Genomic DNA, 56,202 nt, shown 5'->3' on the forward strand with positions numbered 1-56,202 from the left:
GCGAGTTCGCCGGGCGACACCACCAGTACGAGATGTTCTATGCGGGAGCGCCGTTCGTGGTGAAGGGCTACGCCTTCCGCAACTACGGCTTCGACGACCCGGTGGGCGACGTCGACGCCTTCCTGTCCAGCTACGGCCTGGAGGGAGGCAGCGCCCGATGAGCAAACCCGAGCACGAGTTCTTCCCCGTCACCGACGTCGGCTACACCGTCTGCCCCGGTGACGACCCGAAGATCACCGAACGGATTCTCGCCAAGGACTCCGAAACCGGGGTGGCGACCCGGATTCTGCGCTACGAACCCGGCGCCGACTCGACGCCGATGGGAGTGCAGGAACACGATTTCTGGGAGGAGGTCTACATCCTGGAGGGCTCCTTCACCGACCTGACGCTCGGCCGGACCTTCACGGCCGGAATGTACGCCTGCCGTCCCCCGGGCATGCCGCACGGGCCGTGGCGCACCGACGAGGGTGTCGTGACCTTCGAGGTTCGTTACCGCGCCTGAGCTTTCGAGGAGGCAACCATGATCACCACCCCGTCGTCGCCGGCGGCAACAGTCGATCCGATGACCATGCGCCGCACGATGGGGCGCTTCGCGACCGGCGTCGCCGTGATCACGACCAGCACCGCGGGCACTCCACATGGGATGACCGTGAACTCGCTGACCTCGGTGTCGCTGGAACCGCCGCTGTTGCTGGTGTGCCTGACGATCGGTGCCCGCACCACGGACGCGATCGTCGAGGGGGGCCGGTTCGCGGTCAACATCCTTTCCGCCCGCCAGGAACAGCTCGCCCTGCGCTTCGCCCGGCGCGGCGAGGATCACTTCGCCGGCCTCGACGTCACCACCGGAGGGCACCGCGTGCCCGTGATCCCCGATGCGTTCGCGCATCTCGAATGCGACGTCGAGCGGCATTTCGTCGCCGGCGACCACGTGGTCGTGTTCGGCCACGTGATCAACGTCTGCGAGCGCGAGGGCGAACCGCTCGCCTTCCTCGGTGGCCGGTTCGCCGACCTCGTGGACCGCGCGAGCGAGCCGGTCCACTGGTTCTTCTGACCGGCACCGCCGGTGAGTGTGCCGCGGTGGCTGCGCCAACAGCCACCGCGGCCTTCGGTATCAGCTGTCCAGCCACAACACGGACCATCGACCCCAGGAGTCGACATGGCCAATACCCCACACCAACCTAGCAAGAAACGAGCCCATACCCGGCTTTCCGTCGTGGCCGGGTCGAGCCTGGCCGGTACCGCCGTCGAGTGGTACGACTTCTTCCTCTACGGCACGGCCTCGACGCTGGTGTTCAACAAGCTGTTCTTCCCCGCGTCCGATCCGCTGGTCGGGACCATGCTCGCGTTCGCGACCTACGCGGTCGGGTTCGTGGCGCGGCCCTTGGGAGCGGCGGTGCTCGGACATCTCGGTGACCGCCGGGGACGGCGCTCCACGCTCATCGCGAGCCTGCTGTTGATGGGCGGCTCCACCTTCCTCATCGCGCTGCTGCCGACCTATGGCACCGTCGGGATTCTCGCCCCGCTGCTGCTCGTCGCGTGCCGTCTCGTCCAAGGCTTCGCGCTCGGCGGCGAGTGGGGCGGCGCGGTCCTGCTGGTGTCCGAGCACGGTGACACCAGGCGCCGGGCATTCTGGGCGTCGTGGCCCAATGTGGGACCGCCACTGGGCAACCTCATGGCCGCCGGGGCGCTGGCATTGCTTGGCGGCGTCATGCCGGAGGACGCGTTCTTGTCGTGGGGCTGGCGCATCGCGTTCGGACTGTCCGCGGTGCTCGTGGCCATCGGGCTCTGGCTGCGGCTCTACGTCACCGAAACACCGTTGTTCCAGGCGGCCCAGCGCGCCGAGCCGGCGGGGCCGAAGTCGTTGCCCGCCGGCACGGTGATCCGGCACCACTGGCGCCAGGTCCTGCTGGCCGCCGCGACCCGGTTCGGTGAGAACGCCGGCTTCTACCTCTTCTCACTGTTCGTCATCACCTACGTCAACAGCATGCTCGGGCTCAAGGGTTCGGTCGGGCTGACCGCGGTCATGGTCGGCCAGGCCATCGCGGTGGTCACGATCCCGTTCTTCGCGATGCTGGCCGACCGGATCGGCCGCCGCCCGATATACCTGGCGGCGTCGGCCGCGACGATCGTGTGGAGCTTCGTGTTCTTCGCGCTGGTGGACACGCGTTCCACCGCGGCGATCATCGTGGCGGTTTCCGGCGGGCTGCTCATCTTCGCCGCGTACAGCTCGGTCATCGGCGCGTTCTTCGCGGAGTTGTTCCCGACCGAGGTCCGCTACTCCGGGGTATCCCTGGCTTACAACCTCGCCTCGGTCGTGGCCGGCTCCCTCGCGCCGATCATCGCTATCGCGCTGTACGCGCGCTTCGGCACCGGCTACGCCATCGGCGTTTACCTGGCCGTGATGGGACTGATCTCCCTCGTGGCCACGCTTCTCGCCCGTGAGACGCGCTCGGTGGACCTGTCCGACGTCGGCCGTGGCCGCGCACGGGACGACGAACAGCGCCCCGCGACCATGCCCACCAACCACTGAAGATCCAGCACTGAAGATCCAGCACCGAAGGAGGATTCATGGGAGCCGTCACGGATTTCTTGCACACCTACGACCGCGGAGAGGATGAGTTGCTGGACGGCGAACGCGAGCAGATCTCGTTCGCCGACTCCGACTACGAGACCGACAAGCACTGGGCCTTCGAGATCAAGCCTCAGGAATGCGCGCTGATCGTGGTCGACCTGCAGGAGGACTTCGTCAATCCCGGCAACCCCATGTGCGTACCCGAGGCGTACCGGCAACTGCCACGGGTCGAAGCGCTCATTTCGGCCTGCCGCGACACGGACGTGCCGGTGCTGTACACCGAGCACACGATCGCGCCGGATGTAGCGCACGACTTCTATGCCTACTGGCCGCCGATCCGCGCCGGCGCGATCGCGGAATCGACGCCCGGGTCGAAGCTGTACCGGCGCCTGCGCCCGCGTGACGACGAGCGGGTCATCTCGGCCAAGCACACCTACGACTCGTTCGCCGGCACCGACCTCGACTACACACTGCGCTGCCGTGGCGTCCGCACGCTGATCGTTTGCGGCACCCTGACGAACTTCTGCTGCGAATCAACCGCACGGACCGGCTTCTTCCTCGGCTACCACATCGTGTTCGGCTCCGACGTGAACGCGACCGACAACGCCGACGCGCACCGCGCCACCCTGCGGACGATGCGCCGTGGGTTCGGGCGAGTGCTCGATCACCGGACCATCATCGACACACTCCACAATGGCGACTCGCTGCACCACGAGGCCAAGAAGGCCCTGGCTGCAAGGAAATGAGCCGATACGGCGCGGGCACCCCAGACCGGAAAGCATGCTTCGGTGGTGCCATCCCCTGACCTGGTGCGAGTCTCATCTCAGGGTCGGAGTCCGGGGACTTCCCGGATGTGTCGGCGGTGGCCGTCTGGTGAAGTTATGGCACCGGCTCACGATCGTCCATACCGGACAATCGTTTCGGGCCGCTCGGTGGGCCGATCTGCCGGCATCACCGAGCGGTCCCGCAATGACAGGAGGAACTATGGCCAGGCATCGATTCGACGAGGTGGACGACCGGTTCAAGTGGGGCGGACCGGAACTTCTCCGCAGGTGGGGCCACGTGCCCAGCACACACGGCCGTGAAGACGAAGACATGACCGTGCTGGAAGCCTCCGCCGGGCCTGCGTTGGCGCCTGTCCCTGGTTAGACCCCGTGAGCGTCGCCAAGATCTCCGAGCTTGCTGTCGCTGGAGTGGGCAGTCATTGTCCTGAGGTCCCATCCTGTCGAACGCGGCTGGGTGTTCGATCGCCCACTCGGCGAACGGGCGCGGCGAGCGGCGCCGCCCTGCCCAGTGGGCATGGCTGACCGCCGAACTCGCCGACTAACTCGACCATGCCACCCGGACCGATTTCCTCGACTACTTTGCCAACCTGCGGACTCTCGTGGTTACGGTGACAGGATGGCGGTGGGGAGATTGGACGGTGTGACGTCATGGGCTGGGTGACCGATGCGTCCATTCGGAGGCTGCTCGAGGCGCCCCTGCCCCCGGACAAGGGTGGATACGCGGCAGTGGTGTGCGTCGTGTCCAGGGCCGAGGGCGATGGGGTGGTGCACCGGCAACACCTCGGTGACTGGTCGAGCATCCACGATTTGACCGGGCGCCACGTCGCGGTGATTACCCCGGATCCCGCGGGTGTCGCCGTCGTCGACATAGGTGTCGCTGTCCGGGGAATCGCACTCTTCGGCGACGAGCACGGGACTCGCCTCGTCAACGCCGGTCCGTGGCCCCGCCCACCCGCTTACGCACCGACACTGCCCATGCCCCTTGACGAGCACGCGACAGCCGTAACAACCGTCGCCACCGAACTGCAGGAATACTTCGGCATCGCTGAGGAGACCCTGCCGTGCGCGGTGATCGTGTGTACCGCGGAGCAGCAGGTGGTCGTGGTCGGGCTCAACCGCCGGATCACCTTGTACGGGCTGCTGAAGCACGTCAAGTCCGAGCTTGAACCTCAGCTCGCACGGCTCAACCGTGCTCGGGCCGAGATGGAACCCTACGTGGCCGAGCGACAGCAGGCCCTGGCCGAGTTGGCTGAAGCCGAACGGCGTGCGGCTGCCTGGCGCAGCGCGGTCGCGGCGCGCAAAGAGTGGGTGAAGCGCCGTGAGCAGCTCGCCGCGGAGCTGACCGACCTCGCCGCGGATGTCGACGCAGACACCGCAGCGCTATGCCGGTGGCTCGCCGCCCGCCTTCCCGAGGACCGGACGCTGGACCGCCGCGACGCGACGCGCGCAGAGACACTGTTCACGGCGCTGAGCAGCCGGATCGGTAACCTACCCAGTAGGAAACGCCAGTCGCTGCTAAGGCGCCTGCGACGCGCGGTGGCAGCGTTGGGGACGAACGTCGCGCCGGTGCCGGAGGAGCCGGACGCCGATCTCGCCGACCTCACCGAACGAGCTTCTCGCAGCCAAGCCGCGTACCACGCCATCTCGGCAAAACACTCCGCGGCAGGCGGTCTGGACATGCTCGGCGCGGTGCGATCCGCCGCGAACCGGCTCGGCCTGGACGAGTCATGCTCCGGCTTGCTGTCGTGGCGGGAGGTGCGGTGGCCGGTGACGGCGTTCATCCCGCCGCCCCACCGGGCACCGCTCGTGCGGAGGGACCGCGGATGAGCACCGTCCCGTACCACGCGCTCCTCACCGACCAACTGGCCGACGAACGCGCGAAGAAGAACTCCCTCGAACAACGCGGAATCGCAGTCATCACGACATCCGGCACACTTGTCACGATCACCCTCGGGTTCGTCGCGCTGGCGACCCGCGCACAGACCTATGTGCTCGGCGCGACGGTCGTGGTGCTGCTCGTGGTGGCGCTGGCCGGGCTGGTCCTCGCCGCCGCGATCGGCCTGATCGTGAACCTGCCCGCCCGGCTGCCGGTCGTCGATGCCGGGGAACTCACCGCTGCGAACGGCGACGACGATCTGGAGACCGTCCGTGCGGAGCACGAAGTTCTCGCCCACCTGCTCACCGGCCTGCGACAGGTGAACCGGAGCAGAGCCCGGATCCTGTTCGCCGCACTGCTGGTCGAGGTCACGGCTTTGGCGGTGATGGCGGTCGCCGTCGTGGCCGCCATGGCACCGATAATGAGCTGATGCGTGTGCGGATCGGTGGTCCGGGGCGCGTGACCTGACATGGAGATGCGTTGGCAGTGAAGCGTTGGCTTCGCGGAACGCGACTTGGCCCCTTTAGCCCTCCGGGGGACTGTGCTCAGTAGCTGGGCGGGGTGATCGAGATGATGAACTCGGTGGGGCGGCGGTGCGGGTTGACGTAGCGGTGCGGTAGGCGGGAGTCGAAGTAGCAGCTGTCGCCGATGTTGAGGGCGTGTTCGGTGCCGGCGACCTCGACGACGAGTTTGCCGGCGATGACGACGACGCATTCCTCGCTGGGGTGTGACCAGGGTTCGGTCGCGGACGCCGTGCCGGGGGCGAGGGTCCCTTGCAGGACTTCGAGTCGTCCGCGCCCGGCGGAGATGCGGGAGTAGAGGACGCCGCCGGGTGTCTGGATCTGCATCCGGGTTCCCCGGCGCACCACGGCGACGTCTTCGGTTTCGATGTCTTCGAACAGGCTGAACAACGGGACATCGAGCGCTTTGGCGATCTTGCGGATGGTGACCAGGCTGGGGTCGGCGAGTTCGCGTTCGACCTGGCTGATCAGGCCCGTGGACACGTCGGCGCGCCGGGCCAGTTCGGTGACCGTCAGGCCGCGTACCACGCGTAGTTCGCGAATTCTGGTGCCTACCACCTGGTCATCCTCGCACGGGCCGATTCACTTCGGCTCGGTGACGGGGCGTGTCGACGGTGGGCATGCCGACGGCGATCGCGGTGTCGTCGGGTGCCTTGGTGGCGAGGCTGACCAGAACGGTGACGATGATGTTGAGCACGAGGGCGGGCAGGCCGACGACGGTGCCGGCCGGGCACAGGGCCAGCAGTGCGGTGCTCAGCGGTGGGATGACGATGCCGGCGGTGCCGGCGATCACTCCGCACAGGGTGCCGATGGCGGTGATGCGCCGCCACAGCAGGGACAGGAACAGTGCGGGCGCGAGTTGGCCGATGGCGTTGTAGACGTTGACCATGACGTTGACGAGCGCGTTGTTCTGGCTTGCGGTGATGGCGACGGCGATGGCGGCGAGCACGATCATGGCGATGCGGCTGACCCGGAGTTGTTCGCGGTCGCCGGGGGTTTTGCGCAGCAGCGGGTAGACGTTTCGGGTGAACAGGCTGCTGCAGGTGAGCAGGAGGACTCCGGTGGGTACGAGCGCGACGAGGATGCCCGCCCCCGCGAGGAGTCCGACGAGCCAGCCGGGGGAGTGGTCGCGGACGAACACGAGCAGCGAACTGTTGGCGTCGGCGCCTTTCATGCCGGGTTCCACCAGCAGTGCGGCGAGCGCGATGACGATGACGAGGATGTAGAAGAGCGAGTAGAGGGGTTGCACGATCTGGTTGCGGCGGATGGTGGCGACGTCGCGTGCGGTGTATGAGACCTGGAAGGAGTGGGGGAGCACGAAGGCGCCGATCGGGGTGAGCAACAGGAAGCTCATCCACCACCAGCTGTTGGTCGCCGTGCCGCCGGTCATGCCGGGCAGGGTTGCGGCGGTGGGGTGTTGGCGGGCGACGGCGTCGAAGATGCCGCCCCAACCGTCCACATGCGCCGCCGACGACGCGCTGAACGCGATGGCCAGCAGCACGATCAGCAGTAGCAGGTCCTTGACGACGGAGCCGAACGCGGCGCTGCGCATGCCGCCGGTGAGGACGAACGCGGCGACGGCGATGCCGGCGATGGCGACGTAGACGGTGTTGGAGAGGCCGTTGCCGAACAGGGTGCGCAGGATGAGCGCGAGCCCGGTGAGCTGGACCTCGGAGTAGAGCAGCAGCCCGACGATGCCGAACAGGGCGAGTATCGCACCGAGCCAGGGTGCGTTGAAGCGGCGGGTGAAGTAGTCGCCTTCGGTGAGCAGGCCGTGGGTGTTGCCGGCGCGCCAGATCCTGGGCACGACCCAATAGCCGATGGCGGAGGTGAGTACGACCGTGCCGAGCACGTAGTAACCGGCCGCGCCGTTGACGTACACGGTTTGAGAGGCGCCGAGCAGGGCGAAGGTGGTGAACGTTTCGCCTGCGAGGACGAACCAGAACAGGAAGCTGCCGAAGCGGCGTCCGCCGACGGCCCATTCGGTGACGTCCACGCGCCTGCCCCGGGCGGCGAGCACGGCGCCGGCCGCGATGGATCCGACGCTGACCAGCAGCGCGATGAAGTAGGTCATGGCTGGTCCAGTTCGCCGCGTCGACGGTCGATGAGGTAGACGGTGCCGATGGCCGCGGTGCCGACGATGACGCCGGCGACCATCCACACCAGCAGGAAGGGGACGTGACCGAACGCGTAGGGGACCGCGCCCGCCCAGGGCACTGCGGCGATGCACCACAGGAACGGCACGACGAGCAGGAGCCGGTGCCAGCGGCGGCGATCCGTTGGTGGGGTGGGGGATGGGGGCGTCTGGGGCACGGTGGCCTCCCTGGGTGCCGGTACCGCCCTTCGGTGGGTGCCTCAGCGTGCAACGGCCGGGCCGCCATGTCAATGGCGTTGAACGGCGTTGACTGTCGTTAAAAGCCACCATATGCTCGAACGTGTTGACGTCGCCCGATGTGGACGCTCGCCGCCCCGAAGGGAGCCGAATGCCAGGGAATGCGGTAGTGGCCGACATGGTGTTGCGGGCCGACCGGGTGCTGCCCGACGCCGACGCCGGGATCATCGCCGACGGCGCGGTCGCGGTCCGCGACGCCGAAATCGTCGCCGTCGGCCGCTTCGCCGAGTTGCCGCCCGAGCTGACGTCGATCGCCCGCGTTGTCGAGTTCGGCGACGCCACGTTGCTTCCCGGCCTCGTCGACTGTCACGTGCATCTGGCCATGGACGGCAGCGCCGCCGCGACCAGCAGCGAACTGACCGCGACGGACGCGGAACTGGCCTGCCGCATGGTCAACAGCGCGCGCAGGCTACTGGATGCCGGCGTGACCACCGCCCGCGACCTCGGTTGCCGGGGCGAGGTCGCCGCGACGGTGCGCGACGCGGTGCGCGATGGTCTGGTACCGGGGCCTCGACTGCTGGTGGCGAACGCGCCGATCACCGTCACCGGCGGGCACGCGTGGCGGATGGGCGGCGAGGCCGACGGCGCGCTGGAGGTCGCGCGGGAGGTCCGGATCAGGGCGAAACAGCGCTCGGACGTCGTGAAGATCATGTCCACCGGTGGTTTCATGACCGCGGGCAGCAGGCCGTGGGAGGCCCGCTACACCGAGGAGGAACTGCGCGCCTGCGTCGAGGAGGCGCACCGGCTCGGCATGCCGGTCACCACACACGCGCTCGGCGTCGAAGGAATCCGCCGAGCGGTCGAGGCGGGCGTCGACATGATCGAGCACTGCGGCTGGGTCACCGAGCAGGGCACCAGGTTCGACCCGGAGATCGCCGCGAAGATCGCCTCCGCCGGGATCGTCGTGTGCCCCACCATGAACACCGCCTGCCTGCCCGACCCGTACTTCTGTCCGTGGGGCGAACGCGACTCGTTGATCGACAATTTGCGCGGCATGCGCGCCGCGGGCGTCGAACTCGTCGCCGGCACCGATGCCGGCATCGGCCTCGTCCCGTTCGAGAACTACGCCGACGGTCTCGACGTGCTGGCCGACGCGGGCATGTCGCCGCGCGAAATCATCGCCGCCGCAACGCATCGCGCCGCCGCCGCGATCGGCCTCGGTGCCGTGACCGGCCGCCTGGCCACCGGGCTCGCCGCCGATGTGGTCGCCGTCGAGGGCGACCCCACCGAGGACGTCGCCGCGCTGCACCGGCCCGTCCAGGCGCTGTCCGCCGGGCGTGCGCACGACTGCGCCAAGCCGTCCGAGGCCGACCGCGCCGGACAACGGGTGGCGGCGCGGGCAATCCACGACCGACTCACCATCGAATCGGGGCGCAACCGCTGACATGGATACCACGATGAGCGAGGCCGGGCTTCCAGAGAGCATCCGACACCGGTTCCCGATCTTCACCAACCGCGTGTACCTCAACAGTTGCTCGCAGGGCGCGCTCTCGGATGCCGTGCGCGCCGCCTACGGCAGCTACCTGGACGGCCTGGAGGCCGAGGGCTCCCTGTGGAGCCACTGGGTCGACCGGGTCGAGGCGGCCAGGTCCGCGTTCGCGCGGCTGCTGCACACGGATTCCGCTGCCGTCGCGGTCACCGCGTCGGCGTCGGCCGGTGTCGCGGCCATGGCGTCCGCGCTCGACTACGGGGAGCGCGACACCGTGGTGACCACGGATCTGGAGTTCCCGACCATCGGCCAGATCTGGCACGCGCAGGAACGGCGCGGTGCCCGGGTCGTGCACGTACCGTCCGAACCGGACAACACGTTGTCGTTGGACCGGTTGGCCGACGCGATCGACGAGCGCACCGCGCTCGTGTCGATCACGCATGTCTGCTACCGCAACGGAAGCAGGCTCGATGTGCCGGCCATCGCCGAACTCGCTCACTCGCGCGGCGCCCTGGTCCTGCTCGATTGCTACCAGGCAGCCGGCGCGGTGCCGGTCGACGCGGGCGCACTCGGCGTCGACTTCATCACCGGCGGCGCGTTGAAGTACCTGCTCGCCTCGCCCGGCATCGGCTACTTCTACGCGAACCCCGCGACCACCGGCCATCTCGTGCCGACAGTGACCGGCTGGTTCGCCGACCAGGACGTCAACGAAATGCAGATCGGCGAGTACCGCCCCGCGCCCGATGCGCGCCGTTTCGAGGCCGGCACGCCGCCGATCCCGTCGGTGTACGCGGCCATCGCGGGAGTCGAGTTGATGCTGGAGATCGGCGTCGAGCGGACCGCGGCACACGTGGAACGGCTCAACGACCACCTGATCGACGAGGTCGTGAAAATGGGCGGCGTTGTCGCCACCCCGAAGGACCGCGCACGCCGCGGCCCGCTCGTCGCGATCACGTCCACGGATGCGGAGCGGTTGGTGGACCGGTTGGGTGCGGAGGGAATCGTGACCTCCTCGCGCGGCGGCAACGTGCGCGTCTCCCCACACTGCTACAACACCGCCGCCGATATCGAAGCGCTGCTCATCGCCCTCCGCAAACACAAGGACCTACTCAAGACCGCATAGCAAAACGCGCGGGCAATCCAACACCACGGGCAGCCCCGTATTGGCCGGTGAAGTGGTGCACACCTCGATGCCGTAGGCCGGCCCGTTCGCCGCCGCTGAAGTCGTCAGAAGTGCGCCCGCGATCGGGCGAGCAACTCGGTGAGCACTGGCCTGTTCCTACGTTTAGTAGGGATGAAAGAGTTTAGCGGAGCTATTGACATCGGCGCCCCGGACACGGATGCTGCCCAAGCACCGTTCGACGCAGTCCCGGCAGACGGAGGAACGAGTGTCCACTATGGAGGAGCACGATTCCGGCGGGCTGCGCAGGGCGCTGACCGGCAGGCAGATGTCCATGATCGGCCTCGGCGGTGCGATCGGCACCGGCCTTTTCCTCGGCTCCGGGTTGGCGATCTCGCAGGCCGGACCGGGCACGATCATCGCGTACGCGGTGTGCGCGCTGGTCGCGCTGGTGATCGGCTGGGCGCTGGCCGAAATGGTGGTGGTGCACCCGATGGCCGGCGCGTTCGGCGCCATCGCGCACACCTACCTCGGCCCCTGGGTCGGCTTCGTGCAACGCTGGACGTACTGGACGATCCAGGTGATCGCGGTCGGCGGCGAGGTGATCGCCGCCGGCATCTACGTTCAGTACTGGTGGCCGTCGCTGCCGCTGTGGCTGCCGGTCGTGGTGCTCTCCGTGGTCATGCTCGCCGCGAACGCGGCCGCGGTGTCGTTCTTCGGTACCGCTGAGTACTGGCTGTCCGCGATCAAGGTCGCCGCGATCATCGTGTTCATCCTGCTCGGCCTCGTGCTCGTGTTCGTCGGTCTGCCGAAGGCGCCGCCGACGGGGCTGGCCAACCTGACCGCGCACGGCGGGTTCCTGCCGCACGGCATCGGCGGGCTCTTCCTGGCCATGGTGTTCGTGCTCTTCAGCTACATCGGCACCGAGGTCGTGTCGATCACCGCGGCCGAGTCGGCCGACCCTGTCCGCGACGTGCCGCGCGCGGTGCGCAGGATGGTGCTGCGGCTCGTCATGTTCTACGTGCTCGCGATCGCGATCGTGCTGACCGTGGTGCCGTGGACGGCGATCTCGCAGGAGGGCACGGTGACCGAGAGTCCGTTCGTCCGGGTGTTCGCGGGCGCCGGCATCCCCGCTGCCGCGACGATCACCAACTTCGTCGTGCTCACCGCGGCGCTGTCCAGCGCGAACACCAATCTCTATTTGACAACGAGGATGCTGCACTCGCTCGCCCGCGACGGCTACGCGCCGGCGAGGGTGGGCAGGCTCAACCGCTCCGGCGTGCCCAGGGACGCGCTCGTGCTGTCGGCGCTGGGTCTCGCGCTGGCCGCGATCCTGTCCGTCGCCGCGGCCGACAGCGCTTACGTCGCCCTGTTCGGCGTGTCGATCTTCGGCGCGCTCGTGGTGTGGATCCTGATTCTGTTGACGCACTGGAAATTCCGGCGCACCCGCCGCGCCAAGGGCCTGCCGGATTCGCCGGTGCGGCTGTGGGCCGCGCGCGTCACGGTGCCGCTGGCGATCCTGTTCCTCACTGCGGTCATGTTGTCCACACCGTTCATCGATGGGTTGCAGTCGGCGTGGAAGGCCGGCGTGCCGTTCTTCGTGCTCCTGTCCGTCGCCTACCTGATCGTCCGGCGCCGGCGCATCACCGCGACCGCGCCCGAGACCGCATCGCAGGACTCGGCCGAGCGCGAGTAACCGTTCTCGATCGAATGCGCGGCCCTACCAGCGCAGGGGCAGGTGAGTGATGCCGTTGATGAAGTTGGACGTCAGGTGCCTGACCTCGCCGTCGAGCCGGACCTCGGGCAGCAGGCGCAAAAACTCCCGGAAGAAGATCCGCAACTGCAGTCGCCCGAAGTGCGCGCCCAGGCACAGGTGCGGTCCTTGCCCGAAAGCGAGATGGTTGTTGGGCTCTCGGGTGATATCGAAGGTGTACGGGTCGGGAAAGGCGCGCTCGTCGAAATGTGCCGAGGCGAAGTAGACAACGACCTTGTCGTGGGCGGAGATCCGGGTGCCGGACAGCGTGGTGTCGCGAGTGGCGGTCCGGCGGAAGGTGAGCACCGGTGGGTGCCAGCGCAGCATTTCCTCGACAGCAGAGGGGAGTAGGTCCGGTTCGGCCCGCAGACGCCGGTACTGGTCGGGATGTTCGATCAGCGCGAGCACACCGCCCGGCAGGGCGCTGCGGACGGTGTCGTTGCCGGCGATGACCACAAGGAAGAAGAACATCTCCAGTTCGGCTTCGTCGAGCGCGCGCCCGTCCACCGATGCGTGCACCAAGGCCGTCATCAGGTCGTCGGCGGGATGTTTTCGTTTGGTCTCGGCCAGTTCCCTGGCATAGCCGAACATGTCCGCCAGCATCGCGGGCGAACGTGGGTTGACCGGCTTGCCGTCGGCGTCACGGACCACGTCGGCGTGTTCGGGATCCTGGTAGCCGATCACCCGGTTGGTCCACTTCAGCAGCAGCCCCCGGTCGCCCGGCGGGACGCCGAGCAGGTCGGCGAGGTTGAGCAGCGGGAAATCGTCGGTCACCTCCGCCGGGAGGTCGCACCACCCGCGCGGCGCGACCGCGTTGAGCGATGTCCGAGCGCGCTCGGCGATCGTGCCGGCGAGGAGTTCCAAGCGGCGCCGGGTGAACACGGCCGAGACGATGCGGCGCAGCCGGTTGTGCTCCGGCGGGTCCATGTTGAGGATCATGCGGCGGATGAACGCGAGGTCGTCCGCCTCCGGGTCCCGGATCTGCGTCGCGCCCAGCCAGGACGAGAAGACCTCCGGGGTGCGCAGGACGTGCCGGACGTCGGAGTACCTGGTCACGGCCCAGTAACCCGGCCCGGCCGGCCAGTCGTCGACCTCGTGTTCCTCTTGCCAGGCAACGGGTTCGTGGTCACGCAGCGAGCGCAGCGCCCGGTGCGGCAGCCCGCGGGCGAACACCCGGGGATCGAAGACGTCAGTGCTCACGAAGGAAGCTCTCGACCGACGTGGCCAGCGCGATGGGCGTCTCGTCCATCCCGTAGTGCCCGGCGCCGGCCAGCACCTCCACCTCCAGCCGCGGATACCACTGTGCGAACGTCGCCCGCATGACCGGTTCACCGAGCGCGGGATCATGCGCGCCGACGATCACCTTGACCGGCACGTCGGCGCCCGCGATCCGCTCGTGGAAGTCGGTGTCCGCCCATGCGCGCAAGTACGCGGCGAAGGCGGCTTCGTCGGAAGTACCGAGTGAATGCGCGACCATCGCGTCCAACCAGACACCCGTGTATCGGTTACCCGTCGTGAAATCGATGATCGCGCGGCGGGAATCCGGGCTGTTTGCCGCGCTGTCGAACAGTTGCCGGGTCTGCTCGTCGAAGGGGACACCGCTCGCGGGCACCGGGGAGACGCCGGCCAGCGCGCGTACCCGGTCGGGCGCTTCGGCGAGCACCCACTGCATGACGCTGCCGCCCATGGAATGTCCCAGCAACGAGAACCGCTCGGCGCCCAGCTCATCCGCGAGCGCGAGCACGTCGCCGGCGGCCTCGGCGATCGTGTACTCGCCGTCCACGTCTCTACGGGCACCGTAACCCCGGTAGTCCGGGAATACGTAGGTGAACCGGGTGCCGTCGAGGTAAGGCGTGACGGGCCGCCAGGCGGTCGCCGAGCCGAACCAGCCATTCAGGGCGAAGACCAAATGCTCGCCCGTCCCCACGCTTTCGTACTCCGCCACCGCGCCTCCCCGTTGAGCCGGCGTCCAGCTTGGCACATCGCTGCGCGGGGCGACAATATTCGTCCGCCGCACCACAGGGCTTGGGCGATGGCCGCGCCCGCGAAGGACAGGCCGAGGCCGACGCCGACCGTGACCAGGAGATACCCGGCCGCGGCGGTCACCTTGCGGGCGCTGGTCATGGCCACGATCTCGTGCGAGAACGTGGACAAGGTGGACAGCAGGGCCTGTCCGTAGCGCCCGAGTCCGTTCTCGGCGCCGACCTGAACGAGGAAACCCAGCAACAGCGTTGAGCTGTCGGCCAGAGTTGGCAGATCCGGCACCATCGGTGGCTGTGAACGCAGTTGTTAGTCCGCGCGGCCGGTGAGGGCAACGGTGGCACCGAGCCCGATCATGGCGAGTCCGCCGGTTCCGCCGAGTACCGACATGCGCCGAGGGGAACGGCCCAGCCAGGTCCGTGCGGCGGAGGCCGCCAGTCCCCAGGTGCCATCGGAGACCAGTTGCAGTACTGCACCGGCCAGGCCGAGCAGGAGCATCTGGGCGATGACGTGACCGGCTTCCCGGTCGACGAACTGGGGCAGCACCGCGGTAAGGAAGATGATGCTCTTGGGGTTGGTCACCCCGACCGTGAACCCTTGCCACACAGAGCGTCCGGCAGCGGGCGGTGTCGGTTGCGTCCCTGTCGCCCCCGAACGACTGCCCCAACTGGCCCAAAGCGCCTTTACGCCGAGAAAGACCAGGTAGGCGGCACCGGCCAGTTTTATCAAGTTGAACAGGAGCACCGACCGCTCCACCACAGCCCCAACGCCCAGCGCCACCCCGACGACGAGGAGATAACCGCCCATCGCGTTGCCCAGGACCGAAGCCAACGCTGCCCGGCGTCCGTGCGCCAGAGCCCGTCCGATGACGAACAGCACGCTGGGCCCCGGAATGGCGGAAAGCAGCAGGGACATCGCGCAGAAAGCGGCCAGTTGGTGGAGGTCGACCATGGTGGGAATCCTTCCTTGCGAAGGTCAAGGAAGCGAGCCCGACTCCGCCTTACGCCCCTCGACCCCGCCATGGGGCGGCGTGTTCGCGATCATGCGCGGTCATCCGGTCATCGGTTTGCGGCAGCGACAGGAACGAGACGACTTGCCTGCATACGTGAAGTATGTTGGCGATCACTGACAGTGGGTGTCAGTGGACCATGGCTAGCGTCCCGATCCGCGGCGGACACGCCGGAGCGGATCGCGGAACTCTACGCGGAAACGGTCGACTGGCGGGTGAACTGGCCGCAACCGGAGCATCCCGTGGTGCCCTGGATCCGGCCCCGATCCACTCGGGCCGACGTCGCGGCCCACTTCCGCACCTTCGGGCGCGTCTGCGTTCCGGGCGAGGGCGAGGTGCACCTCGACAAGATCATGATCGATGGTCCGGATGCGGTACTCATCGGGACGAGTTCCCAGTTGGTCAAGCCTACCGGCAAGCGCTTCGTGATGACCTTCGCGCTCCGCCTGACCGTCAGCGATGGGGTGATCACGCAGCACCACATGTATGAGGACAGCCTCGCCGTCGCCGAGGCATTCACCCGCTGACGACTCGCGCGACCCGACCGACGCGATCAACCGACACGGCCAGGTGAATCGGGGGAGGGGCATTCCGGCCCTAGTCCGGCCTGTCGAACGCGTCCACACTGGTCGGACGAGGTGCGGAAACGGCCCGAGGTGGCGGCGTCTTCGTTCTCATGGTGGCGAAGAAGCGACGGCTGTTCGGCAGACAGTCACCGAAGCACAGCCGGAGGGATGTAGCGCGAGTTGGCGTTGGTGCGGACGCTTTTGCGGCGATTGCGGAAGAACTGGCGCAAGGTGGTGCACTGGGTGATCGTGGGCGCGGCCCTGGGTTACCTGGTTTACCTGGTGCCGGGGCTGGCCAAGCAGGTCGACGAGGCGACCCGGCCACTGGATCATCTGCATTGGTGGTGGGTTGTCGCGGCGGTCGTGTCGGGCCTGCTGGCACTGGCGTTGTACGGGGAGTTGCATCGCCAGTTGCTGTTGGTCGGTGGTGCTCGGGTGCCGGCGCGCACGGTGCAGGGCATCAACTTCGCCGAAAACGCCATCTCCAACACGGTGCCCGTGGTCGGTGGTGCGGGCGCTCTCGCGTATGCGATCGACCAGTTGCGGCGCCGTGGTGTGGATGCACCGCTGGCTTCGTGGTCGGTGCTGCTGGCCGGGGTGCTGGCCACGCTCACCTTGGTGGTGCTGGGTGCGGCCGGGCTCGGCGTGGGTGGCCGGCTGCCGCTGTGGCTGGGTCTGGCGCTGGCCGGGCTGGTCGGGCTGGGTTCGGTGGGGGCGTGGAAGGTGCTGACGCATCCCGCGGCGCTGCGGCGCGGGATGCGGCCCGTGGTGTGGGTGGGTCGCCGGCTGCCCGGTGGGTGCGGTGACTGCCGTCAGGCGTGGGCGGAGCATGCGGAGAAGGTGGTGGCGCGGGTGGCCGACCGCATCGCGCTGCTGCGGCCGAGCCTGCCGCGGTGGCTGCTCGCCATTTTTCTCGCGGCGCTGACCTGGGTTTTCGACTTCTCCACGCTTGCGTTCAGCGTCGCCGCGGTCGGCTCGTCGGCGCCGTGGAATGTGCTGTGGGTGGGATTCCTGCTCGTACAGGGCAGCATCGCCCTGCAGATCCTGCCTGGTGGTCTCGGGCTGGCGGCGACCAGCCTGCTCGCGGTGCTTCTCTCGGCCGGTATCGCCGACCCGAGCGCGACCGCGAGCGTGTTGATCTACCGGTCGATCTCGTGGCTGGGCCTGTCGCTGCTGGGCTGGGTGATCTACGGGACGTGGATCCACGCCGCACCGACCCACCTGCACCGGCACGCGGTCGAACTCAGCCGCGCCTGACGGGCTCGGCTGTTGCTCCACGAACTACCGCGCAGGCGGCCGGCCGTTACCTGAATTCTCTGCCGAAGCCACCACCTTCCACACCTTCGTCAACAAGCCGCGAGCCGGAAGTGACCCCGCAGCGGCGAGCATCGCGAATACTGCAGGTTTGAATTGGCCACTTCACCAGTTGGTTTTCGTTGGAGAGGTTTCCGCCGCCAGCAGGACGGTTTCCGTTCGGAGTCCAACCGCTCCACCTGTTCCAGAGCGCGTCAGGACATACGACGGGGCGGTTTGGTGAGATACCGGCCGGGCCTCGGGTCGATCATGGTAGGAATGTCAGCCATGACACAGCCACCGCCTGGCCATCCCCCGGACTGGGAGCCAACCCAAGGCCGGCAGACCTCCGGCTACTGGACGCCGGGGGAGTCTTCCGGTGGGGCTTGGACGCCATACCCCCAGGCGGCACAACAGCCGGGCGGTTATGGGATGCCGGGTGGCTACTGGATGCCGCCGAAGCGCAGCAAGGCGCCGCTGGTTGTCACGATCCTGGTGTTGGTGGTGGTGCTCGCGGCCACCGGCGTGACATTGGCCGTGACCGGCGTGTTCTCTTCCGGGAAGAGCGCGTCCTCCGGGGGTACCGGTGGGAGCGGCCCCGGTGAGGCGAAGAAACTTTGGTCTGCCGCGGCCATCAACGCCAAGGGCGACATGCATGGCGGCTGGGTGGTCGACGATCACACGGTCGCCTACGTCGTCGAAACCGGCGTCACCGGCTACGACCTCACCACCGGCAAGCAGCTGTGGCAGGTGCCGGCACCGCCCGGGCAGGTCATCTGCGAGATGAGTCCCAAGGCCGATGGCGGGATCGGCGCGGTGGGTCTGGGCGCGGACCGCGGCCACTGCGACACCGCCGCCGCGGTCGACCTCACCGCGGCCAAGCTGTTGTGGAGCGAGAAACTGACCTTGCCAGAAAACTTCCACGGCTGGGACCGCGTGCTCGATACGCTGTCGGTGGCGGAGGGAATGGTGATCGTCCAGGACGTGGAGAACACGTTCGGCTACGGCGCCCGCGACGGGCAGCGGAAATGGACCGCACCGCCGGTTCCGATGGAGGAATTCGACGGCGCCTGCACTTCGATGTCCGCACTGGCGGAGGGGGCCGTGACGGCTCAGGTGCTGGACTGCAGCCTCGACGGCGTGAAGGTCGGCACCTACGACACGGTCAGCGGCGCGGTGAAATGGGTGGCTCCGGCGTCGACCGATCGCGCCCCCGGCTCCTGGTGGCTGCTGTCGGTGAACCCGCTGATCGCCGCGGACGCGCGCACCGGGATGTACTACCTGTCCGGACCGAACGCGGTGCGGGTGCCCATCGGGGCCGCCGCGTCGAATTCCCATTTCTCCAGCACGGACTTCGACTACGGCTCCGTCGCCTTCGACGGCACCACCATGTTCACCGTGGACAGTGACGAGGGAGCCACGCCCTCGATGCACAGAACGATGTCGGTGAACTCCTGGGACGTCACCACCGGCCAGTCTCGGTGGAAGCATGCCTTCGACCTGGACGGCGACGCGGAGATGATCGGCATGAGCCAGGGCAGGGTCTGGGTCGACTACACCCCGCCGCACTCCGATTCCAAGCACCAGCTCGTGTCGTTTTCGCCCGCCGACGGGGCGATGACGGAGGGACCGACGTTCGAGGCACCCGAGGACTACAGCACCCAGCCGCTGACCACGCAGCTCGTCGGGAACAAGATCGTACGGTTCGGGCAGCCCGACGCGCCGGTGATCGTGTGGGACCGGGGCCAGTAGGAGCCCGAGTCCCACATTCGCGGAGCCCGAGTCCTACGTTCGCGGAGCCCGAGTTCCACGTTCGCGGCGATGCCGAAATCGGTCGACGTAGTTGGCGGTAGTAAGTACCTTGTCGCCGTGGATCTCTTCTCACTCTCGTGGACCGCGCTGCGCACAGCCGTCGCCGAAGTCCCGGACGAGGATTTCGCCCGGCCGTCCGGCTGTACCGGCTGGCTCGTGCGGGACCTGGTGTGCCACTTGATCATCGGCGCTCAGGACGTTCTGATCACCCTGGTCACGCCCGCCGAAACGGAGCCGACCCGGAACGCGGTGACCTACTGGAACGTGCTCGAGGCGACCGGCGACGAATCGTTCGACGCGTTGGTCGTCCGGCTGGCCGCCGCGTACGAAGAGCCTCGCTTGCTCAAGTTCCACTTCGACGACGTCGGCTCCGCTGCCGGTCGCGCCGCCGTACTCGCCGACCCCGCGGCACGGGTCAGCACTCTCGGTGAGGTCATCACCGTGGGCGACTACCTTTCCGCGTACGTCCTCGAGTGGACGCTGCACCACCTCGACCTGATCGCGCACTTCCCGGAAGCGGCTGAACCGCCCGCGGAGAGCCTCGCCTGGTCGCGCGAACTGCTGGAGAAGGTTGCCGGGGTCGCGTTCCCCGCATCGCTCTCCGACGCCGACGCGCTGCTGGTCGGCACCGGGCGGCGTGCCCCGACCGGCGCGGAGCGGGCCGAACTGGGCGAGCTGACGGCGAGGCTTCCGCTCGTCCTTGGCTAGTCCGCTGTCCGAACGGGACACACGTGGCGGCAGCCGTTCCCGGACATGCGCGGACCCGGCCCCGGGTCGGATGATCCTGGGCCGGGCCGGGATTCGCGGGCCGATCAGCTCGTCATGCGGGCGAACATGCCGGCCTCGTATGAACCCCCCTGCTGGCGCACGATCACGGCCAGCCGGTTGGCCGCGTTGATCAGCGCGACCAGGGAGACCAGCGCGGTGATCTGGTCGTCGTCGTAGTGCTTGCGGACCTGGGCCCAGGTCTCGTCGGACACGCCGTGGTTGGCGTCGGCGAGCCGGGTGCCCTCCTCGGTGAGCGCCAGCGCGGCGCGCTCGGCCTCGGTGAAGACCGTCGACTCGCGCCAGGCGGCGACCAGGTTGAGCCGGACCGGGGTTTCACCGGCGGCCGCGGCGTCCTTGGTGTGCATGTCGATGCACCAACCGCAGCCGTTGATCTGGCTGGCGCGCAGCGACACCAGCTCCTGGGTGGATTTCGGCAGCGGCGACTGGTGAATCACCAGGCCGAGGTTGGCGAACCGCTTGCTGAACTTGGCGCCGATCTCGTTGGTGAACAGGTCGATACGGGGTTCCATGACTTCGTCCTCGCTCGTGGTGTTGCACTGAACGACCACGAGACGCCGGCAACCCGATTCTTGTGACAGCACCGGTTACGTGACGTGCGCCACCCATGGGTGGCCGCGCCGCCGGCGCACCGCCGCTCCCGGGATTTGGCCCCGGACAACAAGGATTGGCTACCGTCTCGGTGTCACAAACCGGCCGGGCCCAGCGTCTGGTGGGTGACCCAGCCCAGAGCGAACAGGAGCCACCCATGGCCGGCACGCCGCAGACCGCGCCTGAAGATCACGACGGGAGCATGAGCGTGGGCGAGGGCCGGGACACCGCCACCGAGGCGTTTCTCGCCCACCGCAACCTCTTGTTCACGGTCGCCTACGAGATGCTCGGTTCGGCCGCCGACGCGGAAGACGTTCTTCAGGAGACCTGGCTTCGGTGGTCGGGCGTCGACCTCGGCACCGTCGAAAACCAGCGCGCGTACCTGGTCCGGATCACCACCCGTCAGGCGCTCACCCGACTGCGCACGCTCGGCCGCCGCAAGGAGTCCTACGTCGGACCCTGGCTGCCCGAGCCGCTGCTGACCACGCCTGACGTGGCCGAGGATGTCGAACTGGCCGACAACGTCTCGATGGCGATGATGCTGGTACTGGAGACACTCACGCCCACCGAGCGGGCGGTGTTCGTACTGCGCGAGGTGTTCGACGTCGACTACGACGAGATCGCGAACGCCGTCGACAAGACCCCGGCCGCGGTCCGCCAGATCGCCCGCCGGGCACGGGCGCATGTCGCCGCACGGAGACCACGCGGGGCCGTTTCTCCGGCCGAGACCCAAGGCGTGCTCGATGCGTTCCAGCGGGCGCTCGAAACGGGAGATTTGCAGAGCCTGCTCGACCTCCTCGCACCGGATGTCGTGGCCCTGGGCGATGGTGGCGGAGTCAAACACGCCGCCCTGCGGCCCGTCGCCGGGGCCGGCAAGGTGGCCCGCGGGCTGGTCGCCGGGCTGCGCAAGATCACCGCTGCGGTTTCGCTGCAGCCGGCACAGGTCAATGGCTACCCGGCGCTGATTCTCCGGCTCGACGGCGAGATCGACACCGTCACGGCGGTGCGCATCGACGACGGCCGCATCACCGGGCTCTACGCCGTGCGCAATCCCGAGAAGCTGTCGCGCATGGACACCGAGACCGCCCTGCGCCGCTGAGCTTGACGCGCCCGTGCGTGAACGTGCTGGCACTTCGGCCAGTTCAGCCGCACAGATCATTACCTGCCACGTAATCGACTGTCCTCACGCCACCTGCGAGCATTGCGGCACAACAGTTACGAAGGAGCTAAGAGATGCCGTTCTTCCAGGTCAGCGATGGGACCAGACTGTCCTATGAGGACTATGGTGCCGGTGCCCCGGTGGTGTTCGTCTCCAGTTGGGCCCTGCACGCCGACATGTGGGAGTATCAGGTTCCGTTCTTTCTCGAGCACGGATTCCGGTGCGCTCTCCTCGACCGGCGCGGGCACGGGCGCTCGGACCGTCCCTCGTCCGGCTACGACGTGAACACTCGCAGCGACGACCTCGCCGCGTTGATCGAGCACCTGGACCTGCGGGACATCACTCTGGTCGCTCACTCGGCCGGCGGTGGCGAAGCAGCCCGCTATCTGTCCCGGCACGGCGAAGAGCGCGTCTCACGTGTCGCATTCCTCGCGTCAACGGTGCCGTTTCTCAAACGGACCGAGGATAACCCCGAAGGACTTCCCGAGGCCGGGCTCGAGGCGACGCTGGCGCAGTTCCGCAAGGACCGGCCCAAGTGGTTCGCCGATCGTGCGCAGGGCTATTTCGCCACTCACCTGGGCAATGACGTCTCGCCGGCACTGGTTGAGAACGAGGTGCGACGCTGTCTGTCCGCAGCGCCGTTCGCGGCGGCCGAGGTGTTCCGCTCCACGTTCCACGAGGATTTCCGCCCCGACTTGCGTCAAGTCACCGTTCCGGCCCTGATCGTCCACGGCGTGGCCGATCAGTCCGCGCTCATCGACGTGACCGGCCGTCGTACCCGGAAGCTGATTCCCCACGCCGTCTACCGGGAATACCCGACGGCCGGGCACGGCCTGTACGTCACCCACGCCGAACAGCTCAACGCCGACATCTTGGCGTTCGTCAACAGCTACGATGGTTCCGACGTCGATGAGTCATGATCGATGACCCGCCTCGCAACTTGCATGAGTGAGGAGTTCATGCCGATTTACGACGGTAACGGGTCACTCATGCCCAGTGCTGGTTGACATCCGGGCCGACCGATGAGTTCTGGCAGCCGCTGAAGTCTCTACTGGTGTCACCCATCCACGTTCGTTGTCGACGGCTGCTGGGTGCGTGGCGCCCTTGACCGCACTGTCGAATCCAGCGAGGTACTGCCATGTCAGTTGAGACCCGGGAACGGCCGGCCGTGCACGCGGGCCGCACACCGATCGTGGTGCGGCTACTGGTGCTGGCCACGTTCGTGGTGATCCTCAACGAGACTCTCATGATCAACGCGGTGCCGCGGTTGATGGACTCGTTGCGCATCACCGAGCAGACGGCGCAGTGGGTCTCCACCGCCTTCATGCTCACCATGGCCGCCGTGATCCCGGTCACCGGCTGGTTCCTGCAGCGGGTCACCACCCGCCAGTCCTATGCGATCGCGATGGGCGTGTTCCTCGTGGGTACCGCTGTTTCCGCCGTCGCGCCGTCCTTCGAGGTTCTGTTGCTGGGGCGGGTGGTGCAGGCCGCCGGCACCGCCGTGATGATGCCGCTGCTGATGACCACGTTGATGACCGTGGTGCCCGAGCGGGACCGGGGCCGGGTGATGGGCAACGTCACTCTGGCCATGTCGGTGGCGCCCGCGCTTGGGCCTGCCGTCTCCGGGCTGGTCCTGCAGTTCGGCTCCTGGCGACTGCTGTTCGTGGTGGTCCTGCCCATCGCCGCCGGCGTGACCCTGTTCGGGCTGCGCAAGATGGACAACATCGGCGAGCCGGAGGCGAGTTCCATCGACTGGTTCAGCGTTGCCGTGGCAGCGCTCGGCTTTGGCGGCCTGGTGTACGGCCTGAGCCTCTTCGGCGGAAGCGACTCCCGCGTCGGGCTCGGCATCGGCATCGTCGTCGCCGGGGCCGCGGCCATCGTGGTTTTCGTGATCCGCCAGCTCAAGCTGCAACGCGCCGGTGCGCCGCTGATGGACCTGCGTGCCCTCCGGCACCGCACCTTCGCGTTGTCCTTGGCACTACTGTCCGTCGGCTTCCTGGCGATGCTCGGGTCGATGATCCTGCTGCCGCTGTACCTGCAGCACCTGCGTGAGCTCAGCCCGCTGGAGACCGGCCTGCTGGTGATGCCGGGTGGTCTGGCGATGGGCCTGCTGGGACCGACCGTGGGCAGGGTGTTCGACCGGTTCGGTAGCCGGCCGCTGGTGCTGCCCGGCTCGATCGGCACGCTGCTCGCCCTCGGCGGGTTCACCCAGGTCTCGTTGACGATGCCGTACTGGCAGGTGCTGGCACTGCACACGCTGCTGATGGTGAGTCTGGCGGCGATGTTCACCCCGGCCTTCACACTCGGCATGGGCGCGCTTCCCCCGCACCTGTACTCGCACGGCAGCTCGATGCTGGGGACGTTGCAGCAGGTCGCCGCCGCGTTCGGGACCGCGCTTGTGGTGACCGTGATGTCCGCCCGCGCCGGCCACCTGGTCGCCGACGGGGTCGCCGCCGCGCCTGCACAGGTGAGCGGGATGAAGCTGGCTTTTGGGATCGAGGCCGCGCTCGCCCTGGTGACGGTCCTCATTGCGGCGAAGCTGCCACGCCGCAACGTACCAAACTGATCAGGGCTCGTTCAGGTAGGTGAGGACGGCGAGGACACGGCGGTTGCTGTTGTCGTCGTCGGTGATGCCGAGCTTGCCGAACAGGGAAGTGGTGTACTTGCTGATGGCGCTTTCGCTGAGGAAGAGCCGACGGCCGATGGCCTGATTGGACAGTCCCTCGGCCATGAGGCTGAGCACGGAGTGCTCGCGCTCGGTGAGCCGTTCGAGCCGCTGGTCGGCGGAGCCGCTGGAGAGCAGTTTGCCGATGACGGCCGGGTCCATCGCGGTCCCGCCGGCGGCGACGCGTTCCAGGGCATCGATGAACCCGTCAGCGTCGAACACGCTCTCCTTCAGGAGATAGCCGACGCCGCCGGCGCCGTCGGCCAGGAGTTCACGGGCATACAGCTGTTCGACGTGCTGGGACAGGATCAGGACCGGCAGGCCGGGCAGTTCGCGGCGAGCGGTGAGAGCGGCCCGCAGGCCCTCGTCCGACTGGGTTGGTGGCATGCGGACGTCGACGATGGAGACATCCGGCCGGCGGGTCAGCAGCGCGTCGAGCGTCTCGGGCCCGGTGGTCGCCGTCGCCACCACCTGGTGTCCGTATGCCTCGAGGAGGCGGACCATCCCGTCACGCAGGAGGTAGAGGTCTTCGGCTACGACGATTCGCATGGCACCACCATTCTCGCGCGGGTCGGGCCGCCTGCCGGGCTGGTCAGGTCGAGGGTGCCGTCGAAGGCCGCGAGGCGGCGGCGCAGCCCGGAAAGCCCGCCGCCGGCGCCCACGCCGGCCCCGCCCCGGCCGTTGTCCTCGACGTCCACGACGATGCCGGTGTCGTCCCGGGTGATGGAGATCCGCGCCTGGGTCGCATGGGCGTGCTTGACCGAGTTGGTCAGCAGTTCCGCGATCCCGAAGTACAGGGCCGACTCGATCGGCGAGTCCAAGCTGAGCTGCCCCTCGGCGCGGACACTGGTGTCGAGCGGGCTGTCCAGGACAAGAGCGCGAACGGCATCGACAAGCCCTCGCTCGTTCAGCACCGGCGGGCTGATTCCCTTGACCAGGTCGCGGAGCTCGGTCAGGGAGGTCGCGGCGCCGGCTCGCGCTTCCCGCAGCAGCGCCCTGGTCTGGTCAGGGTCGGTCTCCAGCAGCTTTTCGGCGGTCGCCAAGGAGAGTCCGAGCGCGACCAGGCGTGCCTGCGCTCCGTCGTGCAGATCCCGCTCGATCCGGCGGATCTCGGCGGCTTGCGCGACCGTCGCGTCCGCGCGCTGTGCCGTCAGCTCGTCGACCCGGTCCGCCAGCGCCATCGCCGGCGATGGGCGAAGGAAGCGCACGGCCACCGGCTCTACGGAGCGCCAGGCGTACGGGGCGCTGGCGATGGCGACGACCACGCCGAGCACCCCGATCAGGAACGCAGGGACTGTTGACCGGCCGAACCCGAGGATCGCCGCCGCGATCCCGGCCGGCGGGACGGCCGAGGGCACACCCACGACGATCGGCGCGAGCGCGGTGAACCGCAGGTCTCGCCAGGTGGCGGGATCGCTCCACCAGAGTCGCAACCGCTGATCCTTGTGCGCGTCCCGCCTGCTGCGCGTGTAGGAGAAACCGTTCCACCAGTACCCGGTTGACAGCTGTACCACCGGCACGGATTGACGATACCCGGCGGGAAGGACGGTGTCCGTCCACTTCGCAACGAGGGAGCGGACCATCCGGCTCACCGGGCGGCCCAGGGCGAGCGTGCCGATGCCCGCCCAAATGAACGGCGCTATCCACGACCACGGGCTTGCGCCCCACCAGATCCACAGCGCCACGGCAGCGGCCCACACGGCCGGGACCAGCATGGCGACGACCATCACAACGCACGCTCGCATGAATCCCGTGCAGGCACTCGTCACCCACGACACCAGCTGTCGCATGATCCTTCCTTTTCACTTCGTGACTTCGACCGTGGCGCCGGGGATCCCCGCGTTGCGCCGAGCCGGCCGGTACGGCTTGGTGTCTCCACTGTGCACCGGATCGAGCCCGGAAACCTGCGGATTCGGGCTGAAGTAGGCCTAGCCCCACCCAGCCGTACGTCCAGACCGATGTCGCACCACGCATGCGCTCCCTAGCGTCGACACCTGGTCAGACAACGCAACCGAAGAGGGAGACATGGCAACCACCAACCGCGCTGCGGCCGTCCACCGTCCACATGCGCAACAAGCCTTCGGCAAGGTGACGAAATCCGTTGCGGCCTATGGAGCATTCAGCGTCGCAGTCCTCATCGTGGTCGTCATCCTCTCGCTGACGGGTCGCGAGGTGACTTCGTTCATGTGGGGCCGAACAGGCGGAATGTTCGCGAGCGCGGCGGTGACCTGTTGGCTGACCGTCCTCGCCGCACGGGGAGCGCGATCGGCCTACCTACGCGTGCGCATCATCGTCGTCGTCGCGCCGATCGCGATCATCGCCATCGACAGCATCCCCGGTGCCCTCCCGCCGTGGTTTGTCGTGATGCAGATCGCAGGCGCGCTCGCGCTGGTCCCAGCCGCGTTCATCGTCAACCGATCCGAAGTGCGCGCCGCCTTTCCCAAGTCACACTGAGCCCCTGGATACGCGCGCCTGGACCGGGAACATGTGTTCCTGGACCGGGAACATGGATGCCTGGACCGGGAACATGCGCGCCTGAACCGGGGACACGCCAGGGGAGGAGGTGCGATGATCGACACAGTTTTCGCTTCCCGTTGGCCTGCCGGGTTCCCGGCAGCCCGCCCCGTTGGTCCGCGGCTGGGTGTTGACCTGCGGGTTTCGCGCGACGGAGGTCAAGTGACACGGGTCATTGTCCCGTCGGTGCGGCGTTCTAGATTGGTATGGTTCCAGAAAACAGGCTTTGGAGGGTTTGTCGCCGATGGCACTGATCAACACAGAGATCAAGCCGTTCACCGCCACCGCGTTCCACAATGGATCGTTCGTCGAGGTGAGCGATCAGGACCTGCGCGGTAAGTGGGCGGTCGTCTTCTTCTACCCGGCCGACTTCACGTTCGTCTGCCCGACCGAGCTCGGTGACCTGGCCGACAACTACGCGGAATTCCAGCGGCTGGGCGTGGAGATCTACTCGGTGTCCACGGACACCCACTTCACCCACAAGGCGTGGCACGAGACCTCCGACACGATCGGCAAGATCACCTACCCGATGATCGGTGACCCGACCGGCGAGGTGACGCGGAACTTCGACGTGCTGCGCGAGGGCCAGGGCCTGGCCGACCGCGGCACCTTCGTCATCGACCCGGACGGCGTGATCCAGGCCATGGAGATCACCGCCGAGGGCGTCGGCCGCAACGCCGCCGAGTTGCTGCGCAAGGTCAAGGCCGCGCAGTACGTCCGTGAGCACCCGAACGAGGTTTGCCCGGCGAAGTGGGAAGAGGGCGAAGACACGCTCACCCCGTCGCTGGACCTCGTCGGCAAGATCTGACCGAACCCAGCAACACATCGCTGACACCTCGCCCGGCGCGTGCCGTGTCCCACCACGCGCCGGGCCGTCCGACGCTGACCTGACCCGGAGGTCTCTCCATGCTCGACAAAGGACTGTCCCAACAGCTCGCCCAGCACCTCAAGCTGCTCCGGCAGCCGGTCGAACTGGTCGCCTCGCTCGACGACAGCCCCAAGTCCCGGCAACTCGAAGAGCTGCTGGGTGAGGTCGCGGCGCTGTCGGAGAAGATCACGGTGGTGCGCCGGGACGACGACGAGCGGCGCCCGTCGTTCGCCATCGCCCGGCCGGGGACGGACGTTTCGGTCCGCTTCGCCGCGATCCCGCTCGGCCACGAGCTGACCTCGTTCGTGCTCGCCCTGCTTCAGGTCGGCGGCCATCCGCCGAACGTTTCCCAGGAGGTCGTCGAGCAGATCCGGGGGCTGGACGGCGAGTACGACTTCGTCACCTACCTGTCGCTGTCCTGTCAGAACTGCCCCGACGTGGTGCAGGCGCTCAATCTGATGAGCGTGCTCAACCCGAGAATCCGGCACGTCGCCGTGGACGGTGCCCTTTTCCGGGACGAGGTCGAGGCCCACGGGGTGCTCGCCGTGCCCAGCGTGTTCCTCGGCGGCGAACTGTTCGACCAGGGCCGGATGACGCTCGAGCAGATATTGTCCAAACTGGACGAGTCCGCCACGGAGCGTGCTGCGGCCGCGCTCACCGAGAAGGATCCGTTCGACGTGCTCGTGGTGGGCGGCGGCCCGGCCGGGGTGTCGGCGGCCGTCTACGCGGCGCGCAAGGGCATCAGCACCGGTATCGTCGCCGAACGCGTCGGCGGCCAGGTGCTCGACACGATGGCGATCGAGAACCTGATCTCGGTTCCCTACACCGAGGGCCCGAAGCTCGCGGCGGCGCTCGAGCAGCATGCCCTCACCTACGACGTCGACATCATGGAACTGCAGCGGGCCACCCGGCTCGTGCCCGCGCAGACGCCCGGTGATCTTCACCAGGTCGAGCTGGAAAGCGGAGCCGTGTTGCGGGCCGGCGCGGTGGTTCTGGCCGCCGGCGCCCGCTGGCGCCAGATGGGCGTGCCCGGCGAGCAGGAATACCGCAACAAGGGCGTCACCTACTGCCCACACTGCGACGGTCCGCTGTTCAAGGGCAAGCGGGTGGCGGTGATCGGAGGCGGCAACTCCGGTGTGGAGGCCGCGATCGACCTGGCGGGCCTGGCGGCGCACGTGACCGTGCTGGAGTTCGACGGGCGGCTCCGGGCCGATGACGTCCTGCAGCGCAAGCTCCACAGTCTGTCCAATGTGGATGTCCTGCTCAACGCGCGCACGACCGAGGTGGCCGGGGACGGCGCCAGGGTGACCGGACTGACCTACGAGGACCGGACCTCCGGTGAGCAGCGCCGGATCGAGCTCGAAGGCGTCTTCGTGCAGATCGGCCTGCTGCCCAACACCGAGTGGCTCGACGGGACCGTGGAGCTGTCCGACCGCAAGGAGATCGTGGTCGACGAACGCGGGACGACCAGCGTGCCCGGTGTGTTCGCGGCGGGGGACTGCACGACCACGCTCTACAAGCAGATCGTGACGGCGATGGGCTCGGGATCCACCGCGGCGCTGAGCGCCTTCGACCACCTCATCCGCGTTTCCACGCCCGCCGCCGCCGACACCGCCGCCTGAGCCGCGGCCCGGGTTACCAGGTGACGGGAAGTTCGTAGACGCCGTAGACGGAGCCGTCGTGCTTGAACGGTATCCGTTCCAGGTCGGCGGCGAGCCGCAGAGTGGGGATCCGCCGATAGAGGGTGCCGTAGACGACCTGCAGCTCCATCCGCGCCAGCGACTGGCCGAGACACTGGTGCACGCCGAAACCGAACGCGACGTGGTGGCGCGCGTTGCGGGTCAGATCCAGGTTGTCCGGGTCGGCGAAGGCATCGGGGTCGCGGTTGCCGATGTCGTTCGGGAAGATCACGCCGTCCCCGGCGCGTAGCGTCTGCCCGGCGAACTCGATGTCCTCGAGCACCGCGCGCCGCCGCCCGTTGTGCGTGATGTTCAGGTAGCGCAACAGTTCCTCGACCGCCGAGGAGACCAGGTTCTCCTCGGCCCCCTCGCGCAGCAACGCGAGCTGTTCCGGGTGCTCGAACAGGGCCAGCGTGCCGAGCGCGATCATGTTGGCCGTGGTCTCGTGCCCGGCGATGAGCAGCAGCACACCGATCTGGGCGGCTTCCTCCTGGGTCAGCTCCCCGGCCCTGATCCGGCCGGCCAGCCCGGAAAGCAGATCCTCGCCGGGATTGGCGAGCTTGTCGCCCACCAGCCGGTGGAGGTACCCGGCCAGCGCGCGCATCGCCGCGTTCCGCTCGGCCGTCGTGGCGGTGCGCCGGATGATGGTCTTGCTGTGCTCCTGGAAGAAATCATGCTCGGCATACGGCACACCGAGCAACTCGCAGATCACCAGCGACGGCACCGGCAGCGCGAAGGAGTCGACGAGATCCACGGGATTCGGACCGGCCAGCATCTCGTCGATCAGGCGGTCCACGATCTTCTGGACGGCCGGTCGCATCGCCGACACTCGCCTGATCGTGAACGGCGCGGTCACCATCCGGCGCAGCCGCGCGTGCTCGGGGTTGTCCATCAGGATGAAGCTGATCTTCGACCCGCCGCCGTTGTTCGCGGCCGGGCTCGGATAGCCGGGGCTGGCGATGTCGGCGCTGATCCGGGGGTCGGCCATGAGCTTGCGCTGGTCGGCGTAGCGGGTCACCAGCCACGGAGTGCTGCCGTCCCACAACCGGACCTTGGTCAGCGGACCCTCGGCCTGCAGGTCCCGTAGCCGCGGCGGCGGGTCGAACGGGCAGCCTGCTGCCCTGTCCATGGGGTACTCCGGGATCGCGGCCGGATCAACAGCGCTGGTCATCCTTCTCCTAATTGGACGTCAGTGCGGAACTGTGGGTGGGCGCGGCGTGTGAATCGACGACCTCCTGCCGGCGCAGGCGGACCTGCTTGGGCATGTTCCAGCCGAGCACACCGGCGACCCGGTCTTCGTGCTCGTACCGCGCGACGAACCGCCCGCCGTCCTCGGCGCTGTCCACAATGGATACCTGCGCACCGGTCGGTAAGGTGCCATGCACCTGGATCTTCACGTCGAACTGGTCCGTCCAGAAGTACGGCACGGGGGTGTAGGGCTCGTCCGCGCCGAGGATGTTGGCCGCGACGGCACCGGCCTGCTCGGTGGCGTTGGTGCGGTTCTCCAGCCGCAGTGACCTGCCGAGCGGTTCGTGGTGCCAGCGGGCGACGTCGCCGACCGCGTAGATCCCGTCCGCCGCCCGGCAACGGGAGTCGCACACCAGGCCGTTGTCCAGGCGCAGGCCGCTGGTCTCCAGCCAGTCCACCACCGGCACGGCGCCGATCGCGACCACGACCACGTCGGCCGGCAACACCTCGCCGGTTCGCAGTTCGACCCCGGCCACCCGCCCGTCCTCGCCGGTGAGCCTGCGCACCCCGGCGCCAAGGCGTAGCCGGATCCCGTGCCGGGCATGCAGCCCGGAGAGCGTCTCCGAAACCCGTTGCCCGAGCTGCGCGGCCATCGGCGCCGGCATGGGCCCGGCCATGGTCACGTCCAGACCCATGCCCTTGGCGGTGGCCGCGATCTCTGCCCCGAGCACACCTTCGCCGACGACCACGAGCGTTTTCGCGGCCAGCAGGTCCGCCCGCAGGGCCAGCGCGTCCTCCAGCGTGCGCAGTACATGCACACCGCTCAACTCTTCCTGCCCGGGAAGCGTCCTCGGTCGCACTCCGGTGGCTACCACGATGGCGCCGGAGCGCAGGGTTTCGCCGGACGCGGTGCGCACCTCGCGTGCGCGCGGGTCCAGGGCGACCGCCGGGTCCCCGAGCACGAACTCGGCGTCCAGTGTGGATAGTCGCTCCGGGGTGCGGAGCGTGGTGCGCTCGGGCGGCCAGGCGCCGGCGAGCACCTGCTTGGACAGCGGCGGCCGGTCGTAGGGTGCGTGCGCCTCGGCGCCGAGCACCGTGATCATGCCCTGGTAACCCTTGCGTCGCAACGCTTCCACTGTGGACAGACCGCCGGCCGCGGCACCGACCACCAGCACGCTGTCCGGGATGTTCACGCCTGCTCGCTCAGCTCGATCACCGAGGCCGGGCACACGTTGGCGGCCTCGCGTACCGCCGCGTGCTGCTCCGCCGGCGGCTCGGCGTCGAGCAGGATCACGATGCCGTCCTCCTCACGCTGGTCGAACACCTTCGGTGCGGCCAGCACGCAGCTACCGGCGCCGCAGCACTTGTCCTCGTCGACGGTGATCTTCATGTCGGTTTTCCTCCTTCGATGGGTCTGGTGTGACCGGCGCCAGCCACAGCCCGGCGATCGCGTCGATCAACCCGTCCGCGGCGTGCCGCCAGCTGGGCCGGGGCGTGGGGGTGCGTTCGGCGAGTGCGCGCTCGCGTTCGGCGAGCATGTGCACCATCAGCTGACGGCTCATGTCGCTGCGCTCGAGAAAGACCTCGACCGGCAGCTGGGGCAGGCACCGGTTGAGCCCGTCGATGGCCTGCACCAACGACGGCGAGGTCAATGACTCGTCGAGCATGATCTCCCGCAGCACCGGGTCGGTCATCAGCTGTGCGCCGAAGCGGGCGAACCAGGTGGGGTTGCCGTGCTCGGCCAGGTAGTCGGTGATCGGGCGGACCAGGCAGGACGCCCAGTCGCGCACGTCGGTGGAGTTCCCGGTGTCGGCCACCCGTTGCTCGCGGAGCCGGTCGATGCACCGGGTGTGCTTGCGCACGATCGCCCGGACCAGATCGGTCTTGGTGCCGAAGTGGTAGCCGACGGCGGCGTTGTTGCCCTGCCCGGCGGCTTCGCTTATCTGACGGTTGGACACCGCGAACACCCCGTGCTCGGCGAACAGGCGTTCCGCGGCGGACAGCAACAGCTCCCGGGTCGAGTTGACCCGCTCTTCGCGCGCCGTCCGCCCGGCCATGGTCACCACCGCACCGGGACTTCGCGGAGACCGCCGACCACCAGTCCTTCCAGGCGGTTCAGCTCGGTGGCCGGGACGGCGAGCTCGAGGGTCGGCAACCGGCGCAACAACGCCTCGAGCACGACCTGCAGCTCGGTGCGCGCCAGTGCCTGTCCCAGGCACGAGTGCGCCCCGCTGCCGAAGGCCAGATGCGGGTTCGGTGTCCGGGCGAGGTCCATCTCGTCCGCGCCTTCGAAGGCCGCGGTGTCTCGGTTGGCCGCGGCCATGCTGCACATCACCGTGGTGCCGCGCGGCAGCGTGGTGCCGCCGATTTCCACGCTCTCGTTCAGGTAGCGGACCATGCCGACGCCGGCGTTGGCGTCGAACCGCAGGGCCTCCTCGACCGCTGAGCGGACCAGTGACGGGTCCGCGAGGAGCTGCTCCCAGCGCCGGCGGTCGGCGAGCAGCATGGCTACCATCTTGCCGATCATGTTCGCCGTGGTCTCGTGCCCGGCGACCAGCAGGCCGAGGCCGGTGGCGACGAGCGCCGCGTCGGACATCCGCTCGCCCGCGGAGTCGGTGCTGGTGATGAGCTCGCTCAGCAGGTCATCGCCCGGCGCCGCGCGCTTGGTGGTGATGTGTCCGGCCATGTACTCGTGGAACTCGGCCTGCGCCGCGAGGACCTCGGCCTCGGTGTAGCGAGTCAGATTGAGCAGGGTGTCGGACCAATAGGAGAACCGGTCGCGATCGGATTCGGGCACGCCCAGCATGTCGCAGATGACCCACACCGGCAGTGGGAAGCCGAGCCCGGCCTTGAGGTCCGCGGGCCGGCCGTGCTTGATCATCTCGTCGATGAGCCGGTCGGCCATCACCTCGATGCGCGGGCGCAGCATCGCCATGCGCTTCGCGGTGAACCACCGGTTGAGCATCCGCCGCCAGCGCTGGTGCCCCTCGCCGGTCTGCGGCAGTACTTTGCTCATCTCACTGTTGAACACCCCGCCCGACTCGCTCGCGGTGAGGCGCGCGGCGTCGGGTGCGTCGAGCTGGCGGCCGAAGCGCGGGTCGGACAGCACCTGCCGGACATCGTCATAGCGAGTGACCAGGGACGCCTCGTCCCCGCTCGGCAGCTTGATCCGCGCGACCGGGCACTGCCGGCGCAGCCGTTCCCACTCGGCCGGTGGCTCCAGAGCCGTGGGGCTGGTGAGCGGGTAGTCCAGCACCTGGTCGTCCGGCTCGTGTTTCACCGTGCGTCCTCCTCAGGATCGACCTCGAGTACGTGGCCAGCTAACCGCCTCAGCCGAATTAAGTCAAGCGACTGCTTTAATCTTACGGCGTACCGCCACGCCACTCGAATCCGGTCTCGTTCCTCCTTGAACACGGGTTCCGGTGCTGGACCGGCGGGCAATCCGGAAGGAATTCCCGGCCGCGCACGAGGCGATGCCGGCGCTACGCAAGGACCGGCCAGTGGTTCCCGATGGGGCGCGGGGTTGTTCGCCATTAATCTGGGCGATGATGTCTCGCCGACACTGGTTCGCGGCAAGCCGCTGGGGCGTTCGGGAACGCCTTGTGGCGAGCGATCTCTGTCCGCCCGTGTCGGCCCACGGCTAAGCGCGCGGGAGCAGCACGGCGAGACGGGTACGGATCCGCGTAGCGCCGATCAGGTGTCGTGCAGGATCAGGCCGCGGATGTTGCGGCCCGCGTGCATGTCCGCATAGGCCTGGTTGATCTGGTCCAATGTGTACGTCGTCGTGATCAGTTCGTCCAGTTTGAGCGTGCCCGCCTGGTACATCCGCGCGAGGCGGGTGATCTCGTAGGAGGGCGTGCCCATGCCGAAAATGACGCCCTGGATGCGTTTCTGCATCATGGACAACAGCCACAGGTTGATCGGCAGGCCTTCGTCCTTGACGTCGCCGATGCCGGTGACGACGACGGTACCGAACTTCCCGATCGCGTTGACGGCCTGTGCGACGTGCTCGCCGGTGGTGACCCCGACCGTGACGATCGCGGCGTGCGCCCCTTGGCCGTTGGTGACCGAGCGGGCGAAGTCCGCGGCTTCGTCGATGTCGGCGAAGGAATGCGTCGCCCCGAACTCCAACGCTTTCTCGCGCTTGAACGCGACCGGGTCGACCGCGATGACATGCGCGGCGCCACGGGCGCGGGCGCCCTGCACCGCGTTCATGCCCACGCCGCCGACGCCCATCACGATGACCGTGTCTCCCGCCGAGACCTCCGCCCCGTACTCGGCGGAGCCCCAGCCGGTCGGGACTCCACAGGACAACAACGCCGCGACGTGGAAGGGCAGGTCGTTGTCGACCTTCGTGAGGGAGAACTCGGGCACGACAGCGTGCTGGGCGAACGTGCCGACCATGGTCATCTGGGCCACGTCCGCACCGTCGAGGTGGGCGCGGTAGGTGCCGTCGGTCATGCAGCCGCTCAACGCGTACATGCCCAGATCGCAGAGGTTTCCCCGGCCGGACGAGCAGGGCTCGCAGCGCCCGCAGGAGGGTACGAACTGGGCGACCACGTGGTCGCCGACCGCGAGGTTGCGCACCCCCGGGCCGACCGCTTCGACCACACCCGCGCCCTCGTGCCCGCCGATCAGCGGCAGGTGCGGCGTCGGCATGTCCCCGGTGGTCGCGTGGTCGTCGGAGTGGCACAACCCGGCCGCGACGAACCTGACCAGCACCTCGTTGGCGGCCGGCTCGTCCAGTTCGATGTCCACGATCTGCCACTTGCCCGGTTGCTCGAGCAGCGCGGCCGCACGGGTTCGCATCCTTGCCCCACCTTCCCGGAGTAGAACAGGTTCTACTTTCAGTCAAGCGTACCGGCGCCCGATTGGCAAGGTCTCTTCATGGAGAACCCAGGGCGCAACCGGAAGGGCTTTCCAGTGTCTTTGAGCACATGGGGACGAACCAGATGTTCAGTAGGCGACGTGTGCTCGTCGGTGGGCTCCTCGCCGGTGGCCTGGCCGTCGGTTACGGCGCCGGGATGCTGGGCGGGGTGCTGCCGGGCGGAACACGGCTACGCCGCGAACTCGGCCTGACCGGGCCGGACGGCGTGGTGCCGGACGTGCCGGCCGCGACCGTTGGTGCACAGGTGCGGTATTCGGCGGCTCGTGGGCGGACGGTCAACCTCGTGACGATGGTGCCGGTGTCCGCGGACCACACTCGGCTACCGGTGTTCCTGGTGCTGCACGGTCGTTCCAGCAGCGCGCAGGAGATGGTCGGACTGGGCCTGCCTCGCTTCCTCACGGCCGCGGTGGCGGCTGGGGCCAAGCCGTTCGCGCTGGTCGCCGTCGATGGCGGCGACTCGTACTGGGTGGCCAGGGGAGCGGACGACCCGCAGGCGATGGTGCGCAACGAGCTTCCGGGCTGGCTGGACGAGCTGGGGCTGGCCCGGCCGAGTGCCGTGCTCGGGATTTCGATGGGATGCTTCGGGGCGCTCGTCCTTGCCCGGAACGAACCACTGGCCGCCGTCGCGCTGATCAGCCCGGCGCTGTTCGAAAACTGGCCGGACGCCGCCGCCCGGAATGCCTTCGCGGACGAGACCACCTGGGTCGCGTCAGAACCGCTTCGCCACGTCGCCGATCTGCCGCCGAGCCTCCCGATCGGTATTTGGTGCGGCGAGGAGGATCCCTTCTACCCGGCAGCGAGGCGGTTCGCCGAGCAGGCTCACCCCGCGGTGGCCGCCTTCGAGTCTGGCGAGCACAGCGAAGGCTACTGGCGCCGCGTAATGCCGAGTGTGCTGGGTTTCCTCGGCGCGCGGGCATGAGAGAGCCGGCTGAACCACCGTCGTGACCTGGGCTCGGCCGGGCTGGTTGACAACTTGCCAGCCGCATGGCAGGCTCCGGGACCAATCCGCTGAAAACGTTTCCAAGTCGGCTGCCGCGCGCCTGGAAACGTTTCCAATCCGCCGGGTCGGGCTGCTCGTTTCACGACGTCGTGGAGGGACGATGACATCAACACGGGCCACGCTGTTACAGGTGGCCGAGCGGGCCGGGGTTTCCCTGGCCTCGACCTCTCGCGCCCTGCACGGGACCGGCGCGAGCAAGGAGATGGTCGAGCGGGTCCGGGCAGCGGCGGAGGAGCTCGGTTACAGCCCCGACGCCATCGGGCGGTCGCTGCGGATGAAGAAGACGTTCCAGATCGCGTTCGCGGTGGCGGACATCGGCAACCCGGTCTACGTCGAGATGTTGCGGGCGATCCACGAGGTGCTCGACCCGCACGGCTACCGCGTCGTCGTAATGTCCACAGGAGACACCGCCATGTCGACGGGCGAGCTGGTGCGCAGCCTGAGCAGCGGCTTCGTCGACGGCATGATCGTCGTCCCGCTGCGGACCGATGACGAGCTGGTCCGCGAGATCCGGCAGGCGCCGGTGCCGGTCGTGGTGATCGGCCGGGCGATGGACGATCAGGGCATCAGCTCGGTCTCCACCGATTCCGCGGCGGGGATCGGGGAAGCGGTCCGGCACGTGTACTCCCTCGGCCGCCGGCGGATCGTCTTCCTCAACGGTCCGCGCGAGACCACCCCGGGTGCGGCTCGCCAGCGCGGTTTCGACGCCGCCATCGCGGCCGAAGGCTTCGCCGCCGAGCGCGTCGAGACCGAGACCGTGAACGATTTCACCGTGGCGGCCGGTCTGGCGGCCGCGCGCCGGCTGCTGGCCCGCGCGTCCGGGCCGGCGGACCGGTTCGACGCCGTCGTGGCGGCCAACGACCTGCTGGCCATCGGCGCGATCCGCGCCGTACGCGAGCTCGGCTTGTCGGTGCCGGAGGACGTGGCGGTGACCGGCATGGACGACACCGAGATCGGCCAGGTGTTCCTGCCGAGCCTCACCAGCGTGTCCCTGGGCTCGGCCGAACGCGGCCGCGCGGCCGCCCGGCTCATGCTCGGGCTCGCCGACGACCCCGACCAGCCTTCGCGGCAGGTCGCCGTCGGACCAACCCTCATGGTGCGCGAATCCACGGTTCCGGCCTCCAGCGTCGGCACGGGCAAGGGTGCGTGATGCCGATGTCGTCCCTCGCCACGGAAACACCGGCGCCCTCGCCGGCCACCGGTCGCAAGCCCGCAAAGCGTTCCCGGGGAACGCTGGCGCGTAGCCGGCGGAACGAGGCCATCGGCCTGGTAATGCCGTCGTTGATCCCGATCCTCATCTTCAGCGTCGCGCCGCTCGTCGTCGGCGTGGTGCTGGCGTTCACTTCCGCACGGCTGGTGCGCAACCCCGAATACGACTTCGTCGGGCTGGACAACTTCGTGCGTCTCGCCGGCAATTCGCTGTTCTGGGAGTCCTTCCGGATCGGTCTGATCTGGACGGTCAGCGTCACGGTGCTCCAGCTCGTGGCGGCGATGGGCCTGGCGCTCCTGCTCAACTCGGGCCTGCGCCTGCAGGGCCTGACGCGGGTGCTCGCGCTCATTCCGTGGGCGATGCCGCCGGTGGTGGTGGCGATCATGTGGGAAATGATCTACTCGCCCAACGGTGGTCCGCTCAACGCGTTTCTCGGCGCGCTGGGCCTGCCGAGCGACATCAACTGGCTCGGCGACTTCGCGACGGCGTTGCCCGCCGTGATCCTGGTCGGTGTCTGGGTCGGTATGCCGCAGACGACGGTCACGCTGCTGGCCGGGCTCCAGCAGGTTCCGGCCGAGCTGCACGAGGCGGCGGCCGTGGACGGAGCCGGGGCATGGCGCAGGTTCACGGCCGTGACGTTGCCGAGCCTGCGACCGATCATCACGTCCATCACGTCGCTGAACTTCATCTGGAACTTCAACTCGTTCTCACTGATCTACGTGCTCACCAACGGCGGTCCGGGCGGTAAGACGATGGTTCCGGTGCTGTTCACCTACCTGGAGGCCTTCCGCAACCGGGAAATCGGCTACGCCGCGGCGATGGGTGTGGTGCTGGTGATCGTCATCGTCGTGCTGCTGGCCGTCTATCTCCGGTCGCAGTTCCGCAACGACAGCGAGCGGGGGCGGTAGCCATGCGTCGACTCGTGCGCCCAGCGCAATATCTTGCCCTCGCGGGGTATCTGGTGTTCCTCGGCTTCCCGCTGCTGTGGCTGATCTCGGCGTCGGTGAAGTCATCGGCGGAGCTCAACTCGCTCACGGTGAGCCTGGTGCCGCAAGAGTGGCACTGGGAGAACTACACGGATGCGCTCGCCCGGCAGGGCCTGGTGCATTCCGCCGTGAACAGCGTGGTGGTGGCGCTGGTGGCCACCGCACTGGTGATCGTCATCGCGTTGCCGGCGGCCTACGTGCTGGCCCGGCTCCGGGGTAAGGTCCGGATCGCGGGGGTGGCGTGGATCCTGGTGAGCCAGGTCTTTCCCGTTGTCCTTGTCATCCTGCCGCTGTTCCTAGTGCTGCGGATGCTCGGACTGACCGACAGCCTCATCGGGCTGACGCTCGTGCACACCACGTATTTCCTGCCGTTCGCCTTGTGGACGTTGCAGGGCTACGTCAGCGCGGTTCCCGCGGAGCTCGAAGAGGCCGGCGCGATGGACGGCGCGGGGCGGTTCACCGTGCTGCGCAAAATCGTGTTCCCGCTCCTGGTCCCGGGCGTTGTCGCGACGGCGATGTTCAGCTTCGTTTCGTCGTGGAACGAGTTCTTCTTCGCGCTGGTTCTGTTGCAGTCGCCGGAGAACTACACGCTGCCCATCACCTTGAAGATGTTCATCGGCGGCGAGGGCAAGGTCGCGCTCGGGCCGCTGGCCGCGGGCGCCGTGCTCGCCGCGATTCCCAGCATCGTCTTCTTCACCATCATGCGCAGGAAGCTCGCTGGCGGGCTGATGGCCGGGGCGGTGAAGGGATGAACCACCCGCGGACCCCGCTCATATCAACGGGACACGCGCGACCGGCACCGCATCTCAAACAGCCAGAGGCACTGAGCGCGGTTCAGCCCGTCGGCGTGTGAGACAAAAGAAAGGACGACCAATGAAGTTTCGTCGTGCGTTGACCGCCGGATGCCTCGCGGTTACCGGCATGCTGCTCGCCGCGTGCGGCAGCGGAGGCGGTGACGGCAGCGGGCCGGTGACCCTCACCTTCCAGTCCCTGTCCGACCAGCCGGGTGCGATCGCGGCCACGAACCAGATCGTCGACACCTGGAACAAGGCTCACCCCGATGTGCAGGTGAAGGTCGTGCCGGCCGGCTGGGACGGCGTCTTCGACAAGCTCACCACCGAGTTCAACTCGGGTACCGCGCCCGACATCATCCACGACGAGGCGGCGGGCATCGTGTCGTTCGCCACCGACGGGTACCTCGCCGACCTTTCCCCGTACCTTTCGGACAAGACGCGTGCCGATATTCCGAAGGGAGTCCTCGACTCCGTCACGGTCGACGGTAAGGTGATCGCCTACCCGACCGAGATGCAGTCCTATGTGGTCTTCGCGAACAAGGGCCTGCTCGAGCGCGCCGGCGTCGCGATTCCCACCGGCCCCACGATGACCTGGGACCAGCTGCGCCAGATCGCCAAGGCCACCACCTCCGGCGACACGTACGGGCTCGGCTGGGGACTGTCCAGCCCCACCGCCGCGTTCGTGGCCATGGCTGCCGGTTTCGGCGGGCAGTACTTCCAGGGAAGCGGAGCCGACACCGCGCTCACCATCGGTCAGGGTGAAATGGCGCTGCCCGAGATGGTCGACACCATGGCGCACAAGGACAAGTCGATCCTTCCGGTCAGCCTGACGCAGTCCGGTTCCAAGGTGCTCGCGTCGTTCTACGCGGGCCAGGTCGCGATGACCATCCAGGGCTCCTTCCAGGCCGCGAACATCGCCAAGGACGCGCCCAAGGACCTCGACTGGATCATTCTCCCGCCGCTGGCCGGATCGGCCGGGCCGGCGCAGGCCGCCAACCCGCAGACCCTGTCGGTGAGCAAGGACTCCAAGCACGTCAAGGAGGCCGCCGAGTTCATCGAGTTCTTCACCGACACCGAAAACCTTGCCTCGCTGAATGAGGCCGACAGCCTGATTCCCGCCACGTCATCCGCGCGGCAGGCACTGTCGACCAAGCTCGGCGCTCAGAACGGCTGGGACGTCATCCTGTCGTCCGGTGAGTACCTGACCTCGGCCCCGTACCTGTTCGTCGACAAGTACGCGCAGTGGAAGGACACCGTCGCCACGCCTGCGTACCAGCGGTTCCTGGCACAACAGATCGACGCGAACGGCCTGGCCAGCCAGCTTCAAGACGGTTGGAAGAGCATCTCGCGATAGCGATCGGAAGAGCATCTCGCGGTAACGATCGGAAGAGGAGCGAATTCGTTGACCTGGCTTGAAGACCGAGCTGTGGCCGTGATCACCGGTTCGGCGGTTGGGGACGCGTTGGGTGGCGCCACCGAAGGGTGGACGTCGGAGCAGATCGAGCAGCGGCACGGTGGCCGGGTGACCGGCATCGTCGGACCGTGGTACCCGAATTGGCGGGAGGCGCGTCCCATTGCGCCGTACCACAAGGGTGACGGGCACATTACCGACGACAGCCTGATGACGCGGGCACTCGTCGAGGTGTACGCGAAGCGCCGCGCCCACCTTGACGCGTACGCGATGGCCGAAGATCTCGTGCCGCTGATGATCGGCGAACCCCGTTGGGTCCCCGAGCTGGAGTCGACGGCGCTGCTGCTGCAGCGCGTGTTCCTCGCCGAGAAGTGGATCGTCGCGAAGCTCCACTATGGACACGCGGACCCGCGCGAGGCGGGCGTGGGCAACATCGTGAACTGTGGTGCGGCGATGTACATCGCGCCGGTCGGGATCGTGAACGCCGGAGATCCACGGGGTGCCTACGCCGAGGCGATCGACCTCGCCGGTGCCCATCAGTCCAGCTACGGCCGCGAGGCGGCGGGGGTTTTCGCGGCGATGGTCGCGGCCGCCGTCGCCCCCGGCGCGAGCCTCGACGACGTGGTCACGGCCGCGCTCGAGGTCGCGCACGACGGGACCGCCGCGGCGCTTCGCGCGGTCGCGGACGTCTTCCGCGGATGGACCAGTCCGCCGAGCACGGACGACGAGGAGCGTGCCCTCGCGCGCCTCGTCCGGGAAACGGTCGCCCCGTTCGATTCGGTGGGACCGGACTACCGGCAGATGTCGCTGGACGCCCGGCGCCCGTCCCGGACGAAGTCCATCGAGGAGCTGCCCGCCGCGCTCGCGTTCGTCCTCGGCCATCGGGGCGACTACCGCGGCGCGGTGCTCGCCGCGGTGAACTACGGCCGGGACACGGACTCGATCGCGGCGATGGCCGGCGCGATCTGCGCCGGCCTCGGTGGCAGCGCGGTGGTCCCGGCCGAGTGGCTCGACCCGATCAGCGAGGCGAGCCGGATGGACATCCGGGAGACCGGGCGGCTGATGGCCGCGGCCGCCGCGGACATCCTCCGCGCCGACCGCGAACGGGCGCTTGCCCGGCTGGCCGCGCTGGACGGGCTCGAGGCCGCGGAGGTCGCGGCTCCGGCGGGGAAGCCGGCGGAGGAACCGGCATGAGGCTCACCTGGGCGCAGCCCGAGGACCTGCTCGCACACGAGCTCGTGCAGTCGGCGGTGGAGGGTAAGGACGTCAGCGCGGTGCGGGCGCGCTGGGTGGCGGCCGGTGGTGACCCCGTGCCCGCGGTGAGCGGGGCCGGCCCGCGGCCGGCGTCGCCCGCGCTGCGGGCACTCGCCCGGGAACTGCTCGACGAACTCGGTGCGCTTCCGGCCGGACCCGCGCCGGACGAGCCGGACGGCTGGGACGCGATCGCCGCGTCGCTGCCGCCGGCGCCCGGCCTGTCAGAGCGGGTCTGGGGGCTTGCCCCCAGGCGGGGTCTGGGGGTTGCACCCCCAGACAACACCGCCGGCTACGACCGGGTATCCGGGGCGTGGACCGGTCGCGCGGCCGGCTGCCTGCTCGGCAAGCCCGTGGAGAAGATCCCGCGCGAGGGCATCGAGGAGATCCTGCGCGCGACCGGCCGCTGGCCGCTGGACCGGTGGTTCACCGCGGCCGGCCTGCCCGGCGAGGTCGCGCAGCGCTGGCCCTGGAACCGGCGTTCGGCGGTCACGTCGCTGGAAGAGAACATCGACGGGATGCCGGAGGACGACGACCTCAACTACCCGATGCTCGCGCTCACCTTGCTCGAAACGCACGGTCGCGGCTTCACCACCGAGGACGTCGCCCAGCTGTGGCTCGACAATCTGCCCGCCGGGCGCGTGTTCACTGCCGAGCGCGCCGCCTACCGCAACGTGCTCGACGCGCGTCCCGTGCCCGAGACCGCCACGCACCACAACCCGTTTCGCGAATGGATCGGCGCGCTCATCCGCACCGACGTGTTCGGCTGGGTCTCGCCGGGCGACGTGCGCGCGGCCGCGCGGCTCGCGTGGACGGACGCTCGGCTCAGCCATACCCGCAATGGCGTGTACGGCGCGATGTGGGCGGCGGGACTCGCCTCGGCGGCGATGGTATGTGCCACGGTGGACGAGGTTCTCGACGCGGCCGAGACGGTAATTCCGCCGCAGAGCCGGCTCGCGCGGGCCGTGCGGTTCGGGCGCGAGCTGGCGGCCGAGGGCGACGGCGCAAATCCCGAGCAGGAGGTGCGGTTCGGGCTCGACCGCCTGCATGCCGCATATGGTGACCTGCACTGGGTTCACGTGCTCAACAACGCGGCGGTCATCGCCTACGCGCTCGCGAAGGGCGGCGGGGAGTTCGGCCCGAGCGTGTCGATCGCCGTGACCGCCGGCTGGGACACCGACTCCGCGGCGGCGACCGTGGGCGGGGTCGTCGGCGCATTGCGCGGTGTTGACGGCATCGGAGAGCGGTGGAGCGCACCGCTCGACGGCCGCATCGCCACCTCGCTGCCGGGCGGGGAGCAGCGGATTGCGGATCTCGCGGCGCGCACGACCGCCCTCGCACGCAAATTCGGGGAGGAACGAGCATGAATCGCGGTGGCGCGCGAACTCGCGGAGAAGAAGGCATGAACAGCAGCGGCCGGGTGGTGGTGGTCGGATCGGCGAACGTCGACCTCGTGGTGGACGTTCCCCGGCTACCCGGGGGCGGGGAGACCATCCTCGGCGGGCAGCTGCGTCGCAGCCCCGGCGGCAAGGGCGCGAACCAGGCCGTGGCCGCGGCGCGGGCCGGGGGAGCGGACACCACCTTCGTCGGTGCGGTCGGTGCCGACGAGTCGGGCGACCTGCTCGTCGGATCGCTGGAGTGGGCGGGGGTTCGTACCGACCTCGTCGACCGGGTGGAGGCCGCGACCGGCACCGCCTTGATCACCGTCTCGCCCGATGGTGAGAACACCATCGTCGTCGCGCCGGGTGCCAACACCCACGTGGAAGTCGGTGCCGCGCAAGCGAACCGGATCGCCGCGGCCGACGTTGTGCTCGCGCAGCTCGAAATCCCGGTCGACGTGGTGCAAGCGGCGGCAGCCGCGCGGCGTCCGGGCGCCCTCATGGCGCTCAACGCCGCGCCGTCCCGCGACCTGCCCGCCGACCTGTGGGACGCACTCGACCTCCTCATCGTCAACGAGCACGAGGCCGCCGACCTGGCGGCCGTCCCGGGCGCGCCCGACGCAGCCGCGCGGGCGCTGCTGCGGCGCGTGCCCGCGGTCATCGTCACGCTCGGCGGCGATGGCTGTCTGGTCGCCGAACGCGACCGTGAGCCCGTGCGCGTTCCTGCCATCCGGGTGGAAGCCGTCGACACGACCGGTGCCGGCGACACCTTCTGCGGCGTGCTCGCCGCCGGGCTCGCCCGCGGACTCGCCCTTCCCGACGCCGCGCGGGTCGCCTCCGCGGCCGCCGCCGTGGCGGTCACCCGTCCCGGGACGCACACCGCCGTGCCCACCGCCGATGAGATCGGTGCCCTGGAGACTGTTTCAGGAACCACCTCAGAACCCGCGGCGGTGCAGGTGGACGACCCACCNCAAGCGGCTCCGCCGCTTTGAAACACCACTCAGCGCCCCAAGGAAACGCACTATGACTTCAGCGTTCGACCCGCTCGTTCCCCGCCCGATCGACCGGCCCACCGACGTGCCGCTGCGGGATGCGCTCACCGCGGAACAGCTCGAATCGCTTGACGAGGCGAAGATCTTCGCCGGCCCGCCCGAGCCCGCCGATCGGCCGGAGTGGCGTGAGCGCCTGCGCCAGTGGCGCGAAGATTCCCGATCCCGGCACGGTTACACCGGGACGGCCTACGACCGCCCGGCTGCCGCATGGGCGTCACGTTGCTACACGGTCGCCCAGGTATGGCTGTGGGACGAGTTGCTGTACTCGTTCGGGGAACGCCGGTTCACTCCCGAACGCTTCCTGGCCGACGCGCATGATCGCTTCGGCGGCCTCGACGCCGTGGTGCTGTGGCACGCGTATCCCGTGATCGGCATCGACGACCGCAACCAGTGGGACTTCTACCGCGACGTGCCCGGCATTCGCGAGCTCGTCGGGGCGCTGCACGATGCGGGGCTCCGCGTGTTCGTCGACTACAACCCGTGGGATGTCGGCACGCGGCGCGGCCGCGACGACGTCACCGAGTTGGCGGCGCTTGTCGCCGATCTCGGCGCGGACGGCGTCTTCCTCGACACGCTGAAGAAGGCCGAGCCGGAACTCGTCGCGCGGCTGGAGGCGGCCCGGCCCGGGATCGTGCTCGAGGGCGAGTCCAAGCTGCCGGTCGCACGCATCGAGGACCATTCGTGCTCCTGGGCCCAGTTCTTCGCGGACTCGCCGGTGCCCGGCGTGCTGCGCGCGCACTGGTACGAGCGCCGGCACATGCAACACCACGTCCGTCGCTGGCACCGCGACCATTCCGAGGAACTGCAGTCCGCGTGGCTGAACGGCGTCGGCGTCATGGTGTGGGAGGTCGTCTTCGGCGTGTGGGTCGGCTGGTCGCGCCGCGACGCCTCGACCGTACGCCGCATGGTCACCGTGCAACGCGCCGCCGGCGACCTGCTTCTCCACGGCGCCTGGACACCCCTTGCCCAGCTCGCTCGCGAGGCGGAAGCGGCGGGGGTGCACGCTTCCCGCTGGGAACTCGACGACTGGACACTGTGGACGGTCGTCAACCGCGGTGACGACGACTACCACGGTCCGGTCCTCCCGCGACCCGCAGCGGGCACGCTGATCGACCTGTTCGCGGGCGGGCCGGCCGGGACGTCCGTAACGGTCCCCGCACGCGGGATCGCCGCGCTGGTGCACGTCGCGCCGGGAGCCGCCGAACCCGCCTGGCTGCCCGGGCTTCTCGACGCGCTCCGCGACATGCCGCACGACGCGGATGCCCGTTTTCCGCATCGCCTGGCGGCCCGCCGGCACCCGGCCGCAACGACCGGCGAGCCCGAGCCGGGCGCCGTTGTCGTGCCCGCCGGACCCTACGTGCTGACCGTGCGGCACCGCGCCCGCGAGACCGGGATGTACCAGGGCGCGCCCTACGTCGACGAATGGAAGCCGTTGGCGCCACGGCTGCACGATGCGCGGACACTCCAGCGGGACGGCGAACTCGCCGGCCCCGTCGCGGTCGCCGAGCTGGAGGTCACGAACGCGCAGTTCGCGGATTTCCTTGATGCGACGGGCTATCGGCCCGCCGAAGGGCACCGGTTCCTCGCACACTGGGTGGACGGCCGCCCGGCGCCGGGGACGCACGACCAGCCGGTCACGTTCGTCGACCTCGACGACGCCCGGGCATACTGCGCGTGGCGTGGCGGCCGGCTGCCCACCGAGGACGAGTGGCAGCTCGCCGGCGAGACCGGCCGCCTCCGGCGCGGCGAGCCCGCCGTGTGGAACTGGACCGAAAGCGAGCACAGCGACGGGCGTACCCGCTTCGTCATGCTCAAGGGCGGTAGCGACTACTGCGCCGAGGGTTCCGACTGGTATGTCGAAGGCGGCCGTCGGGAGCCGGATTACAGCGTGAAACTGCTGCTTCCCGGACTGGGGCTGGCGCGCAGGGCTACCCTCGGTTTCCGGTGTGCCTGGGACGTGCCGGCGTAGCTGACGCCTGCCGCGGCTTCGTTTGACAACACTTCGGGCGTTGCCGGGCACTGACAGGCGTGACGATGGAATTGACCGGAGTGGGGGCACCGCTGGAGGTCGTCGATGACGTCGGAGACAGCGACCTTTGGCTGCGGGCGGCACGGGGCGACAACGCGGCGTTCACAACGTTGTTCGAACGACACGCGCAGTCGGTGTGGAACCACACCTACCGGCTGACCGGTTCGTGGACCTCGGCCGAGGATCTGACGTCGAGCACCTTCCTCGTCGCCTGGCGCAAGCGCGGCAAGGTCGTGCTGGTGCGAGACAGCCTGCTGCCGTGGCTCTACACGGTCGCCGGGAACCTCGCACGCACCGAGTACCGGGGGGCGAACCGCAGGCTGCGGCTGTTGCCCCGCATCCCCGATCCACCGGTGGTGTCCGACCACGCCGACGCCGTTGCCGCGCAGGTCGACGGCGAAGAGCGGCTGCGGCAAGTGATCGACGCGGTGCATGCCTTGCCGCGCGCGCAGCGGCAGGTCGTCGAGCTGTGCCTGCTCGGCGACCTGCCGATCGCGGATGCGGCGGAACTGCTGGAGGTCGCCGAAGTCACCGTTCGTGCCCACCTGTCCCGGGCACGGGCGCAGCTTCGTGCCCTTATGGAGGAGAAATGACCGACGATCTCCGTCTTCCCCCGCCGCGCGAACTTCCGCCCGACGTCCGCCTCCGCCTACGTGAAGCCGTTACGACCGGAGTTACGGCGCGCCGGCACGCACCGGCGAGCATGCTGGCGGCCGCGGCGGCAGTCGTCCTGCTCGTCGCGAGTGCGGTGGTTGCCGTGCAGCTCGCCCGGCCGCAGTCCGATGAGGCGGCGGGCGGCGGGACCGGCCTCACGAGCCAGACGCTCGACCGGTGCTGGGCGGCCGTCGGCGCCGCGGGCAAGACCAGCAAGGTCCCCGACCGGAAGAAGTGGGACAAGGCGTCCCTCAGCGTGCAGGGGGACGACGTCGTCGTCGCGTTCACCGCGGACGGAAAACCCACGTTCTGTGAGACAACGTCGACGATGGTGACAATGTCGGATCCGAACGCGAAGCCCGCCTACGCCACCGGAACCCGTACCGCGCTGTTGCTCTACACCAGCACCGGACTGGCCGCCGGCGTCGCGGATCCCGCGTGGGACAAGGTCGGGCTCAACCGGGCGTCGGACCGTTTGGGTATTTCGATGAATGACGTCACGAAGGCCACGCATCAGTTCACGAGCTTCACCCAGACCGACCCGGCGACGACCCGGCTTTGCGCCGAGCGATGGGACAACGGCCAGCGGATGAGCAAGTGGCCCTGCCTCGAACTGCCCCGGCCGCCGGCACCGCTGTTCAGCGTCGTCGATCGCCCGGGCGACCGGTCCACCCTCCAGGGCAAGGCGCTGGGCGAATGCCTGGCCGGGCTCGCGCAGCCACCGGCCGACCAGGACGCCTATCAGCCCGGGGTCCTGCTCGAGGATGGGCCCTACCAGGTGGTGCTAGGCCGGACCGCGGCGCACACGGTGGCCTGCACCACCGAACCGGATTCGAGCAGCCCCTCCGGAAAGGTCCGCCGGCTCTACCAGGACACCTTCATCGGCCAGTCCATCCCGGTACGCCGTCTCTCGGTGCCGGGTCTGGGCAAGGACGGCGCGAAGGTGCCGTTCGTCGGCATCCTGCCCCCTTCCGGGGTATCGATGGTCGCTGACTTCTCGTTCGGAGAACCGGTTGGCATCCCGGTCAGGAACGGGACCTTCGGAACCTGGCTGCCGGCCGGGGCGAAGCCGGTTTCGTCGAACGGTGACACATGGGTCAAGGCATTGGACGCCAAAGGCGTGGACGGCGTAGCCCCCTGGTTGTTCAACGGCTACGTGCCGATGAAGTAGGGCAAGTCTTTTTTCCTGGTGCGGGGCGTAGCGACGATCACTACGCCCGCACCGTTTTGCCCGTCGGCTCGCCGGAGCCGACCACGCGCGCGCCGTCCTTCCACACTTCCCGCACGTTGCCGGCCAGCTGATCCAGGTCGTAGGCACTCCCGGCGACAACGACCAAATCGGCGCGATACCCGGGAGCAATCCTGCCCAGTTCGTCGCCGTATCCGAGCAAGGTCGCCGCCGACGACGTGGTCGCGGCCAGCACCTCGGCCGGGCTCATCCCACAGGCCGCCATCAGCGGGAGCTCCTCCAGGTTGGTGCCGTGCGGGCCCACCCCGCTGTCGGTGCCCATCGCGATCCGGACGCCCGCGGCGGCCGCCCTGCGCACCGACTCGGCGTGGATCTCGGCCACCTCCTCGGCCTTGCGGACCACGACCTCGGGCAGCGCGGCGCCCGCCTTGCCCGCGCGGATGACGTTGACCGGCGCGACCAGGGTGGGCACCAGCCAGGTCTGGTGCTGCAGCATCAGGTCGATGGCTTCGTCGTCGAGGTACATGCCGTGCTCGATGGAGCGGATACCGGCCCGGATCGCGTTCTTGATGCCGTCGGTGCCCTGGGCGTGCGCCATCACATACCGGCCCTGCATGGCCGCCTCGGCGACCAGCACGTCGAGTTCGGCCGGCGTGAACTGCGAATGCTTGGGATCGTCGCCGGGCGAGAGCACTCCACCGGTTGTGCAGACCTTCAGCACCTCGGCGCCCGCCCTGATCAGCGTGCGGGCCGTACGTCGCATCTCGTCCGGGCCGTCGACCAGTGAAGGCGGCCGGCCGGGGTGCGGCAGGGACAACGGAACGCAATGGCCGGAGGGCAGCCAACCGTCGCCGTGCCCACCGGTCTGCGTGATCGCGTTGACCGAGATCTGCAGCCGCGGCCCGGGCAGCAGGCCGTCCTCGACCGCCTGCTTGATGCCGAGATCGGCCCCGGCGGCGTCGCGCACCGTCGTGATGCCGATCTCCAGGGTGCGGCGCAGGTTCTGCGCCGCCTCGTAGAACTGATAGGAGAACGGCCGGTACAGCCGGTGTATCACGTTTATCTCGGAAACCGTGACGTGCACATGGCAGTCGATGAGTCCGGGCAGCAGCGTGGTGCCGGTGCAGTCGACGACCTCGTCGCCGTCCAGCCCGGTGCCGATGTCGACGATCCGGCCGTCGGCCACCGCGACGTCCGCGGGAGCCGGTGCGGCGCCTGTTCCGTCGAATACCTGTCCGCCCGCGAAGACTGTCCGCGTCACACCGCACCTCCGGTTGTCAACTCCGCCTGCTGGGTAGGCGCCCGCCCCGCTGCCCGCTCGGCGGCCGCGGCGAGAGCGAGGACCACGATGTTCACCCCGAGGCCGATCAGGCCCACATTGAACGTTCCGAACATCTTGGGCGCCCAGAAGGTGAGCACGATGACCACGACTTCCCCGGCGAGGAGGCCGGCCATCACCGGAACCTTGCTCACCACCTTGCGGCGGAAGAAACCGAGCGCGTTGGCGGGAGCGAGCTGCGCGGTCCCGTTGAACGTCAACAGCAGCAGGTTGGCGAGGAGGTCGGGGCGGAAGATCGCGAGCAGCAAGGCAAGGCCGCACGCGAGCACCACGGTGCCGTGGTTCACCCAGAACTGGGCGCGCTCATTGCGCACCCGCACGATGTTGCGGGCCACCGCCGACGAGATGCCCACGAGGATGCCCGCCGCGGGCACCATGGCGGTGGCGATCGCCCCGACCACGACCACGCCGACCAGCCACGGCGGCAACGTCTGCTGGGTCAGCGAGAGCAGGATGCCGTTGGAGTCGCTCTTCGGCGGCAACGTCAGCACCGCGGCGAACCCGATGATCATCGGGAACATCAGCACCAATTCGTACAGCGGCAGCCAGGTGTAGTTGCGCCGCAATACTTCCGGGTTACGCGCGGACATCACACCGGGCCAGGTGTGGGGCAGGCACAGGAAGGCCACGCCGATGGCGCTGATCAGCATGCTGGTGATGAACCAGGTGTGGTCGTTGCTTCCGGCATGCACGGTCAGCAGGGACGGACGCAGCTCCGCCACCCGGTGGAACACGCCGGAGATGCCACCGGCAAGGGACACCGGGATCGCGATGATCAGCACGGTGAGCACGACCAGCATGAGCGCGTCCTTGAAGTAGGCCGTCACCGCGACGCCGCGCAGTCCCGACCACAGCACGAACGCGATGACCAGCACGCAGGCGATCACCATGCTCACCGTGCTGGACGCCGCATTGCCCGTGGTCAGCTTGACGATCAGGCCGAGGCCCGTGATCTGCAGCTGGAGATAGGGAAGCACGAAGACGACGCCGAGGACCGCGGACGCGGTGCCCAGCGTCTTGCTGTCGAACCGGTCCTCCAGAAAGTCGCCCTGGGTGAGATAACCGCGTTCCTTTCCCAGCGTCCACACGCGTTTCGCGAGGAAGAACAGCACTATGTAGCCGATCGGCACGTACGGCAGCGCATACATCGCGGCGACCCCGCCGCTGAACGCCAGCCCGGCCATGCCCAGGAAGGTGAAGGTGGTGAACACCTCGCCCGCCTGCAGGAACCACATGGTGACCGCGCCGAACCGGCGTCCGCCCACGGTCCACTCGGTGAGGTCCGCCGCCGGCTTTCGCCGCCCGACGAAGCCGAGCACGCCGATCAGCACGATGCCCGCGAAGGTGATGACCAGGATGGTGGTCATTGCTCACCGTCCTGGTGCTCGCCGGCCATCATCCGCGACGAGAGCAGGAAGGCCGGGGTGAGCAGGATGCACCAGAACCCGCCCCACACCAACATCGGCGGCAACCCGAACCACAGCGTCTCGCTGTTGACGAACGGGAGAAACGGCATGAGCACCAACGCCAGCGCTGGCACCAGAGGTGGCAGGTAGTACGGACGCATAGCGCCTCCCATGGGTTGGGTGTTGTGCCGGTCGGGGTTCTGGTGCGTTCCCAGGACGCCGGTTTCGCCGCTACTCGGCCCTTGCCTGCCTTCGGACGGCCAGCTCGGCGAGCAGCGCGGCGCCGTCTGCGAGAACACCGTCGTCGAAGGCGGCCAGCGGTGAATGGTTGTAGGGCGCGGTTTCCGGGTCGTCCGAACAACAGGCACCCAGGAAGACATAGGCTCCCGGGACCTCGTTGAGCACACGGGAGAAATCTTCCGAGCCACTCAGCGGATTGTCCATCAGGTGGTAGCGCTCTTCGCCGAAGACTTCGCGCACCGTGTCGGCGAGGAAGTCGTGTTCGTCGGCGTTGTTGACGGTTGCCGGGTATTCGGGTTCGAAGCTCACCTCGGCCTTGAGGCCGTATGCGGTGGCCGTGTCCTGGCAGAGCCGCACCGCGGTCTCGGCGACCCGCTCGGCGGCTTCCGCGGAAAAGCTCCGCACGGTGGCTTCGAACGTCGCGTCGTCCGGGATGATGTTGCGCCGGGTCCCGGCGTGGAACTGGCCGACCGTGATCACGACCGGGTCGAACACGTCGAACCGCCGGGTCACCATGGTTTGCAGCGCCGTGACCATCTCGCAGGCGACGGCCACCGGGTCGAGCGCCCGGTGCGGGGCCGAGCCGTGACCGCCCGATCCGATCACGCGGACAAAGAGGCCACCGGAGGCGGCCATGAGCGGGCCCGGGCGGGCGGCGAACATTCCGTTCGGCTCCGACGCCGAGCTCACGTGCAGCCCGTACGCCGCGTCGACCGGCCGGCCCGCCGAGGTGAGCACGCCCTCCTCGATCATGAGACCCGCGCCGTCCCAGCCTTCCTCGCCCGGCTGGAACATGAACACGATGTCCCCGCCGAGTTCGTCCTTGCGCGCGGACAGCAGCCGCGCGGCGCCGACCAGACCCGCCGTGTGCAGGTCGTGGCCGCAGGCGTGCATGGCGCCCTCGTGCCGTGAACTGAAGGAAACCCCGGACCGTTCGGTCACCGGCAACGCGTCCATGTCGCCCCGCAGCAGCACCGTCGGTCCCGGCTTTCCGCCCCGCAGCACCGCGGTCACCGACGAGAGGCCGGTGCCGGTGCTGATTTCGAGGGGCAGCCCGTCGAGGGCGGCCAGCACCATGTCCTGTGTCTTGGGCAGGTGCAGGCCGATCTCCGGGATCTGGTGCAGTTCCCGCCGCAGTGCCACCAGGTCGTCCAGCATCCCGGTCGCATCCTCGCGCAGGGTCATGAAGCCTCCGATCTCACTTCGCGATGTGCCTGATCAACATCATGCAAACGGCGAGCACCATGCACCCGAAGTTCGCAAGAAGCGTGCACGAAGGCGCGTCGATAGGGAGAATCCGCCATGGCGGCCGGGAAAGCAGCGGATGTCAGCCACGACGACGCGGAGATCAGCTTTCGGTCGTCGGCGGGTTTCAGGGACGAGGGACGATGAGCCAGGAAAGTTCGGCCGGCGACGGGACCTCGGCGCCGGCGAGTCACACCGAGATCTCGAAGCACCTCAACGAGACCGACCTCGCCCTGGTCAACGCGTTGCAGATCAATCCGAGAGCGCCGTGGTCGCTGATCGGCCGGACACTGGGGATAGGTGCGACCACGGCCGTCCGTCGCTGGCAGCGGCTGGTGGACGCGGGCAGTGCCTGGATGTCGGCGTATCCCGGCGGCGACCTGGCCCGCCGGCTCGGGCTCGCGTTCGCGCAGATCGTCTGCGCGCCGGGCAAACAACTCGAGGTGGCACAGGCCATCGCCGCCGATGCGCACGTGCCGACCGTCGACTACGTCGCGGGCAACTACGACCTGCTGGCGCACGTGGTCACGCCTGGGTTGACCGAGGTATCCGACTACGTCGTGCACCGGTTGTCCAGAGTGCCGGGAGTGGTCCACGCGCGAATCCTGGTGTCGCCCAAGGTGTTCAGCGAAGGAAGCCGGTGGCAGGTCCGGGCGATCTCACCGGAGCAGCGGAAAACCCTGCGAGCCCGGGCCTCGCGGCCCACCCCGGGTACGGCGTTCACGGAGTTGGATCGCGCGCTCCTGCTCGCACTCGGCGAGAACGGCCGCGCTGCCTGCAGTGAACTGGCCACGCGCCTCGGCGTCAGCGCCAGCACCGTGCGCCGGCATGTCGATGCCCTCCTCGCCGCCGGTTCGGTCCGGCTGCGGTGCGAGATCGCCCGTGGGCAATCGCCCGCCCAGGTCACCGCGCTGCTGTCGTTACGAGTACCTCCCGACCAACTGGAGACGACCGCACGCTGGTTCGGATTGCTGCCCGAGGTCCGGATGTGTGCGGCGGTCAGCGGCTCCGCCAACCTGTTCGTCACGGCATGGCTCCCCTCCGCCAGTGATGTGGTGTCCCTGGAGAGCGGTCTGGTGACGAAGCTGCCCCGCCTGGAGATCATCGACCGAGCCCTGGTGCTGCGTCCCGTCAAATTGATGGGACACCTGCTGGACGCGAGCGGTCGCTCCACGGGCCGCGTCCCTCTCGACTTCTGGTCCCCCATCCTCCCGCGTGTCCCCGCCTGAGGCGCACGAGTCCCCGGTTCCAGCCCCCGAGTTCCGGCTTCAGGCGCGCGAGTTCCCGGTTGAGGCGCGCGAGTTCCCGGTTGAGGCGTGTGAGTTCCGGGTTCAGGCACGCGAGTTCCGGCTTGGCGTGATTGTCCGGAGTTCGTGGATCGTGCGTTCTAGGATCCGGGGATGACCAACGAGCTTCTTCGCCTCACGGTCCTGGGGAGCGCGACGCCGTACCCGAGTGTGGACAACCCGTGCTCAGGCTATCTGGTGTCGAATGGTGACACCCGTATCTGGGTGGATGCGGGGACCGGGACGCTTGGCCCGCTTCAGCGCCACGTGCGGCTGGACGAGCTGGACGCGATCTGGATCTCACACCTGCACGCCGATCACAGCGCGGACTTGCTCACCGCGTACTACGGCGTCCTGTACGCGGACATCTGTTTGGCAACGCCGATTCCCCTCTACGGTCCGCCCGGCATCGCCGACCGGTTGGCCGGCTTCCTTACCAACACAGCGGTCCGCAGTCCGATCGAATTCGCCTTCGCGGTCACCGAGTTGCATGACGGGCATCAGACGACCATCGGCTCGCTCCGGCTCACCAGCCGCGCGGTGGCGCACGGAATTCCGGCCTTCGCCGTGCGCATCGAGGGAGCCGACAGTTCGCTGGTCTACTCCGGGGACACAGCACCGTGTCCAAGCCTGACCGAGCTGGCCGACGGGTGCGATGTGCTGCTGTGCGAGGCCGAGAGCGCACAGGTGCCGGTCGAGGAGCAGGTGCACCACACGCCCGAGGACGCCGGCGAGACGGCCAGCGCGGCCGAGGCAGGGCAGTTGATCGTTACGCACGTCAGCCGCTTTCTCACCCCGGAGCAAGCAGTGGCACGTGCCTCGACCCGGTTCGACAGTCCCGTCGATTACGCCGCTCCCGGGGCTACTTTCTCGATACCGCCATCGGCGACACGCGAGTTGTGATGTATCAGGATTCGGTCAGTGTTCGCCCCAGAGCTGCCGATACAGCACGATCGACGTGACACCGAAGACGGCGAGGAGAGAAAAGGCCCAGCTCAGTGCGCTGGTCGGCGAAAGTGCGAGGGATCGGGCGAGCGAATAGGTTCCGCCGCCGATGAAACCGGCGATCGCGGTTGCCGCCGTCTCGGAGAACGCGATCGCAGTGGCCACCGGGAGTATCCGGTCTGAGGGCAAGTCGTCCATGGCCGAGGCCGAGAATCTCGGATAGGCGATGCCCATCCCCGCGCCGGCGACGAACCAGCCGGAGATCAGGACGACCAGGGCCGGGGTGCCGCCAACGGCGGTTTGCGTGAGTAGTGCGGCGAAAAGGCCAAGTGTGACCAGGACGAGACCGGCGACCTGGGGTTTCGGCAGCCACCGGTCGGCAAGCTCAGGCTTGAAGCCGGTGAGAGACCAGGCGAGGAGGCCGGCGCCGACGGCAATGGTTCCGGCTACGATGCCGTGGCCGAGGCCGGTGATCGCGGCGAGGGAAACGACGCCGGCCCCGCCGAAGTAGCACAGGCAAAGCAGATACAGGAGCATGACCTTGCCCAGGCGCGCTCGTTCCGGTCCGACTTGGCCGCGAAGTATGCGCAGGCTCGCGGTCGAGGCGAGCAGGCAGCCGACGGCCAGCAAGACGATACCGGCGGTTCCGTTGGGCATGGGGGACAAGGTTGCCAGGACTAGGCCGCCCAACAGCGTGATTGTCCAGGTAGGTGATGGACGCCTCGCGGTACTGCGCTTCCAGGGCACCAACTCGAGCTGTTTCCCGATGAGCACGCGACCGACGATGACCAGGATCGCCGGCCAGGCGAGGGCGGCTCGCCAGCCCCACGTGATGGTGACAGCGGCGTTGACCGCCGGGCCGACGATCGAAGGCAACATCCACATCATCGCGAACAGGCCGTAGACGCGGGTGCGCTCCTTGTCCTCGAACAACCCACCGAGAATCGACAGTCCGAATCCGGCGAGCATTCCGCCGGCGATGCCACGGACAATGGTGCCGATCAGAACCATCGGCATCACCACGGCCGCGACCGACAGCGCCGACCCCAGAACGTAGAGAGTGGTCGCCGTGCCCAGCAAAGCGACGGGTCGCAACCGCGAGAACGGCGCGGGACCGATTGCCAGCACGAGGATCCCGGTGAACGAACCGGCGGCGAGCGTCGCGCCATACAGACTCGTGCCGTGTAGGTCCGTTGTGGCAATGGGCAGCACCGATGAGTACGCAATGCTTTGGACGGCTCCGCCGAACTCGGTGAAAAGCAGGGCAAACAACAGCCACCCTCGGCGGCCGGAGAATATGACCCGCAAGCGCGTGGGCGCCGCATCGGCGGTCCGCGTCG

The 56,202-nt window shown here is 68.6% G+C and carries 55 protein-coding genes (1 of these 55 cut by a window edge); 34 read left to right on the forward strand and 21 right to left on the reverse strand.

Annotated features, from left to right (window positions below):
- From A3CU_RS0117480 to A3CU_RS0117515, 8 genes are all read left to right on the forward strand, one after another.
- On the forward strand, nt 1-161 hold the 3' end of the coding sequence (locus tag A3CU_RS0117480; RefSeq protein ID WP_043841416.1) for a 4-hydroxyphenylacetate 3-hydroxylase family protein. Its footprint begins 1,300 nt before the window's first position; 161 of the gene's 1,461 nt are visible here — the last part of the coding sequence; its start codon lies beyond the left edge, outside the window; its stop codon occupies nt 159-161.
- Entirely contained in the window at nt 158-502 is a 345-nt protein-coding gene (locus A3CU_RS0117485; protein WP_027943416.1) for a cupin domain-containing protein, read from the forward strand. Before A3CU_RS0117480 ends, A3CU_RS0117485 begins: the two co-directional genes overlap by 4 nt.
- An 18-nt stretch (nt 503-520) precedes the next feature.
- Complete coding sequence (locus tag A3CU_RS0117490) at nt 521-1,051, forward strand: flavin reductase family protein (RefSeq protein WP_027943417.1); 531 nt, start codon at nt 521-523, stop codon at nt 1,049-1,051.
- Nucleotides 1,052-1,156: 105 nt separating this feature from the next.
- Nucleotides 1,157-2,530 carry an MFS transporter gene (locus tag A3CU_RS0117495; protein ID WP_027943418.1) on the forward strand — a complete coding sequence of 458 codons (1,374 nt, stop codon included), beginning with the start codon at nt 1,157-1,159 and terminating at the stop codon, nt 2,528-2,530.
- A gap of 38 nt (nt 2,531-2,568) precedes the next feature.
- Nucleotides 2,569-3,318, forward strand: coding sequence for a cysteine hydrolase family protein (locus A3CU_RS45170; RefSeq protein ID WP_043841418.1), 750 nt, complete (start codon nt 2,569-2,571; stop codon nt 3,316-3,318).
- A 238-nt stretch (nt 3,319-3,556) separates the two neighbouring features.
- Nucleotides 3,557-3,721, forward strand: a complete 165-nt coding sequence (locus tag A3CU_RS52460; RefSeq protein WP_156960404.1) for a hypothetical protein — start codon at nt 3,557-3,559, stop codon at nt 3,719-3,721.
- A 284-nt stretch (nt 3,722-4,005) separates the two neighbouring features.
- Nucleotides 4,006-5,184: a hypothetical protein gene (locus tag A3CU_RS0117510; RefSeq protein ID WP_027943419.1), complete on the forward strand. Its 1,179-nt coding sequence runs from the start codon at nt 4,006-4,008 to the stop codon at nt 5,182-5,184.
- A complete protein-coding gene (locus A3CU_RS0117515) occupies nt 5,181-5,663 on the forward strand; it encodes a hypothetical protein (RefSeq protein WP_027943420.1) in 483 nt (160 codons plus the stop codon). Before A3CU_RS0117510 ends, A3CU_RS0117515 begins: the two co-directional genes overlap by 4 nt.
- Before the next feature lie 115 nt (nt 5,664-5,778).
- Here A3CU_RS0117515 and A3CU_RS0117520 read toward each other — a convergent pair whose 3' ends face one another.
- The 3 genes from A3CU_RS0117520 to A3CU_RS53510 are packed head-to-tail and all read right to left on the reverse strand — an operon-like array spanning nt 5,779 to nt 8,067.
- Nucleotides 5,779-6,312: a helix-turn-helix domain-containing protein gene (locus tag A3CU_RS0117520; RefSeq protein ID WP_027943421.1), complete on the reverse strand. Its 534-nt coding sequence runs from the start codon at nt 6,310-6,312 to the stop codon at nt 5,779-5,781.
- Between the two features lie 4 nt (nt 6,313-6,316).
- The gene (locus A3CU_RS45175) at nt 6,317-7,828 is read right to left on the reverse strand and encodes a sodium:solute symporter family protein (protein ID WP_052371808.1); all 1,512 of its coding nucleotides are present in this window, start codon (nt 7,826-7,828) and stop codon (nt 6,317-6,319) included.
- Nucleotides 7,825-8,067 (reverse strand): hypothetical protein, encoded by a 243-nt coding sequence (locus A3CU_RS53510; protein ID WP_043841420.1) that lies wholly within the window; start codon nt 8,065-8,067, stop codon nt 7,825-7,827. Before A3CU_RS53510 ends, A3CU_RS45175 begins: the two co-directional genes overlap by 4 nt.
- A 197-nt stretch (nt 8,068-8,264) precedes the next feature.
- On the opposite strand from A3CU_RS53510, the gene A3CU_RS45185 reads away from it, so the two are divergent.
- The 3 genes from A3CU_RS45185 (at nt 8,265) to A3CU_RS45190 (ending at nt 12,391) form a co-directional block, all read left to right on the forward strand.
- Nucleotides 8,265-9,530 (forward strand): metal-dependent hydrolase family protein, encoded by a 1,266-nt coding sequence (locus A3CU_RS45185; RefSeq protein WP_245617149.1) that lies wholly within the window; start codon nt 8,265-8,267, stop codon nt 9,528-9,530.
- Nucleotides 9,531-9,543: 13 nt separating this feature from the next.
- Entirely contained in the window at nt 9,544-10,698 is a 1,155-nt protein-coding gene (locus tag A3CU_RS0117540) for an aminotransferase class V-fold PLP-dependent enzyme (protein ID WP_043841486.1), read from the forward strand.
- A gap of 274 nt (nt 10,699-10,972) precedes the next feature.
- Entirely contained in the window at nt 10,973-12,391 is a 1,419-nt protein-coding gene (locus tag A3CU_RS45190; RefSeq protein ID WP_052371810.1) for an amino acid permease, read from the forward strand.
- 24 nt (nt 12,392-12,415) lie between these two features.
- Here A3CU_RS45190 and A3CU_RS0117550 read toward each other — a convergent pair whose 3' ends face one another.
- Genes A3CU_RS0117550 through A3CU_RS0117565 form a run of 4 tightly spaced genes read right to left on the reverse strand, consistent with a single transcriptional unit; the run spans nt 12,416 to nt 15,379 of the window.
- Complete coding sequence (locus A3CU_RS0117550; protein ID WP_027943423.1) at nt 12,416-13,648, reverse strand: cytochrome P450; 1,233 nt, start codon at nt 13,646-13,648, stop codon at nt 12,416-12,418.
- Complete coding sequence (locus tag A3CU_RS0117555; RefSeq protein WP_027943424.1) at nt 13,638-14,393, reverse strand: alpha/beta fold hydrolase; 756 nt, start codon at nt 14,391-14,393, stop codon at nt 13,638-13,640. The genes A3CU_RS0117550 and A3CU_RS0117555 overlap by 11 nt, the downstream gene beginning before the upstream one ends.
- On the reverse strand, nt 14,342-14,713 hold the full coding sequence (locus tag A3CU_RS49835) for a CrcB family protein (protein WP_169739647.1): 372 nt from the start codon (nt 14,711-14,713) through the stop codon (nt 14,342-14,344). Before A3CU_RS49835 ends, A3CU_RS0117555 begins: the two co-directional genes overlap by 52 nt.
- Nucleotides 14,714-14,737: 24 nt before the next feature.
- Nucleotides 14,738-15,379, reverse strand: coding sequence for a LysE family translocator (locus A3CU_RS0117565; protein ID WP_027943425.1), 642 nt, complete (start codon nt 15,377-15,379; stop codon nt 14,738-14,740).
- Between the two features lie 180 nt (nt 15,380-15,559).
- Between A3CU_RS0117565 and A3CU_RS45200 the strand changes: the two genes are divergently transcribed.
- The 4 genes from A3CU_RS45200 to A3CU_RS0117585 all read left to right on the forward strand — a co-directional run bounded on the left by A3CU_RS45200 (nt 15,560) and on the right by A3CU_RS0117585 (nt 19,816).
- Nucleotides 15,560-15,964, forward strand: coding sequence for a nuclear transport factor 2 family protein (locus tag A3CU_RS45200; protein ID WP_245617142.1), 405 nt, complete (start codon nt 15,560-15,562; stop codon nt 15,962-15,964).
- A 228-nt stretch (nt 15,965-16,192) separates the two neighbouring features.
- Nucleotides 16,193-17,260, forward strand: a complete 1,068-nt coding sequence (locus A3CU_RS0117575; protein WP_169739648.1) for a lysylphosphatidylglycerol synthase transmembrane domain-containing protein — start codon at nt 16,193-16,195, stop codon at nt 17,258-17,260.
- A 324-nt stretch (nt 17,261-17,584) separates the two neighbouring features.
- Nucleotides 17,585-19,048, forward strand: a complete 1,464-nt coding sequence (locus A3CU_RS0117580) for an outer membrane protein assembly factor BamB family protein (protein ID WP_169739649.1) — start codon at nt 17,585-17,587, stop codon at nt 19,046-19,048.
- A gap of 117 nt (nt 19,049-19,165) precedes the next feature.
- On the forward strand, nt 19,166-19,816 hold the full coding sequence (locus A3CU_RS0117585) for a maleylpyruvate isomerase N-terminal domain-containing protein (protein ID WP_027943428.1): 651 nt from the start codon (nt 19,166-19,168) through the stop codon (nt 19,814-19,816).
- A 104-nt stretch (nt 19,817-19,920) separates the two neighbouring features.
- Here the strand turns inward: A3CU_RS0117585 and A3CU_RS0117590 are convergent, their stop codons facing one another.
- Complete coding sequence (locus A3CU_RS0117590; protein ID WP_027943429.1) at nt 19,921-20,406, reverse strand: carboxymuconolactone decarboxylase family protein; 486 nt, start codon at nt 20,404-20,406, stop codon at nt 19,921-19,923.
- Between the two features lie 236 nt (nt 20,407-20,642).
- On the opposite strand from A3CU_RS0117590, the gene A3CU_RS0117595 reads away from it, so the two are divergent.
- The 3 genes from A3CU_RS0117595 (at nt 20,643) to A3CU_RS45205 (ending at nt 24,210) form a co-directional block, all read left to right on the forward strand.
- Nucleotides 20,643-21,584 (forward strand): RNA polymerase sigma-70 factor, encoded by a 942-nt coding sequence (locus tag A3CU_RS0117595; RefSeq protein ID WP_027943430.1) that lies wholly within the window; start codon nt 20,643-20,645, stop codon nt 21,582-21,584.
- A gap of 134 nt (nt 21,585-21,718) precedes the next feature.
- On the forward strand, nt 21,719-22,564 hold the full coding sequence (locus A3CU_RS0117600; RefSeq protein WP_027943431.1) for an alpha/beta fold hydrolase: 846 nt from the start codon (nt 21,719-21,721) through the stop codon (nt 22,562-22,564).
- Between the two features lie 218 nt (nt 22,565-22,782).
- Complete coding sequence (locus A3CU_RS45205) at nt 22,783-24,210, forward strand: MDR family MFS transporter (protein WP_043841423.1); 1,428 nt, start codon at nt 22,783-22,785, stop codon at nt 24,208-24,210.
- Here A3CU_RS45205 and A3CU_RS0117610 read toward each other — a convergent pair whose 3' ends face one another.
- Both A3CU_RS0117610 and A3CU_RS0117615 read right to left on the reverse strand, forming a co-directional pair.
- Nucleotides 24,211-24,858, reverse strand: coding sequence for a response regulator transcription factor (locus tag A3CU_RS0117610; RefSeq protein ID WP_027943432.1), 648 nt, complete (start codon nt 24,856-24,858; stop codon nt 24,211-24,213). It lies immediately after the preceding gene.
- The gene (locus A3CU_RS0117615) at nt 24,843-26,099 is read right to left on the reverse strand and encodes a sensor histidine kinase (RefSeq protein WP_027943433.1); all 1,257 of its coding nucleotides are present in this window, start codon (nt 26,097-26,099) and stop codon (nt 24,843-24,845) included. Before A3CU_RS0117615 ends, A3CU_RS0117610 begins: the two co-directional genes overlap by 16 nt.
- Nucleotides 26,100-26,334: 235 nt before the next feature.
- Between A3CU_RS0117615 and A3CU_RS0117620 the strand changes: the two genes are divergently transcribed.
- The 3 genes from A3CU_RS0117620 to ahpF all read left to right on the forward strand — a co-directional run bounded on the left by A3CU_RS0117620 (nt 26,335) and on the right by ahpF (nt 29,313).
- The gene (locus A3CU_RS0117620) at nt 26,335-26,763 is read left to right on the forward strand and encodes a hypothetical protein (protein ID WP_027943434.1); all 429 of its coding nucleotides are present in this window, start codon (nt 26,335-26,337) and stop codon (nt 26,761-26,763) included.
- 304 nt (nt 26,764-27,067) lie between these two features.
- Nucleotides 27,068-27,631 (forward strand): alkyl hydroperoxide reductase subunit C, encoded by a 564-nt coding sequence (ahpC, locus tag A3CU_RS0117625; RefSeq protein WP_027943435.1) that lies wholly within the window; start codon nt 27,068-27,070, stop codon nt 27,629-27,631.
- Between the two features lie 98 nt (nt 27,632-27,729).
- Nucleotides 27,730-29,313: an alkyl hydroperoxide reductase subunit F gene (ahpF, locus tag A3CU_RS0117630; RefSeq protein WP_027943436.1), complete on the forward strand. Its 1,584-nt coding sequence runs from the start codon at nt 27,730-27,732 to the stop codon at nt 29,311-29,313.
- A gap of 13 nt (nt 29,314-29,326) precedes the next feature.
- On the opposite strand, the gene A3CU_RS0117635 is transcribed toward ahpF, so the two are convergent.
- From A3CU_RS0117635 to A3CU_RS0117660, 6 genes are all read right to left on the reverse strand, one after another.
- Nucleotides 29,327-30,541 carry a cytochrome P450 gene (locus A3CU_RS0117635; RefSeq protein ID WP_027943437.1) on the reverse strand — a complete coding sequence of 405 codons (1,215 nt, stop codon included), beginning with the start codon at nt 30,539-30,541 and terminating at the stop codon, nt 29,327-29,329.
- Between the two features lie 7 nt (nt 30,542-30,548).
- Nucleotides 30,549-31,751, reverse strand: coding sequence for an NAD(P)/FAD-dependent oxidoreductase (locus A3CU_RS0117640; protein WP_027943438.1), 1,203 nt, complete (start codon nt 31,749-31,751; stop codon nt 30,549-30,551).
- Entirely contained in the window at nt 31,748-31,948 is a 201-nt protein-coding gene (locus A3CU_RS0117645; RefSeq protein ID WP_027943439.1) for a ferredoxin, read from the reverse strand. Before A3CU_RS0117645 ends, A3CU_RS0117640 begins: the two co-directional genes overlap by 4 nt.
- Nucleotides 31,905-32,615, reverse strand: coding sequence for a TetR/AcrR family transcriptional regulator (locus A3CU_RS45210; RefSeq protein ID WP_052371826.1), 711 nt, complete (start codon nt 32,613-32,615; stop codon nt 31,905-31,907). Before A3CU_RS45210 ends, A3CU_RS0117645 begins: the two co-directional genes overlap by 44 nt.
- 2 nt (nt 32,616-32,617) lie before the next feature.
- Complete coding sequence (locus A3CU_RS0117655) at nt 32,618-33,838, reverse strand: cytochrome P450 (protein WP_027943440.1); 1,221 nt, start codon at nt 33,836-33,838, stop codon at nt 32,618-32,620.
- A gap of 413 nt (nt 33,839-34,251) precedes the next feature.
- Nucleotides 34,252-35,367 (reverse strand): NDMA-dependent alcohol dehydrogenase, encoded by a 1,116-nt coding sequence (locus A3CU_RS0117660; RefSeq protein ID WP_027943441.1) that lies wholly within the window; start codon nt 35,365-35,367, stop codon nt 34,252-34,254.
- Between the two features lie 143 nt (nt 35,368-35,510).
- Between A3CU_RS0117660 and A3CU_RS45215 the strand changes: the two genes are divergently transcribed.
- From A3CU_RS45215 to A3CU_RS0117715, 11 genes are all read left to right on the forward strand, one after another.
- Nucleotides 35,511-36,365, forward strand: coding sequence for an alpha/beta hydrolase (locus tag A3CU_RS45215; protein ID WP_084143337.1), 855 nt, complete (start codon nt 35,511-35,513; stop codon nt 36,363-36,365).
- A 181-nt stretch (nt 36,366-36,546) separates the two neighbouring features.
- Nucleotides 36,547-37,596 (forward strand): LacI family DNA-binding transcriptional regulator, encoded by a 1,050-nt coding sequence (locus tag A3CU_RS0117670; RefSeq protein WP_027943443.1) that lies wholly within the window; start codon nt 36,547-36,549, stop codon nt 37,594-37,596.
- The gene (locus A3CU_RS0117675; protein WP_245617143.1) at nt 37,596-38,564 is read left to right on the forward strand and encodes a carbohydrate ABC transporter permease; all 969 of its coding nucleotides are present in this window, start codon (nt 37,596-37,598) and stop codon (nt 38,562-38,564) included. The genes A3CU_RS0117670 and A3CU_RS0117675 overlap by 1 nt, the downstream gene beginning before the upstream one ends.
- 2 nt (nt 38,565-38,566) lie before the next feature.
- Complete coding sequence (locus A3CU_RS0117680; protein ID WP_027943445.1) at nt 38,567-39,394, forward strand: carbohydrate ABC transporter permease; 828 nt, start codon at nt 38,567-38,569, stop codon at nt 39,392-39,394.
- Between the two features lie 121 nt (nt 39,395-39,515).
- Entirely contained in the window at nt 39,516-40,790 is a 1,275-nt protein-coding gene (locus A3CU_RS0117685) for an ABC transporter substrate-binding protein (protein ID WP_027943446.1), read from the forward strand.
- A 48-nt stretch (nt 40,791-40,838) separates the two neighbouring features.
- The gene (locus A3CU_RS45220) at nt 40,839-42,041 is read left to right on the forward strand and encodes an ADP-ribosylglycohydrolase family protein (RefSeq protein WP_043841426.1); all 1,203 of its coding nucleotides are present in this window, start codon (nt 40,839-40,841) and stop codon (nt 42,039-42,041) included.
- Nucleotides 42,038-43,465: an ADP-ribosylglycohydrolase family protein gene (locus tag A3CU_RS0117695; protein WP_027943447.1), complete on the forward strand. Its 1,428-nt coding sequence runs from the start codon at nt 42,038-42,040 to the stop codon at nt 43,463-43,465. The genes A3CU_RS45220 and A3CU_RS0117695 overlap by 4 nt, the downstream gene beginning before the upstream one ends.
- A gap of 35 nt (nt 43,466-43,500) precedes the next feature.
- On the forward strand, nt 43,501-44,469 hold the full coding sequence (locus A3CU_RS45225; protein ID WP_084143323.1) for a ribokinase: 969 nt from the start codon (nt 43,501-43,503) through the stop codon (nt 44,467-44,469).
- Between the two features lie 31 nt (nt 44,470-44,500).
- Nucleotides 44,501-46,498, forward strand: coding sequence for an SUMF1/EgtB/PvdO family nonheme iron enzyme (locus A3CU_RS0117705; protein WP_027943448.1), 1,998 nt, complete (start codon nt 44,501-44,503; stop codon nt 46,496-46,498).
- Between the two features lie 65 nt (nt 46,499-46,563).
- Nucleotides 46,564-47,151 (forward strand): RNA polymerase sigma factor, encoded by a 588-nt coding sequence (locus A3CU_RS0117710; protein WP_156960409.1) that lies wholly within the window; start codon nt 46,564-46,566, stop codon nt 47,149-47,151.
- Nucleotides 47,148-48,383, forward strand: coding sequence for a hypothetical protein (locus tag A3CU_RS0117715; protein WP_027943450.1), 1,236 nt, complete (start codon nt 47,148-47,150; stop codon nt 48,381-48,383). The genes A3CU_RS0117710 and A3CU_RS0117715 overlap by 4 nt, the downstream gene beginning before the upstream one ends.
- A gap of 40 nt (nt 48,384-48,423) precedes the next feature.
- On the opposite strand, the gene A3CU_RS45230 is transcribed toward A3CU_RS0117715, so the two are convergent.
- The 4 genes from A3CU_RS45230 to A3CU_RS0117735 all read right to left on the reverse strand — a co-directional run bounded on the left by A3CU_RS45230 (nt 48,424) and on the right by A3CU_RS0117735 (nt 52,571).
- Entirely contained in the window at nt 48,424-49,662 is a 1,239-nt protein-coding gene (locus A3CU_RS45230; protein WP_043841430.1) for a metal-dependent hydrolase family protein, read from the reverse strand.
- Nucleotides 49,659-51,107: a sodium:solute symporter family protein gene (locus A3CU_RS0117725; protein ID WP_027943451.1), complete on the reverse strand. Its 1,449-nt coding sequence runs from the start codon at nt 51,105-51,107 to the stop codon at nt 49,659-49,661. Before A3CU_RS0117725 ends, A3CU_RS45230 begins: the two co-directional genes overlap by 4 nt.
- Complete coding sequence (locus A3CU_RS0117730; protein ID WP_027943452.1) at nt 51,104-51,307, reverse strand: hypothetical protein; 204 nt, start codon at nt 51,305-51,307, stop codon at nt 51,104-51,106. The genes A3CU_RS0117725 and A3CU_RS0117730 overlap by 4 nt, the downstream gene beginning before the upstream one ends.
- 70 nt (nt 51,308-51,377) lie before the next feature.
- Nucleotides 51,378-52,571 (reverse strand): M20 metallopeptidase family protein, encoded by a 1,194-nt coding sequence (locus A3CU_RS0117735; protein ID WP_027943453.1) that lies wholly within the window; start codon nt 52,569-52,571, stop codon nt 51,378-51,380.
- A 203-nt stretch (nt 52,572-52,774) separates the two neighbouring features.
- Between A3CU_RS0117735 and A3CU_RS0117740 the strand changes: the two genes are divergently transcribed.
- Together A3CU_RS0117740 and A3CU_RS0117745 are read left to right on the forward strand one after the other, a co-directional pair.
- Complete coding sequence (locus A3CU_RS0117740; protein ID WP_084143324.1) at nt 52,775-53,860, forward strand: Lrp/AsnC family transcriptional regulator; 1,086 nt, start codon at nt 52,775-52,777, stop codon at nt 53,858-53,860.
- A gap of 171 nt (nt 53,861-54,031) precedes the next feature.
- Nucleotides 54,032-54,820, forward strand: a complete 789-nt coding sequence (locus A3CU_RS0117745; RefSeq protein WP_027943455.1) for an MBL fold metallo-hydrolase — start codon at nt 54,032-54,034, stop codon at nt 54,818-54,820.
- Between the two features lie 15 nt (nt 54,821-54,835).
- On the opposite strand, the gene A3CU_RS0117750 is transcribed toward A3CU_RS0117745, so the two are convergent.
- Nucleotides 54,836-56,134, reverse strand: a complete 1,299-nt coding sequence (locus A3CU_RS0117750) for an MFS transporter (protein ID WP_156960406.1) — start codon at nt 56,132-56,134, stop codon at nt 54,836-54,838.
- Between the last annotated feature and the right edge of the window lie 68 nt (nt 56,135-56,202).

The organism is Amycolatopsis taiwanensis DSM 45107 (assembly GCF_000519205.1).
Taxonomy (GTDB): Bacteria; Actinomycetota; Actinomycetes; order Mycobacteriales; family Pseudonocardiaceae; genus Amycolatopsis_E; species Amycolatopsis_E taiwanensis.

What these genes read in the sequence shown, in the direction of transcription:
- A3CU_RS0117485 (WP_027943416.1), top strand. Translation starts at nt 158, where the DNA reads ATGAGCAAACCCGAGCACGAGTTCTTCCCCGTCACCGACGTCGGCTAC.
- A3CU_RS0117490 (WP_027943417.1), top strand. Translation starts at nt 521, where the DNA reads ATGATCACCACCCCGTCGTCGCCGGCGGCAACAGTCGATCCGATGACC.
- A3CU_RS0117495 (WP_027943418.1), top strand. Translation starts at nt 1,157, where the DNA reads ATGGCCAATACCCCACACCAACCTAGCAAGAAACGAGCCCATACCCGG.
- A3CU_RS45170 (WP_043841418.1), top strand. Translation starts at nt 2,569, where the DNA reads ATGGGAGCCGTCACGGATTTCTTGCACACCTACGACCGCGGAGAGGAT.
- A3CU_RS52460 (WP_156960404.1), top strand. Translation starts at nt 3,557, where the DNA reads ATGGCCAGGCATCGATTCGACGAGGTGGACGACCGGTTCAAGTGGGGC.
- A3CU_RS0117510 (WP_027943419.1), top strand. Translation starts at nt 4,006, where the DNA reads ATGGGCTGGGTGACCGATGCGTCCATTCGGAGGCTGCTCGAGGCGCCC.
- A3CU_RS0117515 (WP_027943420.1), top strand. Translation starts at nt 5,181, where the DNA reads ATGAGCACCGTCCCGTACCACGCGCTCCTCACCGACCAACTGGCCGAC.
- A3CU_RS45175 (WP_052371808.1), bottom strand. Translation starts at nt 7,828, where the DNA reads ATGACCTACTTCATCGCGCTGCTGGTCAGCGTCGGATCCATCGCGGCC.
- A3CU_RS45185 (WP_245617149.1), top strand. Translation starts at nt 8,265, where the DNA reads ATGGTGTTGCGGGCCGACCGGGTGCTGCCCGACGCCGACGCCGGGATC.
- A3CU_RS0117540 (WP_043841486.1), top strand. Translation starts at nt 9,544, where the DNA reads ATGAGCGAGGCCGGGCTTCCAGAGAGCATCCGACACCGGTTCCCGATC.
- A3CU_RS45190 (WP_052371810.1), top strand. Translation starts at nt 10,973, where the DNA reads ATGGAGGAGCACGATTCCGGCGGGCTGCGCAGGGCGCTGACCGGCAGG.
- A3CU_RS0117565 (WP_027943425.1), bottom strand. Translation starts at nt 15,379, where the DNA reads ATGGTCGACCTCCACCAACTGGCCGCTTTCTGCGCGATGTCCCTGCTG.
- A3CU_RS0117580 (WP_169739649.1), top strand. Translation starts at nt 17,585, where the DNA reads ATGACACAGCCACCGCCTGGCCATCCCCCGGACTGGGAGCCAACCCAA.
- A3CU_RS0117590 (WP_027943429.1), bottom strand. Translation starts at nt 20,406, where the DNA reads ATGGAACCCCGTATCGACCTGTTCACCAACGAGATCGGCGCCAAGTTC.
- A3CU_RS0117595 (WP_027943430.1), top strand. Translation starts at nt 20,643, where the DNA reads ATGGCCGGCACGCCGCAGACCGCGCCTGAAGATCACGACGGGAGCATG.
- A3CU_RS0117600 (WP_027943431.1), top strand. Translation starts at nt 21,719, where the DNA reads ATGCCGTTCTTCCAGGTCAGCGATGGGACCAGACTGTCCTATGAGGAC.
- A3CU_RS45205 (WP_043841423.1), top strand. Translation starts at nt 22,783, where the DNA reads ATGTCAGTTGAGACCCGGGAACGGCCGGCCGTGCACGCGGGCCGCACA.
- A3CU_RS0117610 (WP_027943432.1), bottom strand. Translation starts at nt 24,858, where the DNA reads ATGCGAATCGTCGTAGCCGAAGACCTCTACCTCCTGCGTGACGGGATG.
- A3CU_RS0117615 (WP_027943433.1), bottom strand. Translation starts at nt 26,099, where the DNA reads ATGCGACAGCTGGTGTCGTGGGTGACGAGTGCCTGCACGGGATTCATG.
- A3CU_RS0117620 (WP_027943434.1), top strand. Translation starts at nt 26,335, where the DNA reads ATGGCAACCACCAACCGCGCTGCGGCCGTCCACCGTCCACATGCGCAA.
- ahpC (WP_027943435.1), top strand. Translation starts at nt 27,068, where the DNA reads ATGGCACTGATCAACACAGAGATCAAGCCGTTCACCGCCACCGCGTTC.
- ahpF (WP_027943436.1), top strand. Translation starts at nt 27,730, where the DNA reads ATGCTCGACAAAGGACTGTCCCAACAGCTCGCCCAGCACCTCAAGCTG.
- A3CU_RS0117635 (WP_027943437.1), bottom strand. Translation starts at nt 30,541, where the DNA reads ATGACCAGCGCTGTTGATCCGGCCGCGATCCCGGAGTACCCCATGGAC.
- A3CU_RS0117645 (WP_027943439.1), bottom strand. Translation starts at nt 31,948, where the DNA reads ATGAAGATCACCGTCGACGAGGACAAGTGCTGCGGCGCCGGTAGCTGC.
- A3CU_RS45210 (WP_052371826.1), bottom strand. Translation starts at nt 32,615, where the DNA reads ATGGCCGGGCGGACGGCGCGCGAAGAGCGGGTCAACTCGACCCGGGAG.
- A3CU_RS0117660 (WP_027943441.1), bottom strand. Translation starts at nt 35,367, where the DNA reads ATGCGAACCCGTGCGGCCGCGCTGCTCGAGCAACCGGGCAAGTGGCAG.
- A3CU_RS45215 (WP_084143337.1), top strand. Translation starts at nt 35,511, where the DNA reads ATGTTCAGTAGGCGACGTGTGCTCGTCGGTGGGCTCCTCGCCGGTGGC.
- A3CU_RS0117670 (WP_027943443.1), top strand. Translation starts at nt 36,547, where the DNA reads ATGACATCAACACGGGCCACGCTGTTACAGGTGGCCGAGCGGGCCGGG.
- A3CU_RS0117675 (WP_245617143.1), top strand. Translation starts at nt 37,596, where the DNA reads ATGCCGATGTCGTCCCTCGCCACGGAAACACCGGCGCCCTCGCCGGCC.
- A3CU_RS0117680 (WP_027943445.1), top strand. Translation starts at nt 38,567, where the DNA reads ATGCGTCGACTCGTGCGCCCAGCGCAATATCTTGCCCTCGCGGGGTAT.
- A3CU_RS0117685 (WP_027943446.1), top strand. Translation starts at nt 39,516, where the DNA reads ATGAAGTTTCGTCGTGCGTTGACCGCCGGATGCCTCGCGGTTACCGGC.
- A3CU_RS0117695 (WP_027943447.1), top strand. Translation starts at nt 42,038, where the DNA reads ATGAGGCTCACCTGGGCGCAGCCCGAGGACCTGCTCGCACACGAGCTC.
- A3CU_RS0117705 (WP_027943448.1), top strand. Translation starts at nt 44,501, where the DNA reads ATGACTTCAGCGTTCGACCCGCTCGTTCCCCGCCCGATCGACCGGCCC.
- A3CU_RS0117710 (WP_156960409.1), top strand. Translation starts at nt 46,564, where the DNA reads ATGGAATTGACCGGAGTGGGGGCACCGCTGGAGGTCGTCGATGACGTC.
- A3CU_RS0117715 (WP_027943450.1), top strand. Translation starts at nt 47,148, where the DNA reads ATGACCGACGATCTCCGTCTTCCCCCGCCGCGCGAACTTCCGCCCGAC.
- A3CU_RS0117725 (WP_027943451.1), bottom strand. Translation starts at nt 51,107, where the DNA reads ATGACCACCATCCTGGTCATCACCTTCGCGGGCATCGTGCTGATCGGC.
- A3CU_RS0117730 (WP_027943452.1), bottom strand. Translation starts at nt 51,307, where the DNA reads ATGCGTCCGTACTACCTGCCACCTCTGGTGCCAGCGCTGGCGTTGGTG.
- A3CU_RS0117735 (WP_027943453.1), bottom strand. Translation starts at nt 52,571, where the DNA reads ATGACCCTGCGCGAGGATGCGACCGGGATGCTGGACGACCTGGTGGCA.
- A3CU_RS0117740 (WP_084143324.1), top strand. Translation starts at nt 52,775, where the DNA reads ATGAGCCAGGAAAGTTCGGCCGGCGACGGGACCTCGGCGCCGGCGAGT.
- A3CU_RS0117745 (WP_027943455.1), top strand. Translation starts at nt 54,032, where the DNA reads ATGACCAACGAGCTTCTTCGCCTCACGGTCCTGGGGAGCGCGACGCCG.